Genomic DNA, 56277 nt, shown 5'->3' with positions numbered 1-56277 from the left:
GCAATATCTATCAACTGCCCACGGGTGCGGAACTCGAATACGCGACGGGTCCGTACGGCCAGTACACGTATATGGCCCGCTTCGGCCCCGACGACAAGTTGATTTCCTACGAGCAAGTGCTCGACACGCCCGGCTTTGCCCGCATCAAGGTGGGCGTGTCGACCCAGCAAGACGTGCTGCACACCCTGGGCCGCCCGACGGAAACCTCGTATCTGTCGCTGCCGAAACTGCACGTCTGGTCTTACCGCTACAAGGAATCGGGCGTGTGGGATTCCATGATGCACGTGCACTTCGACCATGACGGCATCGTGCGCATGATGATGAACGGACCCGATCCGGCCAAGGAAGAGCGGCGCTTCTTCTGGTAGTTAGCGCCCCCTCACGGCTGGGGATCGATCCGCTCATCCTTGGCGTGTAATTTGTTCAATGCCGACAAATACGCCTTGGCCGACGCCACGATGATGTCCGGGTCGGCGCCCACGCCGTTGACGATACGCCCGTCGCGCGACAGCCGCATCGTCACTTCGCCCTGCGACTGCGTGCCAGTGCTGATGGCATTGACGGAGAACAAGACCAGCTCCGCGCCGCTGGCGGCCGCGCTTTCGATGGCGTTCACCGTCGCGTCGACGGGGCCGTCGCCCTGCCCTTCGCAGCTGCGCTGCACGCCGCCGACGAGAAATTCCACGCGCGCATGGGGCACGGCGCCCGTCGTCGACTGCTGCGTCAGGGAAATGAAACGGTAGTGCTCACTCTCCTGCGCCTGCTGTTCCTCGCTGACGAGGGCCATGATGTCTTCGTCGAAAATCTCGGATTTCCGGTCCGCCAGCTCCTTGAAGCGCAGGAAAGCCGCGTTGACTTCCCCCTCGGATTCCAGCGCGATACCCAGCTCGTGCAGCCGCTGCTTGAAGGCATTGCGCCCCGACAGTTTTCCCAGCACGATCTTGTTGGCCGTCCAGCCCACGTCTTCGGCGCGCATGATTTCATACGTTTCCCTCGCCTTCAAGATGCCGTCCTGGTGGATGCCGGACGCGTGCGCGAAGGCGTTCGCGCCGACGACGGCCTTGTTCGGCTGCACGGCAAAGCCCGTGATCTGCGACACCATTTTGGACGCGGCCACGATCTGCGTCGTATCGATGCCCACCGTCAGGTTGTAATAGGCGGCGCGCGTGCGCAGCGCCATCACCACCTCTTCCAGCGCCGTGTTGCCGGCCCGCTCGCCGAGGCCATTGACGGTACACTCGATCTGCCGCGCGCCGCCGATCATGACGCCGGCCAGCGAATTGGCCACAGCCAGGCCCAGGTCGTTATGACAATGGACAGACCAGATGGCTTTATCGGAGTTTGGTATGCGTTCGCGCAAGCGCTTGATGGTGGCGCCAAAGATTTCCGGCACGGCATAACCCACGGTATCGGGGAAATTGATGGTGGTGGCGCCCTCGGCGATCACGCCTTCCAGCACGCGGCAGAGAAAATCCTCGTCCGAGCGGCTGCCGTCTTCGGGGCTGAATTCGATATCGTCCGTGAACTGGCGCGCGTAGCGCACGGCGTTTTGCGCCTGCATAAGCACTTGCTCTGGCGTAATGCGCAGCTTGATCTGCATGTGCAGGGGCGAGGTGGCGATAAACGTGTGGATGCGCTTGCGCTCGGCCGGCTGCAGCGCTTCGGCGGCGCGGGCGATGTCGCGGTCGTTGGCGCGCGACAGCGAGCAGATGGTGGACTCGCGCACGGCGCCGGCAATCGCCCGTATCGACTCGAAGTCGCCCTGCGAGGCGGCGGCGAAGCCCGCTTCGATCACGTCGACCTTCAGGCGTTCGAGCTGCTTGGCGATGCGCAGCTTTTCCTCGCGCGTCATGGAAGCGCCCGGCGATTGCTCGCCGTCGCGCAAGGTGGTGTCAAAAATGATGAGTCGGTTGCTGGTGCTCATGGCTGCTCCTGGCTGGCTGAAGACTGGCGACGCTACCGACTCAGCGCATCAATGCTCGGGGTCGGTCTGGATGATGCTGACGGGCTTGCCCTTCGCCATGCGCCAGAAAAACACGGCGTAGCCGGACAGGCCATAGGCGACGAAAATCGGGAACAGCACTTTCGGCGGGTCGATGGAAATGAGCGCGAAGAACAATGCCAGCAGGAATACCACGATGAAGGGCACGGACTTGCGGAAATTCACATCCTTGAAACTGTAGAACGGCACGTTGGTGACCATCGTCAAGCCGGAGAACAGGGCGATCGTCCACGAGACCCAGGCCAGCTGGTTGCCGGCAAATTCCAGGTCGTTCATCAGCAGGATGAAGCCGGCCACCATGGCGGCGGCCGCCGGGCTGGGCAAGCCCTGGAAGAAGCGCTTGTCGACCACGGCGATATTCGTGTTGAAGCGGGCCAGGCGCAAGGCGGCGCCGGCGCAATACACGAAGGCGGCCAGCCAGCCCAGCTTGCCCATGCCGCGCAGCGACCATTCATAGATCACCAGCGCCGGCGCGGCGCCGAACGAGACCATGTCGGACAGGCTGTCGTACTGGGCGCCGAATTCGCTCTGCGTATTCGTCAGGCGCGCGATGCGGCCGTCGAGGCCGTCGAGGATCATGGCGATGAAGATGGCCCAGGCCGCGTGTTCGAATTTCTGGTTCATGGCCATGACGATGGCGTAGAAGCCGCAAAACAGGGCTGCCGTCGTGAAGGCATTCGGCAACAGATAGATGCCGCGGCGGCGCAAGGTTTTCTTGCCAGTACCCTCGGTCACCGGCTGGCGCACGAATTTGCTGAAGCGGGACGCTTTGGATGCTGCGGGAGTGCCGTTCTTGCCTCTACGACGGGGGAAGTTTGCCATGTTGTTCCATATCTTGTGTACTGCGGGGGATTCGGTGCCAGATGGCAGGCGCATTCGTCTTGCGGCATGCGCCTGCCGATGTTGCCATTATAGAGGAGCCACCGCCAAAGAAAAGCGCGGCGGCGTCAAGCCGGCAATATTGACGCCTGCTCAAGCATTATTTGAACTTGATCTTGGCCACCAGGCCCATGTTGAGGGTCGTTTCGCCTGCCTCGAAGCTCGGCTCAGCCACCTGGTTGCCGCCATAGCCCATGGAGTCGGCGCTCATGTTGCGCGCGCCGGCCACGCTGACGCGCTGCGCGTAATTGCCCGAGCCTTCGAAATCGATGGTGTCGATCACGGCGTCATTGACGTTGCGGCCCATGGCGCCGGCGATGGCAGCCACGCGCTCGTTGAGATTCTTGTAGGCGGCGGCGATGCGCTGGTCGTCGAGCTTGCGGATGGTGGCGGGCGCCAGGCCGAAGTTCAGGCGGTTCAGGGTCAGTACGCCTTGCGCCGCGGAAACGGTTTTCGGCAAGGCAGCCAGATTGGTCGTCGTTACCTGCAGATACTGACCCACACGCCAGCCGGTCGGCACTCTAGGCTTGGCCGCGACGCCTGGCGGCAGGGGCGCCGTTTCCGGGTACACGGCATACGTGTAGTAGCCCTGGGTCTTCAGCACGGCTTGCGGATCGGCTTTCTTGACGATGGCCGCGCCCTGGTTCATCTTCTGGTTCACGCGCGAGGCGGCGGCAACCTTGTCCTTGTCCTGCTCTTCGATGGCCAGGGTGACAGTCACCTGGTCGTTCGCATGCACCACTTCGCCATTCGCGGGCACCACCACGAGGGTGCCGGAAGTGGGCAAGGTTTGGGCTTGGGCACCCAGGGCAATGGTAGCGGCGGCGGCAGCCAGCAGCGATTTCATGACGGTCATAATGTTCTCCTGGAAAATAATGGGGCAAAAACAACCATGGGGCCAACAGCCCCATGATTATTAAAACATTTCAATGTGGAATACTTCCACATTGGCGAGCTTACTTGTGCTTACTTGAACTTGACCTTGCCGACGACACGCATGTCGAGCGTCGTTTCGCCCGGCTCGAAGCTCGGTTCTGCAACGGTGCTGTCTTCGGCCATCTTGGCGCTGCGCATCATCATCGGTGCGGCGGCAGCACGGTTTTCGGTGACATAGTTGCCCGAACCTTCGAAGTCCACCGTATCGAGCACGGCGTCGGAAACGTTGCGGCCCATGGCCTTGGCGATGGCGGCCACGCGCTCGTTCAGGTTTTTATACGTGGCGGCGATGCGCTGGTCGTCCAGCAGGCGGATGGTTTCCGGCTTCAGGCCGAAATTCAAGCCATTCAGGGTCAGCACGCCTTGCGCCGCCGACACGGTTTTTGGCAAGGACGCCAGATTGGCCGTCGTCACTTCCAGATACTGGCCGACACGCCAGGCCGTAGGCAAACGCGGCTTGGCCACGGCGCCGGCCGGCAATGGGCGCTCTTCCGGGTACACGGGATAGGTGTAGTAGCCGTACGATTTGAGTGCCGCCGACGGGTCGGCCTGCTTGACGATGGCGATGCCCTTGTTCATCTTCTGGTTGACTCTCGACGCGGCGGCAGCCTTGTCCTTGTCCTGTTCTTCGACGGCCAGGGTAGCGACCACCTGGTCATTGACATGCTTGACTTCGCCAAATGCGGGTACGACCACCAGAGTGCCGTTGGTTGGCAAGGTTTGAGCTTGTGCGCTCAGGGCAACGGTCGCTGCGGCGGCAACAAGGACGGATTTCATCACGGTCATGGGGGTACTCCTAGGTAGTTAATGTGGCTGACAGCCAGCGAAAGGGACGCTTTTGCCGTCCCTTTCGCCTGAGAAACTTGTCAAACTGTGTAGATTCTAACGCCTCATTCATTCCTGTGGCGCAAATTAACAAATCGTCACAAAATGTGCTTGCCAGTCACATCTGCTCACATTTCAACACACTGTCATCATAAATAACAATGTTATTAGTGGCCTACGACTGCGCCACCGCTGCGCCGGCCCGGCTTGAAACTGTGGCGGTGCGCGCGCCAGGCGATGGTCAATGCCACCAGCAGCAAGGCCAGCATGGCCCACGGGAACGATGCCGCGCCATAGCCGTCGAGCAGCAAGCCGCCCGCCAGGCCGCCGCCCGCGATGGCCACGTTCCAGATGGTCGCCACCATCGCTTGCGCCACATCCATGCCGTCGCCGGCCGCGTCCGCCGACGCCGTCTGCAGCAAGGTGCCGGCGCCGCCGAAGGTGATGCCCCAGATGGCCATGCTGACATAGATCACGGCAGGCGAGTCCATCGCCAGGCCCAGCGCCACCATCACGAGGGCCAAGGCGGCGATGCAGCCCAGCACGAGCGGACGCAGCCAGCGGTCGATCAGCTGGCTGACCAGCCAGATGCCGGCCAAGGAACCCACGCCATACACGAGCAACACCAGGTCAACGCGGGGGCGCAAGCCGGACGGCGCCAGGAACGGCGCGATATAGGTATACAGAATGTTATGCGCCAGCATCCAGGCGACGATGACAAACAGAATCGGCCGCACGCCCGGCGTCAGGAACACCTGGCGGATCGACAGGCGCTCGCCATTCTTTTGCCCAGGGTAATCGGGCACAACCAGCAACACCCACGCGACCAGCACCACGGCCAGGCCCGACATGATGCCGAAGATGCTGCGCCAGCCCAGCACGCCGCCCATCAGGGTGCCCAGCGGTACGCCCAGCGACAGGGCCAGCGGCGTGCCGATCATGGCAATGGCCATCGCCCTGCCCTGCTGTTCGACGGACACCATGCGGCGCGCGTAGCCCGCCATCAAGCCCCAGGCCAAGCCTGCGGCCATGCCGGTGACGAAGCGCGAGGCTAGGGCGACCATATAGTTGGGCGACAGGGCTGTCGCCGTATTGAAGATCAAGAAACCGATGATGGCCAGCAGCAAGACATTGCGCCGGCGCCAGCCACTCGTCAGGGCCGTCAGGGGAATCGCCGTCAGGATGGAACCGATGGCGTAGACGGTCACCAGTTGGCCCGTCATGACTTCGGAAATATTGAGGTCACGGGCAATCTGCGGCAGCAAGCCGGCCGGCAAGGTTTCCGACAGGAGGGCGAGAAACGCCGTCATGGCCAGGGCCAGCAAGGCCAGGACGGGAAGCCGTTCGGAAATGGAAGATTCGGCAGTGCCCGGCATGGGTACTGTGGCGGTAATGCGGTCAGTCATAGGGGTCCTTCAGGTTGCGCAAGCGGCTGATCAATTAGCGCCTGGCGTGCTACAAAAGCGGTGATGCGCGTTGCGGTCGGCAGATACCGAAACAGATGCAGTCCACAGGAAACTGCAAAGGAAGGGCGGAATTATATAGGAATATAAAAAGACAGGAGGCGGGCGAAAAACGGGCGGGCAAGAAAAAGCCAGGCCTCCTTGCGGCGGCCCGGCATTGTCCGGCAGGCGATGCGCCCGGCTCAGGCCGGATTGACGACCCGAGGCCCGGCTTGCCGCAGCAAGCAGCCGCCCAGGACCGCAATGCCCAGCAGGACGGCGGCGCCAGTCAGATAGCTGTCAAACATGTCCATGCTTCCCGGCGGCATGAGTTTCATGACATCGTCGCTGCCGAACATGCATGCGGCGCACAGCACCAGGAAGGCGGTAAAGGCCGCGGCGGCCAGCAGCACAATGCCGGTATCGCGCCGCCACTGGGCAAACCCGCTCAAGGCCAGCCCGACCAGCATGGCCACGGCGCCGCAAGCGGCCATGACCGCCAGCATCGTCAGCTTGCCGCTGACTTGCCGCTCGGCCAGGAAGGCAAACAAGGCGATCAGATAGACAAACATGCCGGCAAGCGACTTGAAGGCAACGCTGAAAAATTTACGCATCGTTCGCCGCCAGGCGCGGAGAAAAGTAGGCGTTGGCTTGCGGACGGAACAGGAAGTAGGCAATCACGGCCAGCATCAGCACGCCAGGCACGAGCATGATCTTCACGGGCGACGTGAAGAGGGCCACGACCAGGCCGAACACGCTCCAGCCCAGATACAGCGTCCGCGCCCATTTATGCCCCTGGCGAATGGCAATGCCCGAGATGAATGCAACGGCAAGGCCCAGGTACATGACCCCATACTGCAGCGGCACCGACATGCCGCTCTTGGCCATCAGTTCCTTCGTGATCGGGTTATCCATGTTGATGTAGCTGGAAACGAGCGAGATAAGTGCCGTCACGATTAAAAACCAGCCGATGATATTGACAGAGGTGGGACGATTGCTCACTTTTTGATTCCTATCGGAAATTAATTGAGTGGCAATAATACAGATGAGAAACTCCTGAATATACGCACATACTCACGGCCAGCCCGCCACGGTGCAGCACGTGGCATCAAATGGACGAAAAAAAGCCGGCTTGCGCCGGCTTTTCATGGTGAATCAGCAAAAAATGCTTAGTTCTTCGACTGGTCGACCATCTTGTTCTTGGCGATCCAAGGCATCATGGCGCGCAGTTTCGCGCCCACTTCTTCGATCTGGTGCTCGGACGTCAAACGGCGGCGCGAGATCAGGGTCGGTGCGCCTGCCTTGTTTTCCAGGATGAAGCTCTTCGCGTATTCGCCCGTTTGAATGTCTTTCAGGCATTGACGCATCGCATCCTTGGTGGCCGACGTCACAACCTTAGGACCGGTCACGTATTCGCCGTATTCGGCGTTGTTCGAGATCGAGTAGTTCATGTTGGCGATGCCGCCTTCATAGATCAGGTCGACGATCAGCTTCAGTTCGTGCAAGCACTCGAAGTAGGCCATTTCAGGCGCGTAGCCCGCTTCCGTCAGGGTTTCGAAACCGGCCTTGATCAGTTCCACGGCACCGCCGCACAGCACGGCTTGTTCGCCGAACAGATCCGTTTCGGTTTCTTCACGGAAATTCGTTTCGATGATGCCGGCACGGCCGCCGCCGTTGGCCGAGGCGTACGACAGGGCGATATCGCGGGCGATGCCCGATTTGTCCTGGTACACGGCGATCAGGTGGGGCACGCCGCCGCCCTGGGTGTAGGTGGCGCGCACGGTGTGGCCTGGGGCTTTCGGCGCGACCATGATCACGTCCAGATCGGCGCGTGGCACGACTTGGCCATAATGCACGTTGAAGCCGTGGGCGAAGGCCAGTACGGCGCCTTGCTTGGCAAACGGGGCGATGTTTTCGTTGTAGACCTGGGCGATGTTTTCATCTGGCAGCAAGATCATGATGACGTCGGCCGCTTTCACGGCGTCGTTGACTTCCGCCACTTTCAGGCCAGCTTGCTCGACCTTGGTCCACGAAGCGCCGCCCTTGCGCAGGCCGACGGTGACGTTGACGCCCGAGTCGTTCAGGTTTTGTGCGTGCGCGTGGCCTTGCGAACCGTAGCCGATGATGGCAACGTTTTTGCCTTTGATCAAGGAGAGGTCAGCGTCTTTGTCGTAAAAAACTTTCATGGTATTTCCTATAATTTGATGATGCGTTGTTGTTTTAAATGCGGCCCTTGGGCCGCGTAGTGCTGCTTCTATTTTTATACTTTGAGGATGCGTTCGCCGCGGCCGATGCCGGAACCACCCGTGCGGACGGTTTCCAGGATGGCGGCGCGGTCGATCGAATCGATGAACGCGTCGAGCTTGACCTTGTTGCCGGTCAGTTCGATCGTGTACGTCTTTTCGGTGACATCGATGATGCGGCCACGGAAGATATCGGCGGTGCGCTTCATTTCCTCGCGCTCCTTGCCCACGGCACGAACCTTGATCAGCATCAACTCGCGTTCGATATGCTGGCCTTCGGTCAGGTCCACCACCTTCACCACTTCGATGAGGCGGTTCAAGTGCTTGGTGATCTGCTCGATGATGTCGTCCGAGCCGCTGGTGACGATGGTCATGCGCGACAGGGTCGAGTCTTCCGTCGGCGCCACGGTCAACGTTTCGATGTTGTAACCGCGTGCCGAGAACAGGCCCACCACGCGCGACAGGGCGCCCGCTTCGTTTTCCAGCAAGACAGAAATAATATGGCGCATGATTAGAGGTCCTCCGAGCCGAGCATCATTTCTGACAGGCCTTTGCCGGCTTTCACCATGGGCCACACGTTTTCGGACTGGTCGGTAATGAAGTTCATGAATACCAGCCTGTCTTTCATGCCAAACGCCTCTTTCAGGGCGCCGTCGACGTCGCCCGGTTTTTCAATTTTCATGCCCACGTGGCCGTACGCTTCCGCCAGCTTTTCGAAGTCGGGCAGCGAATCCATGTACGACTCGGAATAGCGCGAACCATAATCGATTTCCTGCCACTGGCGCACCATGCCGAGGAAACGGTTGTTGAGCATGATGATCTTCGGCGTCAAATGATACTGCTTGCACGTCGCCAATTCCTGGATGCACATCTGGATCGAGCCTTCGCCCGTGATGCAGGCAACGGTGGCGTCCGGATTGGCCATCTGCACGCCCATGGCGTATGGCAAGCCGACACCCATGGTGCCCAGGCCGCCGGAATTGATCCAGCGGCGCGGCTTGTCGAAGCCATAATATTGCGCAGCCCACATCTGGTGCTGACCCACATCGGACGTGATGAAGGCGTCGCCCTTGGTGATCTGGAATACCTTTTCCACCACCGCTTGCGGCTTGATGACCAGGTCGGAGGTCGGGTATTTCAGGCATTCGCGGCCACGCCATTCGGCGATCTGCTTCCACCAGTTGCTCAAGGCGTTGACGTTCGGCTTGGCTTCGGCCGCGTCGAGTTGCGCGAGGAACTCGATCAGCACGTCCTTGACGTTGCCGACGATGGGGATATCGACCTTGACGCGCTTGGAAATCGACGATGGATCGATGTCCACATGGATGATCTTGCGCGGATGCGAGGCGAAATGTTTCGGGTTGCCGATCACGCGGTCATCGAAACGGGCGCCGATGGCGATCAGGACGTCGCAGTTCTGCATCGCCATGTTCGCTTCATAGGTGCCGTGCATGCCGGGCATGCCGACATACTGCTCGCTCGAGGCGCGGTAGCCGCCCAGACCCATCAAGGTGTTGGTGCACGGGAAACCCAGGCGGTCGACCAGCTTGTTCAGCTCGGCCGAGGCATTCGCCAGGATCACGCCGCCGCCCGTGTAGATCATCGGCCGTTCGGCTTGCAGCAACAGCTGCACGGCCTTGCGGATCTGGCCCGAGTGGCCCTTGTCGACGGGACGGTAGGAACGCATCTCGACTTCCTTCGGATAGTCGAAATGGCATTTGTGCATGCTGATATCCTTGGGGATATCGACCAGCACGGGTCCCGGACGGCCGGTACGGGCGATGAAGAAGGCTTTCTTGATCGTCGCTGCCAGGTCCTTGACGTCCTTGACGAGGAAGTTGTGCTTGACCACGGGGCGCGTGATGCCGACCGTGTCGCATTCCTGGAACGCATCCTGTCCGATGGCGTGGCTCGGCACCTGGCCGGAGATCACCACCATGGGAATCGAGTCCATGTACGCAGTGGACAAGCCCGTGACGGCATTCGTGACGCCCGGACCGGACGTGACGATGGCGACACCGACTTTGTTCGAGCTGCGCGAATAGGCATCGGCGGCGTGGATCGCGGCCTGCTCGTGGCGTACCAGGATATGCTGGAATTTGTTTTGCTGGAAGATGGCGTCGTAGATGTAGAGTACGGCTCCGCCCGGGTATCCAAAGACGTGCTCGACGCCCTCTTCAGCCAGACAGCGCACGACAATTTCTGCGCCGGTAATGGGTCCTGCTGCTGCTTCGGTATTCATGAAACATTCCTTTCAAGGTCCATTGGAGATTGATCGGATGTTCTTTCCTGACGAAGTTCGCCGTGCGCGACAGTGCTCCTGCTTCCCTTTTCATGCGGTCACGACATTTCTTTGGGCACCCATAGATACCTTACAAAACAACGCTTAACGCAACTCGTTTGGCCGGAGTTTCTGTGGCGCCTGTACGAACCGCTCGCGCTTGTGGCGCGGGTTAGAACAAACTGCCTACAAATGAAAGCGCGTCTTGCCGCGGATGGCCTTGTGTGCCGGTCGCGACCTGACCATAGGGCTTTGGGGTGTTCAAAGCGTCCCATACGTTATCGCGTCGCACCATTATGGTCAAGGAAAATGTCAGCCGAAAGGCCATTTTGCTCGCACGTAGTGCAAAAACCCTGCGGAAACGCACATTTTTTGCTAGCATGCACGGGGTTGCAAAAAGCATACCCGCCCCAATTCGCCCACCGCTCCCGCAGCCGCTAAGATCCCTAATACCGCATGGCAACAGACAAAGAATTATCCGACTTTCTAGAAAATGTCGAGCGGCGCGCCTTCAAGCAGGCCGCCTACGCGGTCCGCAAGGAAGAGTCGGCACTCGACATCGTGCAGGACGCCATGATCAAGCTGGCCGAAAAGTACGGCGACAAGCCGGCCGCCGAACTGCCGATGCTGTTCCAGCGCATCTTGCAGAACACCATACTCGATTATTTCCGCCGAGAAAAAGTTCGCAACACCTGGGTCAGCCTCTTCTCCGGCATGAAGCCCTCGGGCGACGAGCATGAGGATTTTGATATACTTGACACTTATGAATCGGAACAGGGTTCCAGCGCCGCCGAATCGTCGGCCGACCAGGTCGAACGCGCGCAAATCCTTGATTTGATTGATGCAGAGGTACAAAAACTGCCTTCACGTCAACGCGAAGCCTTCCTCATGCGTTATTGGCAGGACATGGATGTGGCTGAAACAGCGGAAGCGATGGGTTGCTCCGAAGGTAGCGTGAAAACACATTGCTCTAGAGCTACCCACACGCTCGCCGAATCGCTGAAAGCCAAGGGAATTAAATTATGAACACCGACGATCTCAATTTCGCTTACAAAGTGCGCCATGCACTGAACGAAAAACTCGACGACCTGCCCACATCGGCCACCGATCGCCTGGCAGCGGCACGCAAGCTGGCCCTGTCGCGCAAGAAGGCGGACGCACCCGCCGCCGTCGCCGTGCGCAAGGACGTCTTCGCCGGCATCGCCAGCAGCCTGTTTGTCGAGCCGCTGTCGTGGCTGGGCCGCATGAGCGTCATCATCCCCCTGCTGCTGCTGGTCGGCGGCCTGGTGGGCATCTATCAGTTTGAGCAGGAACAACATATTGCCGAACTGGCAGAAATCGACGCCGCCGTGCTGTCGGACGAATTGCCGCTCTCGGCCTATATGGACCATGGCTTCAACGCCTACCTGACGAAACGCGAGCAATAAGCATGGCACGTTCGAGCGTACGCAAAGGCTGGCTGGCTGGCGGCATCGGCCTGGGTGCCTGCGCCCTCGCCGGCGCCGCCTGGGTAGGTGCGCAGCAACATGCCGCTCCCGCCGCCCCTCCCGTGGCAGCCGCGCCCGTGGTGGCGCCGGCCCCGACCGTCAAGCCCGGCTCGCCCCGCACGGCCGGTAAGGGCGGCACGCCCAAGGCGGGCGAGAATCCATCGTGGAACAAGCTGTCGCGCGCGCAGCAGGAAGCCCTGCAGCCGCTGGCGGGCGAATGGAACAAGCTGGAACCGCTGCGCAAGCAGAAATGGCTCGATATCGCCAGCCGTTTTGCGTCCATGACGCCGGACGAGCAAACCCGCGTGCATGAACGCATGCGCGAATGGATCAAGCTGACGCCGGCACAGCGCAGCCTCGTGCGCGAAAACTATGCGCGCACGAAGAAAATTGATCCGGGTCAAAAAACCGCGCAATGGGAGCAATACCAGCAATTGCCGGAAGATCAAAAGAAAAAGCTGGCGACGGAGCTCGTGCCGAAAAAACCGCTGGGCAAAGTGCCTGCGATCAATTCGAATACGAGCAAGCCGCCCGTGATCCTGCCACCCGCCATGCCGGCAGCGCCTGCCGCCGCCGCGCCCGTCCTGCCGCCCGCTCCCGCAGCGACGGCAGTGCCAGGCGATCCCGCCGCGGCCCCTGCCACCGTGCCTGTCACGCCACCTGCCACGCCTGCCCCACTGCCAACCAATGCCAAATAGCACAAATAGCACGCCCGCCGCCAGCATCACTTCCCATCCCACGATCAAGCGCCGCCTGATTTCCATGGTGTACGAGTCGCTGCTGGCCCTGGCCGTGCTGTTCCTGCCGTTCCTGCTGTTTGAACTGGCCGTGCAAGGCGCGCATACGCCGTTGACGGAACACATGCGCCAATGCCTGGCCTTCCTCGTCATGGGGGCGTATTTCATCCATCAGTGGAGCCGCGAAGGGCAAACCCTGGCCATGAAGACGTGGCGCCTGAAAGTCGTGCTGCCGGGCCACGCCCATGTGCCGCTGCGCGTGGCCGCGTACCGCTATGTCCTGTCATGGATGTGGCTGCTGCCGGCGCTGCTGGTGTCGTATTTGCTGGACTTGCAGCACTGGACAGCCCTGGGCGCCATCGGTATCGGCATCCTGGCCTGGTCAGGCACGGCCCTGTTCACGGGCAACGGGCAATTCCTGCACGACAAGCTGGCGGGCACGCAAATCGTGCAATTGCCAGCCCCGGCGAAGAAGTCGAAGAAAGTCGCCGCCTGAGTTTTTAAGCGGCTTGACCTGGGTCATTGAAGCACCACGGGGGCTCTGCGATCATGGCATGCCATGAATAATACCGCCCCCCTCCCCCACACACGCTTCGCGCCCTACCGCGAGGAAGTCTGCAGCGAAGACGAAGTCAAGCACCTCGTCCACACCTTTTATGCGGCCGCGCGCGACGACGCCATGCTGGGTCCCATCTTTGCCGCCGAGGTCAAGGATTGGGATGCCCACCTGGCAACATTGGTCGATTTCTGGTCAGGCTTATTGCGCGGCACCATGCGCTACCACGGCAAGCCGCTGGCCCAGCACGCGCAAATGGAGCATCTCACGCCCTGCATGTTCCGCCGCTGGCTGACCCTGTTCTTTGCCACGACCGAGGGCATGGGCAATGCGGCCCTGCAAGAGAAGGCCGATACCATCGCCTTGAATATTGCCGAACGGCTATGGAAAAGCTTTGCGGAAAGCCATTCCATCGTGGCGCCGCAGCTTTAGAAGCGTTCGTAACCCTGCAAGTAGCGCCATTGACCCGCGGGCATGGCGCCCATCGAAATGCGGCCGATGCGCAGCCGTTTCATGGCGACGACGTCCAGTCCCACCATCTTGCACATGTGGGCGATCTGGCCCGGCTGCACGTTTTTCAGGGCAAAGCGCAAACGCGTTTCATTTTGCCAACTGACCTTGATCGGAGGCAAAGGCTTGCCATTGAAGGGCAAGCCGTGATTCAGCAGCGCCAAGCCATTCTCGGCGATGGCGCCCGACACTTCCACGATGAATTCCTGCTCCACCGTTTTCGCTTCATCTACCAGCTTGCGGGCCACGCGGAAATCCTGCGTAAACACCAGCAAGCCGGACGCCATGGTTTCCAGCGGATTGGTGATGGTCAAGCCGATCAGATGACGCTTGAGGAAGCGCGTGACTGAGCTGGGCGCCACATTTTCCGGCGTGAAAATTTCTTCGGGACGCAAACAGCTCAAGGCTGGCTTGCCTTCCGCGCCGACGCCGCCGTTGATCCCGGCCGGCTTGTGCAGCAGGATCGTCACGGGCGGCATTTCTTCCAGGGTCGCGTTCGGCAGCAGCACCACCGTTTGATTGTCGGCCACGCGCGCGCCCGACTCTTCCACCAGCACGCCATCGACCGTGACCCAGCCGCCCTCGATATACAGCTCGGCCTCGCGGCGCGAACAGGGCACGTCTTCAGACAGGCGCTTGGCCAGGCGGACGGTGGGCATTTCGTGTGGTGTGGTCATGGGGAGGCGCAAAAAGCAAGGGAGGAGAAAGCCGGTATTGTAACCGACCCGCCCCTCCCCTCGTGTGCAACAGCGTATGCTTACGCAGTGGCCTTGGCCAGCTCTTCAGCAAAGAAACGGTGGCCCATCTCTTCCAGGCCCAGGGTCTGCAGCACTTCCTGCAGGCGTTCCGTCGGACGCTGGCGCGGCAAGTTCTTGTAACTGGCGATGATCAGTTCATTCTTCATCGAATGTTCCCAGCCCACCAGTTCCGTCACGCTGACCTGGTAGCCGTGCGCTTCCAGCTGCAAACAGCGCAGCACGTTGGTGATCTGGCTGCCGAACTCGCGCGTGTGCAGCGGGTGGCGCCACAATTCCGTCAAGACACTCTTGCCCAGGCTCTTGCCCTTGTTCTTCTTCAATACCGACGCCACTTCCGCCTGGCAACATGGCACCAGCACCATGAATTTCGCCTTTTTCTTCAAGGCAAAGTGGATCGCGTCATCGGTAGCAGTGTTGCAGGCATGCAAGGCCGTGACGATGTCGATCTGCTGCGGCAACAAGTTTGACTCCGTCGATTCGGCCACGGACAGCGGCAAAAACGACATGCCGGGGAACTTGAATTTCTTCGCCAGCTCTTGCGAGCGCTGCACCAGCTCTTCGCGCGTCTCGATGCCGTAGATGTGCGAACCATCGTTGCCATTCTTGAAGAACAGGTCGTACAAAATGAAGCCCAGATACGACTTGCCGGCGCCGTGGTCGACCAGCGACACGCCCGGGTGATCCAGCTGCACTTCGCGCAGCAGCGGTTCGATGAACTGCGTCAGGTGGTACACCTGCTTGAGCTTGCGGCGGCTGTCCTGGTTCATCTTGCCGTCGCGCGTCAGGATGTGCAATTCCTGCAGCAAGGCGACCGACTGGCCATCCTTGATCTCGGGCATGTTGCTGGCGGCCGTGATGACGTCTTTCGGCACAGCGGCTGCGGTGGCGGCGGCTGCCGCGCCCTTAGCGCGCTTCATCGATCCACGCCATCTGTATCGCTTCGAGCACTTTTTCGCCGCCGCGCGTGTGGTCATCGTCGAAGCCGTCCAGTTCCACCACCCAGTTATGCAGGTCGGTGAAACGCACGGTCAGGGGATCGATGTCCGGATGCGCGTCGAACAAGGCTTCGGCGATTGCGGTGATGTCGGACCATTTCATGTTAGTGACTGCCTTCGCTGACCTGGTTGATCGTGTATTTCGGGATTTCGACGACGAGGTCGGCCTCGGCCACGATGGACTGGCACGACAGGCGCGACACGGCTTCCAGGCCCCAGGCCTTGTCCAGCATGTCTTCTTCCAGTTCCGTCGCTTCGTTCAGGGAGTCGATGCCTTCGCGGACCAGCACGTGGCAAGTGGTACAGGCGCACGATTTTTCGCAGGCGTGCTCGATGTCGATGTCGTTTTCCAGCAGGATGTCGCAGATGGACTTGCCGGCAGGGGCTTCGATGACGGCGCCGTCCGGGCAAAGCTTGGCGTGCGGCAGGATAACGATTTGTGGCATGGTTTCTTCTTTCAGTCTGTCATTCGGAGCGCGGCCGCAGTTTCGGCGGCGCGCTGTTCAATTAGTCTTGTACGACCTGATCCAGCGATTTGCCGGTGAGAGCGGTGCGCACGCTGCGGTCCATGCGGCGCGAGGCGAAATCCTCGGTGCCGTCGGCCAACGCTTCAATCGCCAGCTTCAAGGCCTGGTGGTCGATGGCGCCGCTTTGCGATTGCGCAATGGCGTCGCGCACCCGCTGCATCAAGCCGTCGACGATGACGCGCTCGGCATCGTCGAGCAAGCCGCCGTCTTCATCGAGCGCCGACTGCGTGGCCAGCAGGATGCGTTCCGCTTCCACCTGCTCTTCGCGCAGCGCGCGCGCCACCATGTCGACGTCGGCCGACGTGTACGAATCCTGCAGCATGCGCGCGATGTCGTCGTCGCCCAGGCCATACGCCGGCTTGACGCTGATCGACGCTTCCACGCCCGAGCGCAGCTCGCGCGCCGAGACGGACAGCAAGCCGTCCGCATCGACTTGATACGTGATGCGGATGCGCGCGGCGCCCGCTACCATCGGCGGAATGCCGCGCAGCTCGAAGCGCGCCAGCGAACGGCAGTCGCTGACCAGTTCGCGCTCGCCCTGCAGCACGTGCACGGCCAGCGCCGTCTGGCCATCTTTAAACGTCGTGAATTCCTGCGCGCGCGCGCACGGGATCGTCGAATTGCGCGGGATGATCTTTTCCACCAGGCCGCCCATGGTCTCGATGCCCAAGGAGAGCGGGATCACGTCCAGCAGCAGCCAGTCGTCGCCGGCGGCGCGGTTGCCAGCCAGCAAGTTCGCCTGGATGGCGGCGCCCAGCGCCACCACTTTGTCCGGGTCGATATTCGCGTGCGGCGTCGTGTGGAAGAATTCGCTCACGGCGCGCTGCACGTGCGGCATGCGCGTGGCGCCGCCCACCATCACCACGCCGTCGACGTCGTCCGCATCCACGTTCGCGTCGCGCAGGGCTTTCTTGATGGCGTTCATGGTCTTGGCCACCAGGTGCTGCGTCATGGCGGCAAAGTCCGCTGCCGTGATGCGCAGGTGGATCTCTTCGCCCGAATTCAGGGCCGCATCGATCATCGTTTCCGACTTGGTCGACAGCGTTTCCTTGATCTCGCGCGCTTTCACCATCAGGATGGCCGTGTCTTCGTCCGACAGGGGTGCCAGCTTGGCGTGCTCGCTGATCCAGCAGAACAGGCGGCGGTCGAAATCGTCGCCGCCCAGGGCCGAGTCGCCGCCCGTGGACAGCACTTCGAAGACGCCCTTGCTCAACTTCAGGATCGAGATGTCGAAGGTACCGCCGCCGAGGTCATACACGGCGTACACGCCTTCGGAGGCGTTGTCGAGGCCGTAGGCGATGGCGGCGGCCGTCGGCTCGCTCAGCAGGCGCAAGACATTGATGCCGGCCAATTGTGCCGCATCTTTCGTGGCCTGGCGCTGGGCATCGTCGAAATACGCTGGTACAGTAATCACGGCGCCCACCAGGTCGTCGCCCAGCGAATCTTCCGCGCGCTGGCGCAGGGTGGCGAGGATTTGCGCCGACACTTCGACGGGGCTTTTCACGCCGGCCACGGTTTTCAGCTGCACCATGCCAGGCGTATCCTGGAAGTCGTAGGGCAGGTTTTCCGCGTAGGCGATGTCAGCCAGGCCGCGGCCCATGAAGCGCTTGACGGAAACGATGGTGTTCTTCGGGTCGGTGGTCTGCGCGGCCAGGGCCTTGTAGCCGATGTTGGCGTGGCCATTCGGCAGGTAGCGCACGACGGACGGCAGCAGCGAGTGCCCTTCTTCGTCGTTGAGCACCTCGGGAATGCTGTTGCGGACGGTGGCGACCAGGGAATTGGTGGTGCCCAGATCGATGCCGACGGCCAGACGGTGCTGGTGCGGCGCGGTCGACATGCCTGGTTCGGAAATTTGCAGAAGTGCCATTGTATTCGTGCCTCGATTAATTTTTTGCGTGATGCAGTTGATGCCTGTCGCGCATTATAAGACGCGCGCCGGACTGGCGCTTGGCACGCCGGTCAAGCGATTGGCCAGTCAGGCTTCCATGGCCTCATATGCAAAACGCACTTCCTCGCCGAATTTGTCGAGGAACATCAGGGCGCGCACGCTTTGCGCGGCATTCACATAGTCGGCGGCGTCCAGCTGGGCCGCCACCTGGGCCAGCAAGGCCTTGCGTTCGCCGCGCAGCTGGCGGTCCAGGGCGTCGAGCGCGTCGGCATCCTTGCCGGCACGGGCATCGCCCAGCTCTTCGCGCCATTCCATCTGCTGCATCAGGAAGCTGACAGGCATGGCCGTGTTCGACTCCGTCTGCAAGTCGACGCCATTGAGTTCGCACAGGTATTGCGCGCGTTTTTGCGGGCTTTTCAGGGTTTGGTAGGCTTCATTGGCGCGCGTAGCCCATTGCATCGCCACGCGCTTTTCAGCGCTGCTGGCATTGATGAAGCGGTCAGGGTGGACCTTGCCCTGCACGTCGCGGTAGGCCGCGTCGAGCGCGCTCATGTCGAGCGAGAACTGCGCCGGCAACTGGAATAATTCGAAGTGATTTTGCATAATGGTCGGTGGTCGCTGTACCGCAATCGATGGGTACAGCGCACCGACCGGGGTCTTGCCAGCTGTTTAAATCCTGAAGGACTCGCCGCAGCCGCAGGCGTCTTTTTCGTTCGGATTGTGGAACTTGAAGCCTTCGTTCAAGCCTTCGCGCGCGAAATCGAGTTCCGTGCCGTCGATGTAAGGCAGGCTTTTCGGGTCAACGAAGACTTTCACGCCGTGCGACTCAAAAACGCTGTCTTCGGCCGCCACTTCATCGACATATTCGAGCTTGTAAGCCAGGCCCGAGCAGCCCGTGGTGCGCACGCCAAAGCGCAGGCCCATGCCCTTGCCGCGCCGTTCGATATAACGGTTGATGTGTTTCGCCGCTTTTTCGGTCAGTGTGATCATGTATTTCTCCGTAACTGCCCCGGCCTTGCGGCCGGGGCGGGCTACCAACGTTTAAGCTGCTGCCGGGTGACGGGTCTGGTAATCCAGAACAGCTGCCTTGATGGCGTCTTCCGCCAGGATCGAGCAGTGGATCTTCACTGGCGGCAGGGCCAGTTCTTCGGCGATCTGCGTGTTCTTGATGGCCAGTGCCTGGTCCAGGGTCTTGCCCTTGACCCATTCGGTCACCAGCGAGCTCGACGCGATGGCCGAACCGCAGCCGTAGGTCTTGAATTTCGCATCTTCGATCAGGCCGTCGGCGCCAACCTTGATCTGCAGTTTCATCACGTCGCCGCAGGCAGGCGCGCCTACCATGCCGGTGCCGATGGTTTCATCACCCTTGTCGAAAGCGCCCACGTTGCGCGGGTTTTCGTAGTGATCGAGTACTTTGTCCGAGTAAGCCATTTTGATGCTCCTTAAATATTCTTGCCGGCCCCGTAGTGGAGGCCCGGGTATTGGTTAGTGGGCGGCCCATTGAATCGAATTGATGTCGATTCCGTCCTTGAACATGTCCCACAGCGGCGACAGGTCGCGCAGCTTGTGTACTTTCGATTTCAGCAGGTTCACGGCGAAGTCGATGTCTTCCTCGGTCGAGAAGCGGCCGATGGTGAAACGGATCGAGCTGTGCGCCAGTTCGTCGCTGCGGCCCAGGGCGCGCAACACGTACGATGGTTCCAGGCTGGCCGAGGTGCAGGCCGAACCGGACGACACGGCGATATCCTTGATCGCCATGATCAGCGACTCGCCTTCGACGTAGTTGAAGCTGACGTTCAGGTTATGCGGCACGCGGTGCTCCATGTCGCCGTTGATGTAGACTTCTTCGATCTCTTGCAGGCCCTTGGCCAGGCGGTCGCGCAAGGCCTTGATACGGCCGATTTCGCTGTCCATTTCTTCCTTGGCGATGCGGAACGCTTCGCCCATGCCGACGATCTGGTGCGTCGGCAGAGTGCCCGAGCGCAGGCCGCGCTCATGGCCGCCACCGTGCATCTGCGCTTCCAGGCGCACACGCGGCTTGCGGCACACGTACAGGGCGCCCACGCCTTTCGGGCCGTAGGTTTTATGTGCCGTGAAGGTCATCAGGTCGACCTTGGTTTTTTGCAGGTCGATGACGACCTTGCCCGTCGCTTGCGCAGCGTCGCAATGGAAGATGATGCCTTTCGAGCGGCAGAACACGCCGATTTCGTCGATCGGCTGGATCACGCCGATTTCGTTGTTCACCAGCATGACCGACACGAGGATGGTGTCCGGGCGCACGGCCGCGGCCAGCTGCTCGACGGTGATCAGGCCGTTGTCCTGCGGTTCCAGGTAGGTCGCTTCAAAGCCGATGCGTTCCAGTTCACGCACCGTGTCGAGCACCGATTTGTGCTCGGTCTTGACGGTGATGATGTGCTTGCCCTTGGTCTTGTAGAACTGTGCCGCGCCCTTGATGGCCAGGTTGTTGCTTTCCGTCGCGCCGGAGGTCCAGATGATTTCGCGCGGATCGGCGTTCACCAGGGCCGCCACGTGGCCGCGTGCCTCTTCCACGGCTTTTTCCGCCGTCCAGCCATACATGTGGCTGCGCGATGCCGGATTGCCGAACTGCTCGCGCAGGTACGGAATCATCTTGTCGGCGACGCGTGGATCGATCGGCGTCGTGGCCGAGTAATCCATGTAGATCGGGAAATGCGGTGCGGTTTCAAAGTGCACTTGGCCTACGTTTTTTTCTGGGGCGTTCATCAATAACTCCTGCAATCAGCAACTGGTATTTTTGTCATTATCAACCGAGGGCGGCGTGGTTACGGTGCATCACCATCACGCTTTGCTCGGCAATCTTTTGTCTCTGCTGGTCGACCAGGTCCTGCAAGGACACAGAATCCAGATAATCGACCATTTTTTCGTTGAGTGTGGACCACAATTCATGCGTCATGCAGCGCGCACCCGTGGCCGCGTCGGCGCCGTGGCAATGCTCCTTGCCGCCGCACTGCGTGGCGTCCAGCGGTTCGTCGACGGCGATGATGATGTCGGCCACCGTCACTTTGTCCGCACGGCGCGCCAGGCTGTAGCCGCCGCCGGGACCGCGGATCGACTCGACGATCTCATGCCGGCGCAGCTTGCCGAACAGCTGTTCCAGGTAGGACAGGGAAATCGACTGGCGCTGGCTGATGCCGGACAAGGTGACCGGTCCCTTGCCCTGGCGCAGGGCAAGATCGATCATCGCTGTCACGGCAAAACGGCCTTTTGTAGTCAGACGCATACATCCTCTGGTCAACTGGTTTAAAATATTGCGGTTTTTCAACTCCTCAAACCCCGAGTAGTTGAATGATTTAGTCAAGTATAACAAATTCGGCGGGGTTTGTCAGAGCGCCCCTCGATGACCACAGGGCTGGAAGGGGCATGGCCGGCCGCGCCAGGCGCGGCGGCATCAGGAAAACAACAGTCGGGAAATCGCAGGGCGTTCTCAGCCCCGTAAAGCAGTCCGCACTTTCATCAGTTCAAATCCCAGCAAGTTCAAGCCGTCCCAGGTGGCGGGGTCCAGGATGCGCGGATTGTCCGACGCCAGGCCCACGCCCCAGATGCGGTCGACGGGACTGGCTTCGACGATGACGCGCTCGCCCGTGCCCAGAAGAAACTTGCGCAGCGCGGCCTTTTGCGAAAACTTGGCAAAGTTGCCATCGAAGACGATGCCGGCGCGGGCCGCTTCCCATACTTTGGCGTCAAAATTCGCCACTTCGCGCCCCAGCTTCTTCACTTCCGACGGCCGCCCGGCCGCCACGATGCGCGCCTGCACGGCAGTGTCGCCAAACAGGGCCGCCTTTTGCGCCATCATGTAGTGCTCGGCCGTCGCATACGTCACGCCAGCCAGGCTGAACGGTGACGGAAACCACTGGCTGAAGCAGCTTTTGTCGGGCACCTGCGGCTGCGCCGGCGTGTGCCCCCAGAAATACAGATAGTCGGGCACGCCGCCCGCCGCGATCCACGCCTTCAATTCTTCCACGTTACTGATTTGCATATTCCCCGCACTTCCGCCAGACAGGCGATGATTCAAGCTCAAGCACGCAATAGTTGCATCGGGCCAAACAAGGCCTGCATGTCACGATTGCCGATAAAGGACAGATTATACGGATGTTCCGCCGTCACCTGCGGCAACGATGCCGCCACCGGCAGGCGTTTGATGAGCTCGGCGATCTTGCCCCACAGCACCAGTTGCGGCGTGGCCGCCCCGCCCTGCTGCGCCAGCGCTTCCAGCACCACCTGCAGGAAGGGCAGCCAGCCGCGCGCATCCTGCACGGGCGGCACGTGGGCACGGAACACCAGCGCCGCGTTGAGCAGCAGGAAGCCCTGCTCCGTCATCTTGCGCTGCAAGTCGGGCAGGGTCTGGATCACGCCGCTGCCCGGCAGCTGCGCGGCGGCGGCCACGGGCGCCATGGCCACGCCGGACGTGTCGCCGCCCTGCAACTGGCCATCGGCCACCAGCAGCATCTTCATGAAGTTGCGCAGCGAGGTGGCGCGGTTGACGGGCTTCGACAGGCCCGTGGCCGACCACAGACTACCGACGGTGCCGTCCATGAAGCACACCCCCGTGGCGCTGTCGGCGCGCGGATACGGCCCCTCGCCCACCAGCACGTAGCGCACCTGCGCCAGCGGCAGGGCAAAGGCGGCGAACAGCCGGCCCTGCGTGGGCAGGTAATCGTCGGCGGCCAGCGCCGGCAGGTAGGCGGGATCGGCCGCCATCACGGCGTGCAAGCCGCGCAGCAGGATGGGACGCCAGGAATCATGCGCCAGGGACAGGGCATCGATGATGCTGGCAGGAACGGTTGTTGCAGTCATGGCGCGTAAAGTATTTGGGCAAACGCAAATTGTAGCGCACCGGCAAGCTGGCATTACCCACCAAAAATCAAGCACGCATAAAAAAGCCCCGCCTGTTGCCAGACGGGGCCTCCTGCGTTGCAGCTTAGAAAATCTATTCGGCGTCAGGCTGCTGCGACGGATGGGCGGCAGCAAACGCGGGCAAGCCGGCGCAATGGGCATGGATGCGCGCCACGCGCGGATATGGCGCCAGGTCGATGGCGAAGCGCTGCGCATTGAATACCTGCGGCACCAGGCAGCAATCGGCCATCGTCGGGCTGTCGCCATGACAGAACAGGCCCGTGCCGGCAGGGTCGCCCTGCGCCAGCAGCGCCTCCACGGCCGCCAGGCCCTCGGCCATCCAGTGGCGGTACCACTCCTGCTTGGCCTCGTCCGACAGCCCCAGAGTGTTTTTCAGGTATTTCAACACGCGCAGATTTGTCAGCGGATGGGCGTCGCAGGCGATCGCCAGCGCCAGCGCGCGCACCCTGGCGCGGCCCAGCGCATCGGCCGGCAGCAGCGGCACGGCCGGCCGCGTCTCGTCGAGATATTCAAGCATCGCCAGCGACTGCGTGAGGATGGCGCCGTCGTCGTCGAGCGCCGGCACCAGGGCCGACGGGTTGACGGCGCGGTAGGCGGGTAGCAGCTGCTGTCCGCCATCCTGCAGCAGATGCACGGGGATGCTGTCGTAGGCGATGCCTTTGAGATTCAAGGCAATGCGTACGCGGTAGGCGGCCGAACTGCGAAAGTAGGTGTACAGCTTCATCGGGCGCCTCCCCTCAGGCGCGGCCGGCGTACACGGCCACGGTCTGCTCGATGCTGCCGAAGATGCTGGCGCCCGCCGCGTCGCGCATCTCGATGCGCACCGTGTCGCCGAACTTCAGATACGCCGTTTTTGGCGCGCCGTGTTCGATGGTTTCATACATGCGCACTTCGGCCAGGCAGCAGTAGCCGACGCCGCCGTTCTCGATGCTCGAGCCAAACAGGTTGCCCTGCTTGTTCGACACGGTGCCGGAACCGATGATGCTGCCGGCGCCCAGTTCGCGCGTCTTGGCCGCATGCGCGACCAGCTGGGCAAAGTCGAAGGTCATGTCTTCACCCGCATTCGGCTTGCCGAACGGTTTGTCGTTCAGGTCCACCAGCAGCGGCAAATGCAGCTTGCTGCCAACCCAGTCGGCACCCAGTTCATCGGGCGTGACGGCGACGGGGGAAAATGCGCTGGCCGCCTTCGACTGGAAGAAACCGAAACCCTTGGCCAGCTCGCCCGGAATCAGGTTGCGCAAGGAGACATCGTTGACCAGCATGACCAGGCGGATCGCTTTCGCCGCATCGTCCACGCCGACGCCCATGGCCACGTCGCCCGTGACGACGGCCACTTCCGCTTCCAGGTCGATGCCCCACTCTTCGGACAAGGCAAAGATCGGATCGCGCGGGCCAATAAAGCTGTCCGAGCCGCCCTGGTACATCAGCGGGTCCGTGTAGAACGAGGCCGGCACTTCCGCGTTGCGCGCCTTGCGCACCAGTTCCACGTGGTTGATGTAGGCGGAACCGTCGGCCCACTGGTAGGCGCGCGGCAGCGGCGAGTGGCACAGCGCGGCATCAAACGGCTGCGCGTCCGGCGCCTGGCCCGCGTTCAGGTCGGCGTAGGCCTGTTCCAGTTTCGGCGCGACGGCGTCCCAGTTGTCGAGCGCGGCCTGCAAGGTGGGCGCGATGGCGGCCACGCGCTGATACTGGCGCAGGTCGCGGCTGACGAGGATCAGGGCGCCGTCGCGGCTGCCGTTTTTCAGGGTTGCGAGTTTCATGGTGTTCCTTGTTCGGTGTATTTGTCAGAGAGTGGCGGTCTAATGCGTTCAGGCGTCGGCCGGCGCGTGCATCCAGGCGGCGTGCTTGGGCGCGCGGCGCGTTTGCGACCATTCTTCCAGCATTTCCCATTTGACGGCGTCCAGTTTGGCCATCATGTCGGGCGTGCCCACGTTGGCCGCCAGCTCCAGGCGGTGGCCGTTCGGATCAAAGAAGTAGATCGACTGGAAGATGGCGTGGTTGACGGGACCCAGCACCTCGATGCCGCCGGCCACCAGGCGTTCCTTGGCGGCCAGCAGTTCTTCCATGCTGCCCACTTCCAGCGCCAGATGCTGCACCCAGGCCGGGGTATTGCGGTCGCGGTCCATCGGCGGCTGCGTCGGCAGTTCAAAAAAGGCCAGCACATTGCCCTGGCCCGCATCGAGGAAGACGTGCATGTACGGGTCCGGCGCCTTGGTCGACGGCACCAGGTCTTCGGCGATGGCGAGGACGAAATTCATGTTCAAATGCTTGACGTACCACTCGACGGTTTTCTTCGCGTCGATGCAGCGGTAGGCGACGTGGTGGATTTGCTTGATCTTCATGTGCTTGTCTCCAATGGATGGCGCCGTGGGCGCGTTGGCTGGCCTGTTTTTCAGCTTTTCACCATTAGAATCGAGTTCCAGCTATCATACAAACAATTTTTAACCATTGATTTATCGGATTATCTTATGAGTCCCAGCCTGCGGCAAATGCGCGCCTTCGTGGCGCTGGCCAAGACCGGCAGTTTTACCCTGGCCGCCGAATACCTGCACGTGACGCAGTCCGCCTTGAGCGGCTTGATCAAGGAACTGGAAAGCGTGCTGGGCGTGCGCGTGGTCGAGCGCAGCACGCGCAAGACGCAGTTGTCGGAAATAGGCCGCGAGCTGTATCCGCTGTTTGAAAAGATGATCGAGGACCTCGACGGCGCCATGGCCGGCATCGCCCAGCGCAAGGCCCTGAAAACGGGGATGGTGCGCATCGCTGCGCCGCAGATGATGGCGTGCACCCTGCTGCCGGAAGTGATCGCCGCCTACCGCCAGGCGCACCCGGACGTGCAGCTGCGCCTCGTCGACTGCCCCGTGGAGAATGTGTCGGCGCGTGTCTTCAGCGGCGAAGTCGATTTCGGCATCGGCCCCGAGCGCGACCCCACGGCGGAAATCGCCGCGCAAGTGCTGTTTGAAATGCCCTTCGTGCTGGTCTTCCCCGAACAGCACCCGCTGCAGCAAAAGGAAAGGGTCACCTGGGCCGACGTGGGCGACTATCCGTTCATTTCGCTGCAGGGCCAGTTCACGGAACGCCTGCTGCGCGACATGCACGGCGCGTTTCGCGAGCTGTCGCTCAATCCGTACAACGAAGTGACCTTCATGACGACGGCGCTGGCCATGGTCAGCGCCAACCTGGGCATCACGGTCTGCCTGCCGTACGCGGAACCGATGGTCAAACTATATCAATTGCAGATGCGCGCCCTGCACGAGCCGGAACTGACGCGGCGCTTTTTCGTCTACACGAAGACGGGGCGGTCGCTGTCGCCGGCAGCCGAAAGCTTCATGGCCTTCCTGTTCCGCTTTGTCGAGACGCACGAGTGGAACGTGGGAGCGGGCGGCCCGGCTGGCGCCGCTTTATAATCGGGCATCGCCCTTTCACCGCTCGCACCATGACCCAGCCTCACCAGAACGATCTGTCCGCCATCGACGCCGCCACCATCGCCATCAACCAGCGCATGAACAAATTCGACGGCCATGCACAGGTCTGGCTGTTCGGCTATGGCTCGCTGATCTACAAGGCCGATTTCCCCTACATCGAGCGCCGCCCGGCCAGCATCGCCGGCTGGACGCGGCGCTTCTGGCAAGGCTCGCACGACCACCGGGGCACGCCGATGGCGCCGGGCCGCGTCGCCACCATCGTGCCGCAAGCGGGCGCCGTGTGCGACGGCATGGCTTACCTGATCACGCCCGAAGTCTTCGCCCACCTCGACCACCGCGAAAAGAACGGCTACCTGCGCCTGGCCACCGACATCACCTTCGACGATGGCAGCAAGGTCGAAGGCCTGGTGTACATCGCCAACGAGGAAAACGCCGCCTTCCTCGGCGCCGCCCCGGAACTGGACATCGCGCGCCAGATCGCCCGCTCTGCCGGCCCCAGCGGCCCGAACAGCGAATACCTGCTGCACCTGGCCAGCGCCCTGCGCGAGCTGGGCAAGAGCGACCCGCACGTCTTTGCCATCGAGCAACATCTGGCGCAATTGAAGGATGCGCCGCCAGCAACGCAGTGAGTGACGGCAGGTAACCAGCTAGCATGATGCAAGCGATGAATATATTTTCATTGTGACAATTGGCGACTATCGCCGTTTTATTAACGGCCATAATCGGAACGCGCGATTCCTTTATGCATGAGTGGAGCAACGGTACGCGTCGGCAGGCAGCGGGGCAGAACAAAAAATACGGCCCTGCATGATCGGAGCGAAATCACCGGAGCGAGACGACCATGTCCGAAAGGTCTATGCTGCAACAGCATGGGAGGCAGCCGCATTGCATGCTTCCCGGAGCAGGCGCTATTGCCCCTGTGCATGTCCCCGTCCACTGCGGCAGCGCCGGGGGCGGGCTGAACATCATTGGCAGCTCTCCAATATTCCAACGCCTGCTGCGCATGGTCGAAGCCGTGGCGCCGACCCGCTGCACGGTGCTCATCAGTGGCCCAACCGGTTCCGGCAAGGAAATCATCGCCCAGCTCGTGCACCGGCACAGCGGCGATCCCGCTGCGCCCTTTGTCGATCTCAACTGCGGCGCACTGCCGGAACACCTGATCGACGCGGAACTCTTCGGCCATACCAAGGGCGCATTTACGGGAGCGCTCAACAGCCGCACCGGGTTCTTCGCCCAAGCGGGACAAGGCACGCTGTTTCTCGATGAAATAGGCGAATTGCCGCTAGGTGTACAGAGCAAGCTGCTGCGCGTACTCGAAGCACGCTGTTTCAGGCCACTGGGCGGTGGTGATATCCAGCCGTTCAACGGCCGTATCGTGGCCGCCACCCATTGCGACCTGGCCGCGATGGTGCAAGCGGGCCGTTTCCGCGAAGACCTGTATTACCGGCTGGCGGTATTGAAACTCGACGTGCCGGGCCTGGACCAGCGCCGCGGCGACGTCGCCGCCCTCGCCACCCACTTTGCCAGCCTGCAGAAGCGGCCCATCCGCTTTACCGCCACCGCCATGGAACGCCTGGGCCGGCATGCCTGGCCCGGCCATATCCGCGAACTGCGCAACCTGGTTGAACGGCTGTCGATACTGGCCGAATCGGCGCTGATCGATGCCCACAGCCTGGAAGCCTTCCTGTCGGCGGGCATGCCGGAAGACGCGGATCACACGCTGCTGGCGGAAGCCCTCATGCGGCTGGAAGGCGACGACAAGCTGGAGGCCGCGGAACAATTGCTGATCGACTATGCGATGCGCCTTGCCGATGGCAACAAGACGATCGCGGCGCGCCACCTGGGCATCAACCGCAAGGTCATCGAACGCCGCGTGCATGGCGACGAGGAGCGCAGCAATTTTGCCCGCGTCTGCCTGCTGGAGGGACGTGCACTGATCGAGGCGGCCCGTTTCAAGGAAGCCATTGAAGTATTGCGTCGCGGCCTCACCTTGCTGGCCGCCGACGCCCACCCCTGCACCGCGCGCCGCCTGAGCTGCGACCTGCACCGCTGGCTCGCCATTTCGCACCGCGGCATCAGCGGCTGGCAAAGCGCCGAAGCGCTCGCCTGCTACCAGCAGGCATTGCAGGAAGCGGCGGCGCTGGGCGACGAGGTGGAAATCACCGCCCTGCGCTTCGGCATCTGGAGCTCGCAACTGATGGCGCTGGACCTGGTGGCGGCGCGGGCTACGGCGCAAGACATGCTGCAGCGGGCGCAAGCCATAGGTGACACGGACTTGCTGTCGCAGGCCCACCTGGCCCTGGCCAACACGCTGTTCTGGCTCGGCGATTACCGCGAAACGCTGGCCTGCCTGGAGCGCGGACACTTGCTATGCGGCGCGGCATCGGCCGACACCGGGGGACAGGGCCTGGACATCGCCGCGCTGTCGACCACTTTCGAAGGCCTGTCCTGCTTCCAGAGCGGCGCCTTCCGGCGCGCGCGCCAGGTGATGGACCACCTGGCATTGCGCGGCGGCGCCGACAACCCGCATCCCTTCCATCGCGCCATCGCACTGCAGGGCGCCGCGTGGCTCGCCTGCATGTTCGAGGACTGGAGCCGGCTGGCAAACCTGGCGGCAGACCTGCAAACCGTCGCCAGCGAATATGGCTATCAATTCTACCTGGGGGTGGGCCAGATATTCCATGCCTGCGCATTGGCGTCGGGCAACATCCATGCACAGACCGAACAGCGCATCGCCGATGGCTACCAGCAATACATGCTGTGCGAAGGCGGCATGCTCTTCCATTCATTCCAGGCCTGGAAACGGGGCGAACTGCTGCTGTCGGCAGGCCAGCCATCGCAAGCCCGGCAACTGCTGCACGGCGCCATCGAACTGGCGCTGGAACATGGCGAACGGGCCTATCTGGTCGAACTGCTCGACATGCATGCGCAGACGTGGATCGCTGTGGGTGACCTGGACAACGCGGAACGCGAACTGGGCAGTGCACTGTCGACCGCCAAGGCGCTGGGCGCGACGGCCGGCAGCCTGCTGGTGGCAACCCGCCTGGCGCAACTGCTGCAGCAGCGCGGGCGCCGGCCCGAAGCACTCGAACACCTCACGCGCGCCTTGCGCGGCGTGGAACGTGACACGGCTTTCCCCCGGTTTGCCCAGGCGCTGCAGTTGCAGACCACCCTGGCGCAAACCATTTCCATGCCATGCCAACCTGAGGACCCGCAACATGAGCTATGTGCTGAACCACGATGACCTTGAATCGCTACTGCTGGGAGCTTGCTTCTTCGGCAGCGGTGGCGGCGGCACGCTCACTTCCGCGCGCAGCCTGCTGGCCCAATTCCACGCCGGCGATTACTATCCGGACGCCCAAGTGCGCGTGGTCAGCGTCGACGAAGCCACCGATGGCGAGACGGTCATGGTGGCTTACCTGGGTTCGCCCGTGGCGATCAATGGCGCCCAACTTCCGCAAGGTCCCGTCGATGCCGTGATCGCCGTCAGGGAGCACCTGGCGCTGGAAAACCGCACCCTGGCCTACCTGGCGCCGCCCGAGAGCGGGGCGCTGGGGTTTCTCGTCGCCTGCCTGGTCGCCGCCCATCTGGGGCTGGCGGTGATCGACGCCGATGGCGCCGGCCGCGCCGTTCCCTCGCTGCCGCAGCTGACGTATGCGGCTGAGCAGATCAATCCGTGCCCGGCCTTCCTCGTCAGCCAGTCGGGACTGCGCGTGGAACTTGACGTCCAGCCGAGCCAGGGCGTGAACGGCGCCCACGCCCACCAGCAGGACGTGGCAACGATCATCGACCAGATGATGCGCCCCATCGTCTCGCAGGCCGATTTCAAGCAGTTCGGCGGGCTGGCCATGTGGATCATGGCGCCGGCGGAACTGGCCCGGGCGCTGCCCGTGCGCGGCACCCTGGGACGCGCCCTGCGCCTGGGCCGCGAACTGCAGACAGGCCGCTTGCGCAGCGCGGACGAACTGGTCGACTATCTTGCGCGACAATGCGACATGCGCGCCTGGCCATTGTTTCCTCAGGGCACATTCGTCGCCGCCGAAGTCGACTCGCGCAATGGCTTCGACCTGGGCAAGATCACCATCCGCGCGGGTGAACGGCTATGCACGGTCCTGTACCAGAACGAATCGCTGCTGGCCTGGGATAGCAGCCGCAGCACGCCCCTCTGCATGGCGCCCGACACCATCAGTTACTTTGTCGAGGGCGATGGCCAGGCCGTGTATTCGAATGGCGACTTGCTGCTGCCTGACGGCACGCTCAACCCGGCCCTCCTGCAGCGCAAGGTGACGCTGCTGGGCCTGCAAGCCCACCCGGCATTGCGGGAACGGGGCGGCCTGATACTCGACAGCTTCATGCAACTGCTCAACACCATCGGCTACCTGGGACCCTATATGCCGCTGGCGGGCAACACCGGCGCAGCGGCAGGGAGCGCCGCATGAAGCCGCTGCGCATCTGTATCGTGGCGCCGGTGGCCACGTCCATCTACAATCAGCGCCTGCTGGACGCCATCGAGCCCGTGATGCCGCCCGATGTCGAAGTGTCCGTACGCAATATTTCGAGCGGGCACGACTGCATCGAATACCGCGTCGACTGGCTGCAAAACGGTTATCCGGTGGTGCAGCTGGCCAGAGAAATCGAAGGCGAAGGCTATGACGGCATCTGGCTCAGCGACTTCGACATGTGCGGCGTGGAGGCCGCGCGCGAAGTGATCGACATTCCCATCCTCGGCGGCTTCCCGCCCGCCGCCTTTACGGCGCTGGCCCTCAGCCAGCGCCTGTCGATCATGACGATACTGCCCAGCACGCTCGCCATGCAGCGGGGCCACATGCAGGCTTACGGCTTACAGGACAGCTTCGCCTCGATCCGTTCCATCGACTGTCCCGTCGCCGATCTCGGCAAGCTGGACACGGTGGTCGAAAAAACCTTCCAGGCCGCCATGCTGGCGATACAGGAAGACGGCGCCCAGTCCATCCTGCTCGGCTGCACAGGATTTGTCGGCGTCGCCGCGCGCGTCAGCGCGCTGCTGGAGGACGCGCTGCAGACCTATGTGCCGGTCATCGATCCGAACCAGGCAGGCTTCAGCTTCCTGGTGTCCCTCGTGCGCATGCGCCTGCGTCCCAGCCGCGCCTGCTACAGCAAGGATAGCTGAACCGCCGCACGCGCCCGCGTCACGCCATGCCGTGTCCCGGGCGCCCCCTCCCCGTCCTTGCCGCCTGCCGTTTTCGTCCATCACGCTCAAAAAGAGTGGACGATATCAGTCATCATTGTTGCGTCACGACAATGCAAATCAGCGCCATCCCTTGAAAATCAAGCACTTGGCCTTCTGGCACAGCCCTTGCTAAAGATCATGCTATCGGCGCTAGAGCAACAGGCGCCGCAGCAGGCGGGCGGAGCACCTCAAGCGGTGAGCCGCACGCCCTCCAGGACCCAGCAAGGAGCGCCGCGTGCCGACGACCATGGAAGTATCCACCACCCACGACAGCCTGGCCAATCATGGCTTGCTGCCCGGCCTGGCTGCCTTGCAAGATGGCAACACCGGCTGTGCCGACATCTGCATCGCCGTGCTCGACGGTCCCGTCGATACCAGCCATCCCTGCTTTGCCGGCGCCAGGCTGCAACTGCTCGACACGCTCGCCACGGGTGCCAGCGGCAGCGGCCGGGCATCGCAACATGGCACCCATGTCGCCAGCATCATCTTTGGCCAGCCCGGCAGCCCCGTCACGGGCCTGGCCCCCCATTGTCGGGGCTTGATCCTACCCATCTTTGCCGACCGCGCCGACGGCGCACTGACACAATGCACGCAGCTCGACCTGGCCCGCGCCATCACCCAGGCCGTCGAGCACGGCGCGCACATCATCAATGTCAGCGGCGGTGAACTGTCCGACAGCGGCAGCGCCGATGGCCTGTTGCAAAAAGCCATACAGCTGTGCCATGAACGCAACGTCCTGCTGATCGCGGCGGCGGGCAATGACGGCTGCGATTGCCTGCATATTCCCGCCTCCATCGAGTACACCCTGGTGGTCGGCGCCCTGGACCGGCAAGGCGCGCCCATGCCCAACAGCAACTGGGGCGAAGCCTATCGCGCGCGCGGCATCATGGCGCCCGGCACCGACATCCTCGGCGCAGCTCCCGCAGGGCGCGTGCGGCTCAGCAGCGGCACCAGCTTTGCCACCCCGATCGTCTCGGCCATCGCAGCCTTGCTGCTATGCCGGCAACACCAACATGGGGATCGTCCTGACCCTCGTGGAGTTTGCAGCGCATTGCTGCAGAGCGCAACGCGTTGCAACACCAATGGCGAGCTGGACTGTCGCCGCCTCCTGACTGGGACATTGAATGTGCCGGACGCCACTCAACTATTATTAAAAGGGAAAATTGAAATGTCAGACGATACTGTGATTGAAGCGAGCCCAGCCAATGCCGACACTTCCGCGCAGGCGCATCCGCTCAGCATTCCCATGCTGGAAACCCCCTCCCCGGCCAACTTCGCGGGCCCTTCCGGCGCGACGCGACAAGGCATCAGCGCTTCCGGCATCGATGCCTCCGATTGCGGCTGCGGCGGCGGCAGCGCCAAGGGCCCGACCCTGGTGTATGCGCTGGGCAACCTGGGCATTGACTTCGGCAGTGAAGCGCGCCGCGATTCCTTCGTCCAGGCCATGCCACCAGGCAGGGACAATCCTGGCGATCCGCAGCAATTGATCGAATTCCTGCGCGCAAAGCCATATTTCCGCCAATCGCTGACCTGGACCGTCAACCTGGACGCCACGCCGATTTATGCGATCGTTCCCGTCGGCCCATATGCCGACCTGACCTATGAACTGCTGTTCGAGGCCTATGTCGGCACCATCGATGGCCTGGTCGTCATGAATTCGTTTCCCGGCGTAATCTCGGGCGCCGCCAGGCTGATGTCCGGCCAGGTCGTTCCCGTGATCCAGCCGGCCATCCGGGGCATGTTCAGCTGGAATGTGCCGCAGCTGATCGACAGCCTGATGGCGGTGCAGGACAGCCTGGAAATCAACAGCAGCAACACGGGCGCGCGCCTGGAAAACTTCCTGAACCGCATCTATTACGACTTCCGCAACCTGGGCGTCACGGGCATGGACCGCGCGCTCAACTTCTCGGCCACGAATGCCATGCAAGCGGCGGAAATGCTGGCCAAGACCACCGGCATGCAGCTCGATACCATCGTCGTGCAACAGAGCCCTGTCTGCCGCCCGGGCTCAGAATGCTACGACATCATCATGACCTTCTTCAACCCGGAAAACCTGCAGGTAGCCAACACGGTCGCCCGCTTCGCAGTCGACGTCAGCGACGTGATACCGGTCAGCGTCGGCGCAGTGCGCTACTGGTCGCAACGCTAACGTCAACAGCATTTGAATTGTCGGGGCACGTGGGCGCAGCGATGCGTGCACGCGCCTCAGCATACGGTCGTTGGCGGGAAACGATCAGCACCGTACTTCGGTACGCACACCCATTGCCGTTGCCCGCGGCGGCGCCACCACAAGGAGTTTCGAAATGAACAATCTGCCATTGCAAGCCAAAGCCGTACAACGCAGCCCCAGCATCTCCGCCATCAGCCAGGGCGTCGCTCCTTCCGGCATTACCTGCACCCTGTGCAAAGCGGCTTGCGGCGCCTTGAGCGGCACCGCACAGCAACTCTGCCTGATGGCTTGCAACGCCACCGTTTGCTGATCAAGCCAGCAAGATCGAGCCATCCCGGCTAAACCCGGCATGCCTGCGGGCGATGAGTTTCTCGTCGCCCGTTCAGCCAGCCAGCATCACCCACGATTGAGGAAGGACAGCGATGCGACTCCCACTACAAAGCCCGCCTGTTTCGCGCAGCGCGCGTGGCCCTATCAACGTACAAGCCAACGTACAAGCCAGCGGCCCGCATACCAGCGGCATGCAGCCGTCCGCTTGCGGACCGACCAACACGGGCCAAGGCCAGTGCTTCGATACACACGGGCCGATAGGCGGACCGACAGCCCATAATTGCAGCGCCTGCTGCGCCCGGCGCGGCGCGATTCATTGGCAAGGCGTGAATGGCACCTTTGCCATCTGCCACTGAGCACCGATTCCGCTCGCCAGATTCCCGCCTCCTGGCCTCTGCCGGAAGCGGGAACTGCATTGACCGCAGTCCGGTCACGCCATGCGCTAGAACAAATCCAGCTGACCCGCATTTCCCCCTTTTGCCTTGTTTCCCAGCGGCGGCACCACCAGCGGCCGGCGGAACTGCGTGCAATCGAGCTGCTTGAAGCGACCGCCCTTGCCGTGCAGCCCCAGCCGGTGCACGGCTTTTTCAAAGCGCTGGCGGATAAGGTCGGCCCACACGCCTTCGCCCCGCATGCGCGCACCGAACGCGCTGTCGTAATCCTTGCCGCCACGCATTTCACGTACCCGGTTCATCACGCGCTGGGCCCGTTCCGGGAAGTGCGCGTCCAGCCATTGCTGGAACAAGGGGCTCACTTCCCACGGCAGGCGCAGCACCACGTAATGGGCGTGGATGGCGCCCGCGTCGCGCACCGCTTCGAGCAGCTGTTCGATTTCCGGCTCTGTCACGAACGGGATGATGGGCGCAATGCTCACGCCTACGGGAATGCCCGCCTCCGTCAGGGTGCGGATGGTGCGCAGGCGCCGCGCAGGGGCGGCCGCGCGCGGTTCCAGAGTGCGCGCGATGGCCGGGTCGAGCGTGGTGACAGTCACGGCCACGGCTGCCAGGCGCTTGGCCGCCATGGGCGCCAGAATGTCGATATCGCGCTCGATCAACGACGATTTCGTGATCAGCGCCACGGGATGGTCGCACTCGTGCAGCACTTCCAGCACGCGCCGCGTCAGCTGCCGTTCGCGTTCGCACGGCTGATACGCATCGGTATTGACGCCCAGGGCGATCGGTTCGGGCACATACGAGGGCCTGGCCAGCTCGCGCCGCAACAGTTCGGGAGCATTCACCTTGGCGTAGATGCGGCTTTCGAAGTCCAGGCCCGGCGACAGGCCCAGATAGCTGTGCGTGGGGCGGGCAAAGCAATAAATGCAGCCATGTTCGCAGCCGCGATATGGGTTCAACGAGACGTTGAACGGCAAATCGGGCGAAGCGTTGCGCGTGAGAATGGTGCGTGCCTGCTCGTCGCTGACCTGCGTCTTCCAGGCCGGCGCCGGCGCCGGCGCCTCACCATCTGCCGCATCCAGGCCGCCCACGCTCCAGCCATCATCGAAACCGGCGCGCGCGTGCACTTCGTAGCGCCCCTGCAGGTTCGAGACGGCACCGCGCCCCTTGTGCGCTTTCAGCGATTGCGGCGGCAACATGGCTTGCCCGGCGAAGCTGTCATCGTGCTCTGGAATGATTGCTTTCATGAACGGCCCCATCAACTGTATATACGTACAGTATACTATGCCGCTGTGCGGCCAATATCAAGGGCTGCCATGGTGCTATTTCAAGCTTTTTCCCCCTGCGGCATGACATAACTCAACTGCTGCGCGACAAAACCGTCAAATGCCGTGATCAGGGGAACGAAGCGGACCTCGTCCTGCTCCAACTGCATCAAGGCATAGCACGTCGCTTCCAGGGTCGATAACTGGTCTGGCGCGTGCGCCTTGCGGATCAGGTAATGGGAAGCGGGCGTATCGCGCAGGGGCAGGCGCGGCAACTGTTGCAACAGGGGATTCAGGTACAGCATCTTGCGGCTCTTGCGCCAGGTGGCGTCCAGCACCACCAGCCGCAATAAGGTGGGATCGAGCAAGATGGCGGGGTCGAGCGCTGGCGGCGGCGCGATGCCCAGCGAACGGTCGCCGGGCGTATCCGGGTATAGCAGCACGTTGTGCTTGCCGGCCAGCAGTCCGGCGAGCGTATCGGGGGCAAACTGCTCGCCCGTCAGCATGCGGCTGTTAGGCAAGCTCAGGTGCAGCAAGCGGGCGCTGCCCTTGGCATTGTGGACTTCCAGCGGATGCTGCAGGATCAGCACGTCCACCGCCTGGACAACGGGGGCGATCCAGCGGCAGATGCAGCTGCTTGCTGCGCGCAGGCAGGCGGGGCAGCGCGCCCGTTTGGCCAGTTCAGCCAGGGAGGACGAGGCGGTGGCAGGGCTGGCGATAGCGCTAGAGATAGGGCTGAAAATCGGGCTGGAGGTACGGCGGGTGGTCATGGCGGAGCGCGTTCGCGGCTGTCTTCAAGCCGCGATTGTAGCGCCCGCGCCATGCCGAGGGGAATCTGCGCTTAAAATTCTTCCCATTCGTCAGCGCCGGATGCCACGGGCGCCTTCGGCGCGCGCGGGCGCATCGCTTCCACTGGAGCCGCCTTGTCCGACGTGGAAGCGGTCACGGCCGATGCCGGCGCCTGTCGCTTGGCGGGCCGTATCGCAGGTCGCGCGGCAGCTTGCATGGCAACTCGCGTGGCAGCTTTGATTGGCGCAGACGCCGTCATGGACGGGCCAGCACTGGCGGCAACATATTGCTGCGTCGCATCGAGCTTGAACACGCCCACGACCTCGGCCAGTCTGGCGGCCTGTTCCTGCATGGATTCGGCCGCCGCGGCCGCTTCTTCCACCAAGGCCGCGTTTTGCTGCGTCACCTGGTCCATCTGGCCGATGGCCTGGTTGACTTGTTCGATGCCGGCGCGCTGTTCATCGCTGGCGTCCGTGATCTGGTTCATGATCTGCGTCACATGGCTGATGCTTTGCACGATTTCATCCATGGTGCGGCCAGCCTTGTCCACCAGTTGCGAACCGGCCTCGACCTTTTGCACGGAATCGTCGATCAAGCCCTTGATTTCCTTGGCCGCCGCGCTGGAACGCTGCGCCAGGTTGCGCACCTCGGAAGCCACGACGGCAAAACCACGGCCCTGTTCACCGGCCCTGGCCGCTTCCACGGCCGCGTTCAGGGCCAGGATATTCGTCTGGAAGGCGATGGCGTCGATGACGCTGATGATGTCGACAATCTTGCGCGAGGAATCGTTGATCGAACCCATGGTGCTGACCACTTCCGACACCACCACGCCACCCTTGCTGGCGATCTGCGAAGCGTCGATGGCCAGTTGATTCGCGCTGCGCGCATTGTCGGCATTGAGTTTCACGGTGGAGGTCAGCTCTTCCATGGACGACGCCGTCTCTTCCAGCGAACTGGCCTGCTCTTCCGTGCGTGACGACAAGTCCAGGTTGCCGGCGGCGATTTCGCTCGACGCCGTGCTGATCGATTCGGTGCCGGCGCGCACCTGGCCCACGATGCTGACCAGTTTATCGTTCATGTTTTTCAGCGCATGCATCAATTGCCCCGTCTCATCGCGGCTTTCCACCACGATATGGCTGGTCAGGTCGCCAGCGGAAACGGCTTCCGCCACCTCGACGGCGCGCGTGATGGGACGCGTGATCGAGCGCGTGATCCAGTATGCGCAGGCGATGCCCAGCAAGATGGCCACCACGCCCAGCGAGATCAGCAGCAAACGGCCGTTTTCGTAGCGCGAACGGATTTGCGCGGCCGTTTCATCGAGCAATTTGGCTTCCAGCAATTCCAGCTTCTTCAGCGACGCCAGGTAGATATCGCGCTTGACGGCCATGTCGCCTTCATACAGGCGCTTGCCCAGTTCCAGGTCGCCCGCATTCTTGGCCTTGAACACATTCTTGCGCACTTCCGTGTACGCCTTGCGCGTGCTCAATACTTCCTGGTAGAGCGCCTGCTCGTCCGCGCTCAGCTCGCTCTTGCCGATATCGTTCTGGATTTCCGTGGCGCGTGCCGACGAGACCGCCATTTCCTTTTCGAACTGCTTCTGGTGTTCGGGATCGCTGACTTTCCAGGCGGCGGCCGTGCGCGCCGCATTGACCTCGATGACCTTGGTCCACTCGGCGATCAGGCGCTCATTGCGCACCTTGACGTTGACGAGCGCATCGGTTTCCTTGCTGGCGCTTTGCATCTGCACGATGCCCACCACGGTCAGGCTGGTCAACAGGAACAGGACGGCGGCAAAACCGCCACCGAGACGTACGCCGATCTTGAGGTTTTTCATTACGTGATTCCTATCTGAAGAAAACGATGCACAGACGCCACGAAACCGAGCTACTGCTACGTACCAATATAGCAGGCATCTGCCGTGCGGCAATCACGAGCGGTGGCGCAACGGTAAGGTCGCCACCGGAATGGCAGCGCGCCGCAGCGCACTACTTTGGAGCAGATTGTGAGTGAATCAGAGTGGTATTGCAAGAAATAACATGCAGAAAAGCAACACTCAGAAGATGGTATGCCGCCACGAACGGGCGGCAGGCAAGCAAGGTCAGTTTTGCTTTACATAGATCAATTTTGATGTATCGAAACCCAGGCCAGCGGCTTTTCCGATCAGGCGCTGCTGCAAGGCCGGGTCCATGGTTGGCGTGCGCGACAACAGCCAGAAGTAGGACTTGTCGGGGCCGCTGATCATGGAATAGCTGTAATCTTGCTGGTCCAAATCAAAAACAATGTAGGAACCATAGAAGGGGCCGAAAAACGACACTTTCAGGTAGCCCACGTCTTTCTTGTCGACGAAATACGCCTTGCCTTCCGCATCCTTCCAGACCGCGTCCGCATCCTTGTAGCCGCGATTGAGCACTTTCAGGCCGCCATCCTGGCGCAAGCTGTAATCGGCCGTCACCTGGCTCAGGCCCCGCTCGAAGGAATGGTCGAGGCGCGCGATCTCATACCACTTGCCCAGATAGCGGCTCGTGTCGAAGTTACTAACAGGCACAATATTCTCGGGGCGGCCCACGCAGCCGGCCAGCACGAGCACACACAGGAACAGCAGTTTTTTCATGGTCTTCTCCATCGGGTGAATCAAGGTGGCAACGTCAGGGCAGCAGCGCACGGTCGATGATGCGGCGGATCGCGCCACTATGTTGCATGCGCACGATGGCGGCATTGAATTGTTCGATAAAATCATCGCGATAAGGGTAGGTGGCGGGCCGGCGCGCCGTAAAACCCAGGTGGCCCTGCTGGCTGGCCAGCTGCGCCGTTTCCTGTATCGCCTGCATCGGCGTGCCCGGCGGCCCTTCGCGCCGGATACGCTGCAATTCCCACTGCGCAGACAGGCGGTCGCTGACATAGCAATCGATGCGACCGCGCATCAGCTTGAGCAGATTCGTGCGCGTGCCCTTGGCCGTATCGAACACGATGCTGGCCGCTTGCAGGGCTGCCGTCTGCTTCGCATCACCGAGCAAAAACCCCGCATTCACGCCGATGTGCAGGCCGCCGTAATCGGCGGGCCACTGCCGCAGCGTGCGCTTGGCCAGCACCTCCCGGTTGCACAGCACCACCAGCTGCTCCATCAGCAGCGGCACGGAATAGCGCACATACGGCCGCTCGCTGCGCCACGAATACGGCGGATACAGGGCAAACGCCTCGCCTGTCTGCAGCATCAGCACGCCCCGTTTCCAGGGCACGGGACGCAGCTGCACCGCATACTGCGGCATCGATTGCGCCGCTTCGCGCACGATCTCCGTGTAGATGCCTTTCAGCTGGCCGTTTTCAACGTAGGAGTACGGCGGATAATCATCGTCCCCATAAATCACCAGCGGCGTTACCCCCTCGGCCTGCGCGCTGGCAGCAATGAACAGGCATAGCGCGGCAGGCAGGATGGGCATTCTGGACATGCCCGAAGAGTAGCATGGAAGGGGCAAACGCCATCATCCGCTTGCGCTGTTCGTGCCCAGCATTTCGTCGAGCTGCGCCAGCGTACTGGAGTCCTTCACGACGGCGCGCAACCACAGGTGCAGCGGCAGCTCGCCCCAGCTGGCGGCCTTGTCGGCCAGGTAAGCGACGGGGCTGTGCGGCTCCGTGCGGCGGAAGAAATCGGCCACCTGGCGCAGCTGGGCCAGCGCCTGCTGGCGCTGCACAATGGCGCCCCCGCTGCCACCGGCACCCTGGCCAGCGGCGGCCGGCGCGCCGGCAAAGTCGGCGCCAGGCGACAGCGGCGCGATGAAGTGAATGACGTTTTCCAGCGCTTCGCGCGCGGCGCGAAAACTCGGACCATCGGCGCCGAAACGCGCATCGACGCTGCGCTCGAACGCCAGCATCGACTGCATGCAGTACTGCGCATCAGCCAGCAAGGCGTCGGAAAAGGTGCGCGTATTCCTTTGCCGCGCCGCCTCCATCTGCGCCAGGGTCGTCCCTTCTTCGTGACGCGCATCGCCCCAGCCCTGATCCGCTGCGCCCTGCGCCAGGCTGGCGGCCGCGCGCTGGCGCGCCGCCTCGAAATCCTGCAGCGAGTACAAGCCGTCGGCGCCTTCGGTCAGCGGGATCTCGCGCAGCAGCTGGGGCGTGCGTGACAGCAGCCAGAAGACATTGCCGATGCGCTGTTCCTGGTCTCCCTCTTCCGCCGGCGGGTACAGGCCATCCCAGTAACGTTCGCACAGACCGGCCAGCAGCGCATAGCCATCGCCCAGGCCACGGAAGTGGCGCGTCTTTGCGTGCGCTTCGGCCAGCCACACTGCCACGCGCAAATCCTTGCTGCGCGCTGCGATCAGCTGTTCGCAGCGCGTCGCCACGAAGGGCCAGTCGGCTTCCTTCAGCGCCGTCACCCACTCGCCCTGGTCCAGGCTCGGGTCGTCGTGCTGGCGCGCGCGCGCGATGGCGTCGAGCTCCTGGCTGAAGGTGATATCTTCGCCGCATGGACTGACGGCGCTGACGGGGTGCAGCAATTGCTCCAGATTGAACATGGCGCTCTCCGGAAGGTGGATTATCGGATCGTGTACTTGAACTGCCCCTGCTTATTCGCGCTGACGCGTATCGATGCCACCGGCTCGCCTGCGGCCATGCGCGCCAGCACCGCTTCGGCGATCGCCGGCAGCAGGCTGCCGTTGAGGATATGGTCGACATTGCGCGCGCCCGAATCGACCTCGGTGCAGCGCGCCAGCACGGCGTCGACCAGGCCCGCGTCATGGCTGAACTGCGCCTGGTGGTTGCGCGCGATGCGTGTACCTATCCGCGCCAGCTTCAGCGCGATGATGTCGGCCAGCACCGCGTCGTTCAACGGATAGAAAGGCAGCACCTTCAGGCGCCCCAGCAGGGCCGGTTTGAAGTGCGCCACCAATTGCGGGCGCACCAGTTCTTCCAGCGCGGCCGGCGTGGGCAAGTCTTGCGCCGCCCGGTTCAGGCAGGCGGCCATCATCGCGCCGGACCCCAGGTTCGAGGTGCCGATGATGATGGTGTTGCGAAAATCGACTTCGCGCCCTTCGGCATCATCGAGCACGCCCTTGTCGAAGACCTGGAAGAACAGTTCCAGCACGTCGGGGTGGGCTTTTTCCGCTTCATCGAGCAACACCACGCTGTAGGGCTGGCGCCGCACGGCTTCCGTCAGCACGCCGCCTTCGCCATAGCCGACATAGCCGGGCGGCGAGCCTTTCAGACCGGCCACGCTGTGCGCCTCCTGATACTCGCTCATGTTGATGGTAATGAGCTTGCGCTCGCCGCCATACAGCAGGTCGGCCAGCGCCAGCGCCGTTTCCGTCTTGCCCGTGCCGGACGGCCCCGTGAACAAAAACACGGCTTGCGGCTTGTTCGGGTCGTCCAGGCTGGCGCGCGCCGTGCGCACGCGCTGCGCCACCGCCTCGATGACGTGCTCCTGTCCCAGCACCCGTTCGCGCAGCGCCCCATCGAGGGTCAGCACGGTGCGGATTTCATCCTTGAGCATTTTCCCCAGCGGGATGCCGGTCCAGCCGGCGACGATGCCGGCCACCACCTGCGCATCGACTTCCAGCGGCGACAGCGGCGCTTCTCCCTGCAGGGCCGCCAGTTCTTCCTTCAGCGCCAGCAGGCGCGCCGCGCCGATCTCGCCCGGCCGCTCACCGCGCAGCTGCACGCGCAAGTCGCCGATCTGCGCCACCAGCGCCTTTTCACGCTCCCAGCGCTGCGCCAGCGCCGCGACCATCGCCTGCCCGTCATCATGCTCGCGCCGCAGCTGCGCCAGGCGCGCGGCGCCGGCTTTGTCGGGCACTTCGCCATCGGCCGCCTCGCGGGCCAGGGCGGCGATCTCCGCGCCGACGCGTTCCTGGCGCCGGTGCGCGTTTTCCAGCTGCGCCGGCGTGGCGCGCTGGCCCAGCGCCACCTTGGCGCAGGCCGTATCGAGCACGCTGATGGCCTTGTCGGGCAGCTGGCGCCCGCTGATGTAGCGGTGCGACAGGCGCACGGCATCGACGATGGCGGCATCGCGCACGCGGATGCCGAAATGGCGCTCCATCAGCGGCGCCATGGCGCGCAGCATGGCGCAGGCGATATCTTCATTCGGCTCTTCCACCTTCACCACCTGGAAGCGCCGCGCCAGCGCCGCATCCTTTTCAACATACTTTTTGTACTCGCTCCAGGTAGTGGCGGCGATGGTGCGCAGGGCGCCGCGCGCCAGCGCCGGTTTCAGCAGGTTGGCCGCATCGTTCTGCCCCGCCTGGCCGCCGGCGCCGATCATCGTGTGCGCCTCGTCGATGAATAGGATGATCGGGTGCGGGCTTTTCGTCACCTCGTCGATGACGTTTTTCAGCCGGCTTTCAAATTCCCCCTTCACGCTGGCGCCGGCTTGCAGCAAGCCCATGTCGAGCGCGTGGATGTGCGCGCCCTGCAGCACCTCGGGCACATCGCCGGCGGCGATGCGCAAGGCCAGGCCTTCCACCACGGCCGTCTTACCCACGCCCGCCTCGCCCGTAAGAATCGGATTGTTCTGCCGCCGGCGCAGCAGGATGTCGACGGCCTGGCGTATCTCCGCCTCGCGGCCGATCACGGGATCGAGCTTGCCGTCGCGCGCCAGCTGCGTCAGGTCGGTGGTGAACTGGTCCAGCGCCGGGGTTTTGCTGGCCAGGCTAGCCACAGGATCGTCGGACGTGTCGGCAAGCTGCGGCACTGCCGCGCTTTCCTCTGCGGAACCGGCCGTCAGCTTGTCCGGATGGTGCTTTAATTGCTCCACGCTGAAGCGGGCGAACAGCTTCGAGCCGCGGTATGCGAGCTGCGACAGTTCCGGCTCCGTCAGCAGCGCCAATAGCAGATGGCGGCTGCGGATGGGCCCTGGCTGCGCCGTGTCCAGCGAAGCGATCAGCCAGGCATGTTCGAACAGCAGCGGCAAATGGGGCGAGAAGACGGGCGTGCGCGCGCTGCCCGTGCGGAAGCCGCCGATCTCGCGGCGCAGGTCCGCCTCCAGCGCCGTCAGGCTGATTTCACTGCGCTTCGCGATGGTGACGAAATCGCTGCGCTCCTGCTCCAGCAGCGCAAGGAACAGGTGTTCGATATCGACTTCATACTGGCCCAGCCCCACGCAGATGGCGGCGGCGCGGGTGGCGGCCGTGCGCGCCGTGTCATTCAGTTTGGCGATCAGGGTTTTCAGGTTATTGCTCATAAGGCGGCTCCCTTGCGGTTGATCGAATAGCGCAGCGACGACGGCTGCAGCACGGCGTCGAAATTGACCGTCTCCCCGCCGGATCTCACGGCCAGGGTGCCGCTGATGACAAAACCCACGCGGTTGATGGCGCCCGCTTCGCGCTCCAGGCGGGCGCGCACATTGCGCAATCGCGGTTCGTGGCGTTCGATGGCCGCCTTCAGCGCGGCGCAGATGCGGGTGCGGTCTTCGCTGCTGGACAAACACATGCCGGCGAAATCGATCAGGCCATAGTTGACGATGGAGGCCGCGCATTCCGGATAGGCGTCGAGCGCGCCAGGCGGCAGCGCCACGCGCGTGTTGAGCAGCTCTTCCAGGTCGCGCGCCACCGCATCCTTCAATTGTTCCAGCGACAGGCGCACCGCCACGCCGCCCGCCGCACCGCCGTCGCCCATCAGGCGGTCGAACAGGCCAGGTACATAACTGTCCATGCGCTCTCCTGAAAAGTCGGCGCGGCGCGCGCAGGAGGATGTCCGCCGCGCGCCGCGCAAGGATGGATCAAGCCACGCGGTTCGCGGCCAGGTCCCAGCCGCCCGAAGTATTGCCGCCGGCGCCGCCCGTCACTTTTTGCTGCGTGTATTTCCACTTCACTTTCGAGAACTTGAAGCCGACGTGTTCACCGAGGATGTCGCCCTCTTCCACATTCGGCGTGACGGCGCCGATCAGCACATTTTCGATTTCGATTTCAAAGTACTTGACGCGCTCGCCCTGGCCGTCGGCACGCATGAATTCGAAGCGCGCCTTGGGGATGGTCTTGCCGGCCGAGCAGGTCTGCAGCAGCACCGGCGAGGCCAGGTCGGCCAGCTTGGAGATGACGATGTCCTTGTGCTCGCAGCGTTCGGCCGTGTGGCCGCCGCCCGTCGAAGCGGTGGCGGACTTCGGCTGCTCGACGCTCCAGCTGACCGATTTGCACTCGATCCAGTCCTTGTGCTTGTCATCGGTGGACTCGCCCTTGATGCCGTCTATCTGCAGATATACATCGATTGCCATGGTGTGCTCCTGTGGTTGAAAGATGGGTGGATCAGGAATTGGTCGACTTCGGCAACTCCGCGACCAGTCGGAGCGAAACGGATAATTCATCGAGCTGGAAGTGCGGCCGCAGGAACGACACGGCACGGTACACGCCGGGCCGGCCCGGCACTTCATGCACCTGCACGGACGCCTCGCGCAGCGGGAACTGCGCCTTCTGTTCCTGGCTGGCGTTATCGTCGAGCAGCACGTACTGCATCAGCCAGCGGTTCAGAAAATCTTCCACGTTGGAGGCAGCGGCAAAGCTGCCGATCTTGTCGCGCATCATGGCCTTCATGTAATGGGCGATGCGCGAAACGGCAAAGATGTACTGCAGCTGCGACGACAGCAGCGCGTTCGCGTTGGCCGCGTCGCTGTTGTACTTGCGGCTTTTCTGCGCCGATTGCGCACCGAAAAACGCCGCATACGCCGTGTTCTTGCAGTGCACCAGCGAGATGAAGCCCAGATCCGACAATTCCTTTTCGCGGCGGTCGGTGATCGCCACTTCGGCCGGGCATTTCAGGGCCACGTCGCCCTCGTCCGTCTTGAAAGTGTGGGTCGGCAGGTCGTCCACCAGGCCGCCGCCTTCCACGCCGCGGATGGCGGCGCACCAGCCGTAGTCGGCAAAGGCGCTTGTCAGCTTGCAGCCGAACGCATACGCGGCGTTACACCACAGGTATTTGTGATGGTCGCTGCCGTCGACTTCCTCGACGAAGTTAAAACCTTCGACCGTGGTGCCGTCAACGGGATTAAAGGGCAACCGGCCCAGGAAACGCGGCAAGGTCAGGCCGACGTAGCGCGCGTCTTCCGATTCGCGGAAGGCTTTCCATTTCGCGTACTCGATGGTGTCGAACACCTTGGCCAGGTCGCGCGGCTTGCCCAGGTCGCCGTAGCTTTCCAGGCCAAACAGTTCCGGCGCGGCCGAAGCGATGAAGGGCGCATGCGCGGCGGCGGCGATGTGCGACATCTGCTCGATGAAATACATGTCTTCCGGCTGGCGCGAGATGGCGAAGTCGCCCAGCAGCGCGGCGAACGGCGCGCCGCCGAAGGTGCCGAATTCCTCTTCATACACCTTCTTGAACATGCTGCTCTGGTCGAACTCCAGCGCGGCCTGGAAATCCTTCACCAGTTCGCGCTTGGTGGCGTTGAACATGCGGATCTGCAGGCGCGTGCCCGTATCGGAGCTGCCGACCAGGTAGCGCAGGCCCGTCCAGCTTTGTTCGATCTGCTGGAATGGCGCCGCGTGCATGATTTCGCTGAGCTGGGCCGAGATCAGGCGGTCGATTTCCGCCACCCGCGCGTCCAAGGTCGCCGACAGGCTGCTGGACATCAGCACCGTGCCGTCAAGCACCTGCGCCACCAGTTCCGAGATCAGATCGCGTGCGCGCGCATGTTCGGCGCCGGACTTGGCGACGCGGCTCTGCTCGACGATCTGATCGAGCAAGTCGATGGCGGCCGGCGCGTCGGGCGTGGATACCGCAAGGGCTTCTGGGGCTTCTGCCTGGGCGCTCATCTTAATCCTCCTGCGCTGGGAACTGCGGTTTCAGGGTGGCCAGGCTGTCCGTGTTGTTCAGCACTTCCGTCAGCAAGTCTTCCAGCTTGTCGTTGCCGGCCAGCTTGTTGCGCAGGTCGGCCAGCTTGGTGCGCGCCTCGAGCAGCTTGCGCAAGGGATCGACCTGGCGCACCACCGATTCCGGGCGGAAGTCGTCCATCGAGCGAAAGTGCAGGTCGACGGCGAACGTGCCGCCCGCCTCGCTGAGGCGGTTCGGCACGGCGAAACGGGCCACCGGCTCCACGCCGGCCAGCACTTCGTCGAAGTTGTCGCGGTCGATGGCGACGAACTTGCGATCCTTCAGGCGCTTTTTTTCGCTGTCCGGATTGCCGCCGAAGTCGCCCAGCACGCCGACCACGAAAGGCAGCTCCTTGTTTTCAATCGCGTCGCCAATCTCGACGTCGTAGGTCATTTGCACGCGCGGCGCGCGTATCTTTTGCAGGCGTTTTTGCACGCTGTCGGACTTGGGCATGGCGCTTCCTTTGCAAGGGGATGGTGGGAATGCTCGCTTATTTCAGGCCACTGAACGGGTCGGCCGTGCCGCCTGGCGCTGCCGCGCCCTTCGCCGCCGGTGTGCCGGAACCGGCGGCGCGCTTGCCGGCCGCCGGCGGGCGCCTGGCCGGCGGCACCAGCACGTCTTCGCCGATGCTCGCGCGCAGCAGCTTGGCCAGGTCCTGCGCTTCCGAACGCAACGAGCCATTCAGATTGTTTTGCCGCGACAGGTCGGCCAGCGCCTTGCCGGACAAACGCAAGCCGCTGACGGCGACGATGCTGTTGGCGACCTTGTCGTCCGGATCGCGTTCCAGCGCTTCGAGCGCATGGCCGATGGCGTCGCCGTACTGGCCGCGGTCGAACTTCATCTGCGCCAGTTGCAGCCACGGCGCCTTGTCGGCCGGGTAGCTGCTGCCGCCGCCCTTGAGCAGGGTCATGGCGCGCTCGTACTGGCCGGCGCGCGCGGCCGCATCGGCGTCGTTCATCACTTGCGCCAGGGTCGGCGCGGCAGGTTTTTTAGGTGCCGGCTGGTCCGGCGTGGCGCAGGCGACCAACAGCAAGGCGCTGGCGAGGCAGGCAATACGGGGCAATATGGTGGCTGGCTTCATCGGGGCATTCCTTCACGTGGAGGACGCTACCGCTGGGAAAGATGGGCGGCGCCTTGGTGGAGGCCATTATTGATCGCCAATTTTTTTGCCAGATTGAGATTAATCAGCAAAGAAGAAGTTCCACATCAGAGCCGCGTACAGCGACATGAAACCTGATCTGGCGCAGTAATTACCTTGATCGCTGTCCGATTTTGCGCCAGCGCAAGCAGGCCGCCCATGCATGCGCTTAAATGACTGCAACACTTTTATTTCCACCCTTCACCTTGCAAAGATCCGCCATGCCAATTGACGCCCCGCTCCGCCGCCTGGCCCGCTCCGTTGCGCTACTGCTGCTGGTGTTGCCGCAGACATTGCTGCTGGCCGGCTGTGCAGGCGGCGCCATCGGCACCCTCGCCAACGCGGCGCTGCAGATGGCCGGCGTGGCCAAGCCGCCGCCGGAACTGCCCGACGCGCAAAAGCCGCCGCGCAACGTCAGCATCCGCCTGCATGCGGCGCAGCGCCTCAACACGGATGCGGACGGCCGGCCGCTGGCGCTGGTGGCGCGCATCTACAAGCTGCGCCAGAGCGCCGCCTTCGAGCAGGCGCCCTACGACAGCTTCCTCGATACGCAGCGCGAAAAGGTCGCGCTGGGCGCCGACCTGATGGAAGTGAAGGAAGTGCTGCTGGTGCCGGGCCAGCGCTACGAGGTCCAGGAGAAAGTCAGCAAGGAAGCATATTTCATCGGCGTCGTGGCCCTGTTCCGCGCTCCGGCGGCGCAGCGCTGGCGCGCCACCTTTGCCGCCGCCGACGCGGAGCGCGGCGGCATCACGGTCGGCCTGCACGCCTGCGCGCTGAGCGTCAGCGGCATGGCCGCGCTGTCGGCCCCGCGCTGCCATTAGCACACACAAACACGCCACACATTCAAGGAGAAACGAGATGGGCATGGCAGCGAAAGTCTTGTGGGGAGAGGGGCTGTTCCTGCGGCCGCAGCATTTCCAGCGCCAGGATCAATATCACGAAGCGCGCCTGCATCACACGGCCAGCGCGCTGCATCCCTACCTGTGGGGCGTGGCGCACATGGAATGGGACCTGGCGGCGCTGAAGACGGGCAGCTTGCGCCTGCACGCCCTGTCGGCGATCTTCCGCGACGGCGAAGTGTTCGAGGCGCTGGGCGACGGCGCCCCGGGCAGCGATACCCTGCCCCCGCCGGTGGACCTGGAAGCGCTGCCGCCGGCGGTGCAGGAAGTGACGTATTACGCGGCGCTGCCCATCCTCAACCGCGAAGGCATGAATTACACGGTGCAGGCGTCAACGGCAGGCACGCCGGCGGCCACGCGCTTTGCGCACGCCATGCGCGCCACGCCCGACCTGTTCACGGAGTCCGCCGTGGCCGACGTGGCTTACCTGAAGAAGACCGTGCGCCTGATTCCCGACAGCGAGGCGCGCGGCTCCTACGACTGCCTGCCCCTGATCGCCCTGCGGCGCACGGTGTCGGGCGGCTTCGAGCCCGTGCCCTCGTTCATGGCGCCCAGCCTGGCGATCGCCGGCGCGCCGCGCCTGCAGGGCGTGCTGGAACACCTGCTCGACGCGCTGCAGGCAAAGGTGAGCGCGCTGCACGGCCACCACCGCGAGCCAAGCCGCAACGTGATCGAGTTCCGCTCAGGCGACGTGTCGTCTTTCTGGCTGCTGCACACGGTCAGCACGGCCGCCGCTGCGCTGATGCACTATGTGCGCCATCCGGCCCTGCATCCGGAGCGCCTGTACGAGGCGCTGCTGGGCCTGGCGGGCGGCCTGCTCAGCTACTCCAAGCATTACACCCTGGCCAGCCTGCCCGCCTACGACCACGCGCAGCCGGGCGCCTGCTTCGACGCCATCGACGCCATCATCCGCGAACTGCTCGACACCGTCATCTCGTCGAAGTATTTTTCCATCGCCCTGCTCGAGGACAAGCCGTCGTACTACCTTGGCAAGCTCAATTCGGGCAAGATCGACCAGCACACCACCCTGTACCTGGCCATTCGCGCCGCCATGCCCGCCATCGAACTGGTGGAGGTGGTGCCGCTGCGCGTGAAAGTGGGCGCGCCCGACGACGTGGAAAAATGCGTGCTCACGGCCATGCCCGGCCTGAAGCTGTCGCATGCGCCGCAAGTGCCCGCCGCCATTCCCGTGCGCCCCGATACCTATTATTTTGCGATTGAAAACCGCGGCGTGCTGTATGAACAGATGCTCAAGGCGCAGTCGATTTCCGTCTACGTGCCGGCCGGCATACGCGACCTGCAGCTGGAACTGATCGCGGTGACGGCATGAGCCAGCTCATCGAACGGCGCGCGGCGCCATCCCTGCTGGGACAACGCGGTTCCGCTCCTACAGGCAGCGGCCGGCATGCCGGCAGCGCCCTGCTGGACCTGATGCACGAAGGCTTCTACATGCTGTTCATGCTGAAGCACGGTTCGGCGCCCGGCGACGAGCAAAGCTTCATGGACCGCATCACGGCCTTCCTCGACGACTTCGAGCGCGAAGCGAAAAAGATCCGCGCCGACGGCGACGATATCGAGGCGGCCAAATATGCGTTCTGCGCGGCCGTCGATGAAATCATCCTGGCCTCGCCCTTCGCCCTGCGCAAGCAGTGGGAGCGGCGCCCGCTGCAGCTGCTGATCTTTGGCGACCAGCTGGCCGGTGAACACTTTTTCGACCGCCTCGACGCCTTGCGCGGCAAGGGCGCCATGCGCGTGCAAGCGCTGCAGGTCTTCCACATGTGTCTATTACTGGGATTTCAGGGCAAGTATGCGATCGACGGCGGCGAAAAACTCAGCTACCTGACGGCGCGCCTGGGTGACGAAATCGCCCACATCAAGGGCAAGAGCCGCGGCTTCGCGCCGCGCGCGGAACGCCCCGACCAGGTGGTCAACAAACGCGGCAGCGACGTGCCGCTGTGGGCGCTGTCGAGCTTTTTCGCCCTGCTGGCCATCTGCGCTTACCTGGGCCTGAAAACGCATCTGACGCGCGGCACGCAAACGACCCTGGCCGCGTATGCGGACCTGGTCAAGCTGGCGCCACGGCCAGCACACCTGACCATCACCTTGCCCTGAACACCTCACAAAGCCTACTGCGCGTCGGTTTTGTGAGGTGTCAACCCAATCTACTGCGCAATCCTGAACTCGATGCGCCGGTTTCTCGCCCGGCCATCGGCCGTGGCGTTGCTGGCCACGGGGCGGTCCGGCCCCTGCCCCGACACCAGCACGGTATCGGCCACGACGCCCTTGCTGGCCAGGTAGGCGCGCACGGCTTCGGCGCGCGCCTGGCTCAGGGCCACATTGCTGGCGCGCAGGCCCGTGTCGTCCGTGTGGCCGATCACCTCCACCTTGCGGCCCCGCAGCCTGAGCATGGCGGCCGCCATCTCGTCGAGAATGGCCAGGCCGGCGGGCGTGATGGTGGCCTTGCCGCTGTCGAATTCGATGATGCGTTTATCCAGCGCCGCATCGAGCAAGCCCTGCTCGGCCTCGGCCGCCTTGACCCGCAAGCCATTATTGACGACATACGTGGGATTGAGGCTGGTGGCGATGTCGCTGGCGATCTGCTGGCGCTGCGCCTCGTTCGCCACTTCGCCGCGCACGCTGACGTTGTTGCCGTCGATGCTGATCTGTCCTCGTGAAATGAGCTTCAGGTTCGGCGCGATCAGCTTGTGCACGTAGCCGTTCCAGTTGGCCGGCACGGCCACGTTGCCGATGGCGATCTGGTCGACCACGCGCTCGGCGCCATACAATTCGCGCAGACGGGCCAGCACGGCCGCCTTGCCCGCCTCGTCGGCCAGGGTACCCGTGACGAGGATCTGCCCCGGCATCGGCGTCTGGGGCGCTTGCGCCTGGGCGTGGCAGGGAATGGCCGCAGGAAGCAGCAGCGGCAGCAGGAAAATGACGGGGAATTTCATCGCAATCCTTCAGGCAAAGGTGTCGGCAAACATGGCGCAGGCCGAGCGCAACGACAGCTGCTCTTGCTGCAGGCAGGCGGACAACTGGCGCAGCGCCGCCTCGTGTCCCAGCTGCTCCTCGACCCAGTCCAGCTGGTCGAACACGATCAGCCGTTCGCAGCCGGCCTGCGGATCGATCAGCGCGCGCAAGCCATGCGGGTCGGCGCCGCAAAACCCGATCACCAGCACGGGCGCCTCGTCGAGGTGGGAAAAGAACAGCGCCAGTTCGAAATCGGCCTGGCGCAGGAAAGGCGCAATCAGATGCAGCCAGAAGCTGGCCACCAGATCGCGCAGCTGCGCGTCCTGCGGCAGCGGCAGCACCAGGCTTTTTTCCAGGCGCGGCAAGCCGCTCTGGCGCACGGGCTGCAGCAGCAAGCCCAGGCCCAGCAGCAATTCGCGCACCGTCACGGGGAAGGCGGGTGACGCCAGCATCGCCTGCAAACCATGCACGGTCTGCGCCTGTAAAAAGGCGGCCAGCCGCGCCGCGTGATCCGGTGCGGCCGGTTCGATGTCGACCACGTTGCCGGCCAGCGCCAGCAGGGCCGGCCCCGGTTCGGCGCTGGCCACGATGCCGTGCGACAGCTGCTCCACGCGCTGCCACAGTGGCGCCAGCGCCAGCGGGCTGCAGGCGACAAAGGCTTCGGCGTCGTCGACTTCCAGCGCGCCCATGGCCATGAAGGGAAAGCGCCGCAGCGACTGGTCGTTGCTCGCTTCCAGGCGCCCGGCGATGGCGCGCCGGCTGCGCGTGCCGACAAAGGCAAAGCGCAGCGGCGGCAAGGCGTCGTAATTGAGCTTCCAGCGCGGTTCCACCGTCAGTGCCGTCATCACCTGCGCCAGCCAGTCGTCGAGCAGCTGCACCAGCGCGTGATTATCGCAAGCCTTGATGAAATCGCCGCGCGCGGGGATCTTGCCAAAGTAACCGAGGCGCACCTGCTGTTGCGCGCGCATCATGGCGCCACCCCGTTCGCCGCAACTGCAGCGACGACTGGCACAGGCCCGCCCGGCATGCCGACGATGGTCTCGGGCAGCTGCATGCCGCGAAAGCCCTGCTCCTGCAGCGCCGTGGCGGATCCCGCGCCCGAGGTTTCGGCGCTACTGGTGATTTTCAGGTCGACCGCCACGGCCACCTCGCCGCGCGCCCAGCGCAGTTCGAACACGCCGCCCTCCTTGCGCTTCTTGGCCGCCGCGTCGATCATGCGCTTCAAGCCGAATTGCCCAGGCTCGTTGAACAGTTCCACCGTGCGCCCGTCGAAGGTGACGGCCGTGATGCGCGCGCCCTGGGCGCCCGCCGCGCCCTGCGGCCCTGGATGCACCATGTTCGTCCACTGCGCCGGCGTATTGCGGTAGCGCAGTTGCTGGCCGTCGATCTCCACCGTGTATTCCAGCGTGCCGGGCGCGGGCGACGGCTGGATCTGGAAGACGGTTTGCGCCGCCGTCGAGGTGGCCGCCACACCGCCCGCGCCCAGCGGCGCGATCCAGCCGGGAAAGCGCGCCACCACCTGCGGCGACAGGCTGATGCCCATGTCGGCCCAGGTGCGCGGCGCCAGCACGTCGCCGCGCCGCACTACCAATGGTCCCATCGACGTCGTGACGAATTTCGCCACCAGTCCTTCCGGGCCGAAGAACTGGCCGATTTCCAGGTTGCTCGCCTCGATGCGCGCCGTGGGCGCGAACGGATATTTGTTGGCCAGCGATTTCTGGAACGGTTCATACACTTGCGCCGCCCAGGTCTTGTTGATATCGAGTTCGGCCGGCGCGACGATGACGGCAAAGGTCTGCATCAGCGGGCGCACGAGGATGGGACGAATCGCCTGCTTTTGCGCGTCGCTCATCCCCGTGAGCACCTGCTCGTCGACCAATTTCAGCGCGTCGGCCAGCTCGGAACCGCTGCCCTCCAGGGTCTGCTGCATGAACTGGCGCGCGCCAGGCCCCGCGTCGCCCTGGTTCTTCAGCTGGTTCAGGCGGCTGCGCAGTTTCGACAGCGCTTCCAGGTAGGCGCGCATCAGCGAGGCATTGTTGTCCCGGGCCGACACCAGCTTGCCCACGCCGGCAAATTCGCGCCCCACGGGCCCCATGGGCTTGTCCAGGCGGGCCGGGTCGATCTGCGCATTGAGACCGGGATTGGCCGTCAGTTGCGACGGCGCGCGGCGCAGCACGGTTTCCTTGAACCAGGCGACGATGCCCCGTTCCGCCTTGCGCAATTGCGCGTTCTGCAAGGCCGGGTTGTCCCACGAGGTTTCCGCGTAAATGGTCGTCAGCAGCTTGGCGATCGGCGACGACTGCGGGTCGCCCAGGCGGTTCATCGCCTGCACGGCGCCGTCAAAACCTTTCAGGTCCGCGACGGCCACGCCCTGCACGAATTTTTGCCACTCGCGCGCGTAGTCGGCCTTGTACATGGCCACCAGGTTTTTCTCGATCTGCTCCGGACTACCTTCCAGGGTCAGGTCGTCGGTGGAAGCGCTTTTCAGCACCCAGTCGGCGCTTTGCAGTTCGCGGTTGGCGGCCTCGCGAAAGGCGCCCTCGACGAACTTTTCCCAGGCCTGGCGCGTAAAGGCGCCGGAGACAGCGTAACTGCCCGCCAGCAAGGCCTGATCCTGCTCGCCGACGATGCGCGCCACCGTCATGCCGGGAAAACGCGTCGAGGCGCGCGCCTTGACGTCGGCATACACGCGCTCGCGCGCCGGCATGCCGCGCACCACGCGGCGCAGGTTTTCGCGTGCTTGGTCGACCAGCGCCAGCTTCTGTTCGATGCGCGGCCAGGACGGGTCGCCGATCTGCGCCAGGTAAAACGTCAGCAGCCGCTCGGCACTGCGTATCATCTGCTCGCGCGGCATGGCGCCCCGGTTGCCCTCCAGCCAGGCGCGCCAGAAACGCGTCAGCTGGTCGTTCAGGTGGCTGCTTTCCGCATGCGATTTGTCGGCCAGCATCAGATAGGTTTTCAGCGCGTTGTAGGCGTCTTCCACATTCGTCGCGCTGGCCGCCTGGTACTGGACATTGCGTGGCGCAGAGGATGCGGCGGCCGGCGTCTGCGGCGTGCGCGCCGCGGGCTGCAACTGGTCGGCGCTGGCGTTCATTTCAAACAGCAGGGCTTCCAGCGCACCCGCCACGGGGGTCAGCATGACCTGGCGCGCGCCGGCAAAATACTCCTCGCGCAGCTTGCGTTCAAGCAGTTCGCCCTGGTACAGGCCCAGGCGCAGGGACCACGGCCGTTGCGTGCGGTACGCTTCCAGCTGCTCGATGCGGTCCTGCAATATTTCAAGCGCTTCCAGGCGCGACTGCAAGTCCAGGCGCCGCTCCTGCAGCTTCACCACTTTAGTTAAATCGGCCTCGACGTTGGCCACCAGTTGCCGGTTGCCCAGGTAGGACCAGCTCCAGCCGCCCAGGCAAGCGCCCAGCGACACGGTGGCGGCAAAGAACACGGCATATTTGAAGCGCAGCCTGGCGCGGTTGGCATAGTTGGCCACCAGGTGCTTGTCGGCAAAAATGACCTTGCGGAACAACTCCAGCAGGAAATAGCCGTGCTGGCGCACACCCGATGACGCGGCGGCCGGGGCCGGTGCGAAGGCCAGGTCGAAGCGGCGCGCCACCTGCTGCGAGGAGGCACTGACGGGCTCGCCCTCCTGCAGCGCGCTGGTGAAGTAAAAGCCGCGGAACACGGGCTGGAACTGGAACGGGTTTTCCTCGAACAGGGTGGCGATGAAGGCGCGCAGGGCCGGCTTGATGGCGGCAAATTCCAGCGGAAAAGTAAATACACCGGGCGCCATCGTCTTGCGTTGCCGGTGCGCCATATTGGCCAGGCTCAGCTCTGTCAAGCCGTCGTGCAATTCATCGAAACTCTGGTTGAAAAACGCCAGCAAGTCGGCCGTCGGCAGCTTGCGCTGGTAGGGCATGGTGGCGCCCCAGACGCGCTCGCGCTCGCTGCGCTCGGCATCCGCGAAAAACTCCGTGAAGCCGGCGATCAGATCCGCCTTGGTGAACACGATGTACAGCGGCGCGAACACTTCCAGGCGTTCGATGACATCTTGCACGCGCTTGCGCAGGCTGCGCGCCAGTTGCATGCCAACATCAGGGTCGCCGTTCAATTCGGCGATGCTGACGGCGATGAGGATGCCGTTGACGGGCGCCTTGCGCCGGTATTTTTTCAGCAGGTCGAGAAAGCCGAACCATTCGCCGCGGTGCTCGTCGACAACGGAGTAGCGTCCCGCCGTATCGAGCACGATGCCGTCCGTGGTGAAAAACCAGTCGCAGTTGCGCGTGCCGCCCACGCCTTGCACGATCTTGCCGTCGGCGAAGGGGAATTGCAGGCCCGAATGCAGGATGGCGCTGCTCTTGCCGGCGGCCGGATTGCCGATGATCATATACCACGGCAATTCGTACAGGGCGGCGGCGCCCGACTTGAGGCCCAGCTTGGATGTCTTGATGGTCTCGATGGCAGCCAGCATGCCCGTGCGCACGGCGCCGAGTTCACCCGGCTGCGGACTGCTGGCCGTGGACGCCGAGGCCGCTTGCGCGGCGGCAATCTCGGCCTCGTTGAGGATGGCCTGGCCCAGCGCCTGCGCATCGCGCCGCGCGCGGCGCCGGCGCCACAGCCACAGGCCCAGCCAGGTAAGAAATGCCAGCAGCAGCAAGGCCAGCGCCCAGATCAGCGCCACTTCCAGCACCTCGGCACCCAGGTACAGGAACACGGCCAGCGCCACGAAGCCGAGTATGGTCAGATGGCGGCTGTCGATGAGGAAATGCCAGAGTCGTCGCAGCATGATGAGCCCAGGGTAAGGTCGCAAAGCAGGAGGAGCGCCGCCGCGCAGTAAGGCGGAGTCGGCCCATGCTGACAGCAATGCGGCGCGCCTTTGTTGACATATGACAAGTACCAGGCGCCAGCGCGCGGCAGTTGCCGGTGTGCCCTTGACGCTGCGCAAGCAAGTTTG

The 56277-nt window shown here is 63.3% G+C and carries 56 protein-coding genes (1 of these 56 running past the window's edge); 16 read left to right on the top strand and 40 right to left on the bottom strand.

The genetic code is table 11. From position 1 onward, the window contains the following. Positions 1–368, top strand: partial view of an outer membrane protein assembly factor BamE domain-containing protein gene (bamE, locus tag CSQ93_RS12185; protein ID WP_099378285.1) — the 3' portion only. Its footprint begins 130 nt before the window's first position; 368 of the gene's 498 nt are visible here — the last part of the coding sequence; its start codon lies beyond the left edge, outside the window; its stop codon occupies positions 366–368. Positions 369–379: 11 nt separating this feature from the next. Here the strand turns inward: bamE and CSQ93_RS12180 are convergent, their stop codons facing one another. The 10 genes from CSQ93_RS12180 to CSQ93_RS12135 all read right to left on the bottom strand — a co-directional run bounded on the left by CSQ93_RS12180 (position 380) and on the right by CSQ93_RS12135 (position 10569). Continuing rightward, the gene (locus tag CSQ93_RS12180; RefSeq protein WP_099378284.1) at positions 380–1924 is read right to left on the bottom strand and encodes a 2-isopropylmalate synthase; all 1545 of its coding nucleotides are present in this window, start codon (positions 1922–1924) and stop codon (positions 380–382) included. A gap of 48 nt (positions 1925–1972) precedes the next feature. After that, positions 1973–2824: a CDP-diacylglycerol--serine O-phosphatidyltransferase gene (pssA, locus tag CSQ93_RS12175; protein ID WP_099378283.1), complete on the bottom strand. Its 852-nt coding sequence runs from the start codon at positions 2822–2824 to the stop codon at positions 1973–1975. Positions 2825–2981: 157 nt separating this feature from the next. Next, positions 2982–3737 (bottom strand): SIMPL domain-containing protein, encoded by a 756-nt coding sequence (locus CSQ93_RS12170; protein WP_099378282.1) that lies wholly within the window; start codon positions 3735–3737, stop codon positions 2982–2984. A 110-nt stretch (positions 3738–3847) separates the two neighbouring features. Then, positions 3848–4603 carry an SIMPL domain-containing protein gene (locus tag CSQ93_RS12165; RefSeq protein WP_099378281.1) on the bottom strand — a complete coding sequence of 252 codons (756 nt, stop codon included), beginning with the start codon at positions 4601–4603 and terminating at the stop codon, positions 3848–3850. Between the two features lie 206 nt (positions 4604–4809). Continuing rightward, positions 4810–6048 carry an MFS transporter gene (locus CSQ93_RS12160; protein WP_099378280.1) on the bottom strand — a complete coding sequence of 413 codons (1239 nt, stop codon included), beginning with the start codon at positions 6046–6048 and terminating at the stop codon, positions 4810–4812. Between the two features lie 239 nt (positions 6049–6287). After that, a complete protein-coding gene (locus CSQ93_RS12155) occupies positions 6288–6698 on the bottom strand; it encodes a hypothetical protein (RefSeq protein WP_099378279.1) in 411 nt (136 codons plus the stop codon). Next, positions 6691–7038 carry a hypothetical protein gene (locus CSQ93_RS12150; protein ID WP_233516155.1) on the bottom strand — a complete coding sequence of 116 codons (348 nt, stop codon included), beginning with the start codon at positions 7036–7038 and terminating at the stop codon, positions 6691–6693. The genes CSQ93_RS12155 and CSQ93_RS12150 overlap by 8 nt, the downstream gene beginning before the upstream one ends. A 215-nt stretch (positions 7039–7253) precedes the next feature. Beyond that, positions 7254–8270, bottom strand: coding sequence for a ketol-acid reductoisomerase (gene ilvC / locus CSQ93_RS12145; protein WP_034750044.1), 1017 nt, complete (start codon positions 8268–8270; stop codon positions 7254–7256). A 74-nt stretch (positions 8271–8344) separates the two neighbouring features. Then, positions 8345–8836, bottom strand: a complete 492-nt coding sequence (gene ilvN / locus CSQ93_RS12140; RefSeq protein ID WP_010399754.1) for an acetolactate synthase small subunit — start codon at positions 8834–8836, stop codon at positions 8345–8347. A 2-nt stretch (positions 8837–8838) separates the two neighbouring features. After that, a complete protein-coding gene (locus tag CSQ93_RS12135) occupies positions 8839–10569 on the bottom strand; it encodes an acetolactate synthase 3 catalytic subunit (RefSeq protein WP_099378277.1) in 1731 nt (576 codons plus the stop codon). A 495-nt stretch (positions 10570–11064) separates the two neighbouring features. Here CSQ93_RS12135 and CSQ93_RS12130 point away from each other — a divergent pair, with 495 nt between their 5' ends. From CSQ93_RS12130 to CSQ93_RS12110, 5 genes are all read left to right on the top strand, one after another. Continuing rightward, positions 11065–11634 carry an RNA polymerase sigma factor gene (locus CSQ93_RS12130; RefSeq protein ID WP_034779551.1) on the top strand — a complete coding sequence of 190 codons (570 nt, stop codon included), beginning with the start codon at positions 11065–11067 and terminating at the stop codon, positions 11632–11634. Then, on the top strand, positions 11631–12035 hold the full coding sequence (locus tag CSQ93_RS12125) for a DUF3619 family protein (RefSeq protein ID WP_099378276.1): 405 nt from the start codon (positions 11631–11633) through the stop codon (positions 12033–12035). The genes CSQ93_RS12130 and CSQ93_RS12125 overlap by 4 nt, the downstream gene beginning before the upstream one ends. 2 nt (positions 12036–12037) lie before the next feature. Beyond that, positions 12038–12793, top strand: a complete 756-nt coding sequence (locus CSQ93_RS12120; RefSeq protein WP_099378275.1) for a DUF3106 domain-containing protein — start codon at positions 12038–12040, stop codon at positions 12791–12793. Next, positions 12783–13328: an RDD family protein gene (locus CSQ93_RS12115; RefSeq protein ID WP_099378274.1), complete on the top strand. Its 546-nt coding sequence runs from the start codon at positions 12783–12785 to the stop codon at positions 13326–13328. Before CSQ93_RS12120 ends, CSQ93_RS12115 begins: the two co-directional genes overlap by 11 nt. Positions 13329–13391: 63 nt before the next feature. Further along, positions 13392–13820: a group III truncated hemoglobin gene (locus CSQ93_RS12110; RefSeq protein WP_099378273.1), complete on the top strand. Its 429-nt coding sequence runs from the start codon at positions 13392–13394 to the stop codon at positions 13818–13820. Here the strand turns inward: CSQ93_RS12110 and CSQ93_RS12105 are convergent. From CSQ93_RS12105 to CSQ93_RS12035, 15 genes are all read right to left on the bottom strand, one after another. Beyond that, a complete protein-coding gene (locus CSQ93_RS12105) occupies positions 13817–14575 on the bottom strand; it encodes an rRNA pseudouridine synthase (protein ID WP_099378272.1) in 759 nt (252 codons plus the stop codon). The genes CSQ93_RS12110 and CSQ93_RS12105 overlap by 4 nt on opposite strands. A gap of 80 nt (positions 14576–14655) precedes the next feature. Continuing rightward, positions 14656–15573, bottom strand: a complete 918-nt coding sequence (locus CSQ93_RS12100) for a class I SAM-dependent methyltransferase (protein WP_099378271.1) — start codon at positions 15571–15573, stop codon at positions 14656–14658. After that, a complete protein-coding gene (gene iscX, locus CSQ93_RS12095; RefSeq protein ID WP_099378270.1) occupies positions 15560–15754 on the bottom strand; it encodes a Fe-S cluster assembly protein IscX in 195 nt (64 codons plus the stop codon). The genes CSQ93_RS12100 and iscX overlap by 14 nt, the downstream gene beginning before the upstream one ends. Position 15755: 1 nt before the next feature. Beyond that, on the bottom strand, positions 15756–16097 hold the full coding sequence (fdx, locus tag CSQ93_RS12090; RefSeq protein ID WP_099378269.1) for an ISC system 2Fe-2S type ferredoxin: 342 nt from the start codon (positions 16095–16097) through the stop codon (positions 15756–15758). A 61-nt stretch (positions 16098–16158) separates the two neighbouring features. After that, positions 16159–18045, bottom strand: a complete 1887-nt coding sequence (hscA, locus tag CSQ93_RS12085) for a Fe-S protein assembly chaperone HscA (RefSeq protein ID WP_099378268.1) — start codon at positions 18043–18045, stop codon at positions 16159–16161. A 108-nt stretch (positions 18046–18153) separates the two neighbouring features. Beyond that, positions 18154–18669 (bottom strand): Fe-S protein assembly co-chaperone HscB, encoded by a 516-nt coding sequence (hscB, locus tag CSQ93_RS12080; RefSeq protein WP_099378267.1) that lies wholly within the window; start codon positions 18667–18669, stop codon positions 18154–18156. A 66-nt stretch (positions 18670–18735) separates the two neighbouring features. Further along, positions 18736–19056, bottom strand: a complete 321-nt coding sequence (iscA, locus tag CSQ93_RS12075; protein WP_010399774.1) for an iron-sulfur cluster assembly protein IscA — start codon at positions 19054–19056, stop codon at positions 18736–18738. Between the two features lie 51 nt (positions 19057–19107). Then, on the bottom strand, positions 19108–19497 hold the full coding sequence (iscU, locus tag CSQ93_RS12070; RefSeq protein ID WP_034779562.1) for a Fe-S cluster assembly scaffold IscU: 390 nt from the start codon (positions 19495–19497) through the stop codon (positions 19108–19110). A 54-nt stretch (positions 19498–19551) separates the two neighbouring features. Beyond that, positions 19552–20808: an IscS subfamily cysteine desulfurase gene (locus CSQ93_RS12065; RefSeq protein WP_099378266.1), complete on the bottom strand. Its 1257-nt coding sequence runs from the start codon at positions 20806–20808 to the stop codon at positions 19552–19554. A 40-nt stretch (positions 20809–20848) separates the two neighbouring features. After that, positions 20849–21325: a Fe-S cluster assembly transcriptional regulator IscR gene (gene iscR / locus CSQ93_RS12060; RefSeq protein WP_034779566.1), complete on the bottom strand. Its 477-nt coding sequence runs from the start codon at positions 21323–21325 to the stop codon at positions 20849–20851. 204 nt (positions 21326–21529) lie between these two features. Then, the gene (locus tag CSQ93_RS12055) at positions 21530–22081 is read right to left on the bottom strand and encodes an NADAR family protein (protein WP_099378265.1); all 552 of its coding nucleotides are present in this window, start codon (positions 22079–22081) and stop codon (positions 21530–21532) included. Positions 22082–22119: 38 nt separating this feature from the next. Continuing rightward, entirely contained in the window at positions 22120–22899 is a 780-nt protein-coding gene (locus CSQ93_RS12050) for a uracil-DNA glycosylase (protein WP_099378264.1), read from the bottom strand. A 133-nt stretch (positions 22900–23032) separates the two neighbouring features. Then, the gene (maiA, locus tag CSQ93_RS12045; RefSeq protein ID WP_034750094.1) at positions 23033–23683 is read right to left on the bottom strand and encodes a maleylacetoacetate isomerase; all 651 of its coding nucleotides are present in this window, start codon (positions 23681–23683) and stop codon (positions 23033–23035) included. Positions 23684–23696: 13 nt separating this feature from the next. Next, on the bottom strand, positions 23697–24719 hold the full coding sequence (locus CSQ93_RS12040; RefSeq protein WP_099378263.1) for a fumarylacetoacetate hydrolase family protein: 1023 nt from the start codon (positions 24717–24719) through the stop codon (positions 23697–23699). Between the two features lie 48 nt (positions 24720–24767). After that, positions 24768–25301: a VOC family protein gene (locus tag CSQ93_RS12035; RefSeq protein ID WP_099378262.1), complete on the bottom strand. Its 534-nt coding sequence runs from the start codon at positions 25299–25301 to the stop codon at positions 24768–24770. 126 nt (positions 25302–25427) lie between these two features. On the opposite strand from CSQ93_RS12035, the gene CSQ93_RS12030 reads away from it, so the two are divergent. The 7 genes from CSQ93_RS12030 to CSQ93_RS28825 all read left to right on the top strand — a co-directional run bounded on the left by CSQ93_RS12030 (position 25428) and on the right by CSQ93_RS28825 (position 34070). Next, positions 25428–26363, top strand: a complete 936-nt coding sequence (locus CSQ93_RS12030) for a LysR family transcriptional regulator (protein WP_099378261.1) — start codon at positions 25428–25430, stop codon at positions 26361–26363. Positions 26364–26425: 62 nt separating this feature from the next. Then, entirely contained in the window at positions 26426–27010 is a 585-nt protein-coding gene (locus CSQ93_RS12025; protein ID WP_099378419.1) for a gamma-glutamylcyclotransferase, read from the top strand. Between the two features lie 290 nt (positions 27011–27300). Then, positions 27301–29625 (top strand): sigma 54-interacting transcriptional regulator, encoded by a 2325-nt coding sequence (locus CSQ93_RS12020; protein ID WP_158301209.1) that lies wholly within the window; start codon positions 27301–27303, stop codon positions 29623–29625. Beyond that, complete coding sequence (locus CSQ93_RS12015) at positions 29600–30820, top strand: DUF917 domain-containing protein (RefSeq protein ID WP_099378259.1); 1221 nt, start codon at positions 29600–29602, stop codon at positions 30818–30820. Before CSQ93_RS12020 ends, CSQ93_RS12015 begins: the two co-directional genes overlap by 26 nt. Next, complete coding sequence (locus tag CSQ93_RS12010) at positions 30817–31530, top strand: aspartate/glutamate racemase family protein (protein ID WP_099378258.1); 714 nt, start codon at positions 30817–30819, stop codon at positions 31528–31530. Before CSQ93_RS12015 ends, CSQ93_RS12010 begins: the two co-directional genes overlap by 4 nt. 295 nt (positions 31531–31825) lie before the next feature. Continuing rightward, positions 31826–33739 carry a S8 family serine peptidase gene (locus CSQ93_RS12005; protein ID WP_199534378.1) on the top strand — a complete coding sequence of 638 codons (1914 nt, stop codon included), beginning with the start codon at positions 31826–31828 and terminating at the stop codon, positions 33737–33739. A 154-nt stretch (positions 33740–33893) separates the two neighbouring features. Then, on the top strand, positions 33894–34070 hold the full coding sequence (locus tag CSQ93_RS28825; RefSeq protein ID WP_158301208.1) for a hypothetical protein: 177 nt from the start codon (positions 33894–33896) through the stop codon (positions 34068–34070). Between the two features lie 462 nt (positions 34071–34532). Here CSQ93_RS28825 and CSQ93_RS12000 read toward each other — a convergent pair whose 3' ends face one another. The 12 genes from CSQ93_RS12000 to CSQ93_RS11945 form a co-directional block, all read right to left on the bottom strand. Further along, on the bottom strand, positions 34533–35681 hold the full coding sequence (locus CSQ93_RS12000) for a PA0069 family radical SAM protein (protein ID WP_099378418.1): 1149 nt from the start codon (positions 35679–35681) through the stop codon (positions 34533–34535). A 128-nt stretch (positions 35682–35809) separates the two neighbouring features. Further along, positions 35810–36517, bottom strand: a complete 708-nt coding sequence (locus CSQ93_RS11995; protein ID WP_099378256.1) for a tRNA-uridine aminocarboxypropyltransferase — start codon at positions 36515–36517, stop codon at positions 35810–35812. Between the two features lie 71 nt (positions 36518–36588). Further along, positions 36589–38370 (bottom strand): methyl-accepting chemotaxis protein, encoded by a 1782-nt coding sequence (locus CSQ93_RS11990; RefSeq protein ID WP_099378255.1) that lies wholly within the window; start codon positions 38368–38370, stop codon positions 36589–36591. A gap of 264 nt (positions 38371–38634) precedes the next feature. After that, positions 38635–39147 (bottom strand): lipocalin family protein, encoded by a 513-nt coding sequence (locus tag CSQ93_RS11985; protein ID WP_099378417.1) that lies wholly within the window; start codon positions 39145–39147, stop codon positions 38635–38637. 34 nt (positions 39148–39181) lie between these two features. Next, positions 39182–39973: a substrate-binding periplasmic protein gene (locus CSQ93_RS11980; RefSeq protein ID WP_233516154.1), complete on the bottom strand. Its 792-nt coding sequence runs from the start codon at positions 39971–39973 to the stop codon at positions 39182–39184. 42 nt (positions 39974–40015) lie between these two features. Beyond that, positions 40016–41047 carry a type VI secretion system protein TssA gene (tssA, locus tag CSQ93_RS11975; protein ID WP_099378253.1) on the bottom strand — a complete coding sequence of 344 codons (1032 nt, stop codon included), beginning with the start codon at positions 41045–41047 and terminating at the stop codon, positions 40016–40018. A 20-nt stretch (positions 41048–41067) separates the two neighbouring features. After that, positions 41068–43707 (bottom strand): type VI secretion system ATPase TssH, encoded by a 2640-nt coding sequence (gene tssH, locus CSQ93_RS11970; protein WP_099378252.1) that lies wholly within the window; start codon positions 43705–43707, stop codon positions 41068–41070. Further along, positions 43704–44177 (bottom strand): type VI secretion system baseplate subunit TssE, encoded by a 474-nt coding sequence (gene tssE / locus CSQ93_RS11965; protein ID WP_099378251.1) that lies wholly within the window; start codon positions 44175–44177, stop codon positions 43704–43706. Before tssE ends, tssH begins: the two co-directional genes overlap by 4 nt. Before the next feature lie 67 nt (positions 44178–44244). Further along, positions 44245–44736, bottom strand: a complete 492-nt coding sequence (locus tag CSQ93_RS11960) for an Hcp family type VI secretion system effector (protein WP_034750126.1) — start codon at positions 44734–44736, stop codon at positions 44245–44247. Positions 44737–44767: 31 nt separating this feature from the next. After that, complete coding sequence (gene tssC / locus CSQ93_RS11955; protein ID WP_099378250.1) at positions 44768–46267, bottom strand: type VI secretion system contractile sheath large subunit; 1500 nt, start codon at positions 46265–46267, stop codon at positions 44768–44770. 1 nt (position 46268) lies between these two features. Further along, positions 46269–46778 carry a type VI secretion system contractile sheath small subunit gene (gene tssB, locus CSQ93_RS11950; protein WP_035820626.1) on the bottom strand — a complete coding sequence of 170 codons (510 nt, stop codon included), beginning with the start codon at positions 46776–46778 and terminating at the stop codon, positions 46269–46271. A gap of 37 nt (positions 46779–46815) precedes the next feature. Next, the gene (locus CSQ93_RS11945; RefSeq protein WP_099378249.1) at positions 46816–47406 is read right to left on the bottom strand and encodes a tetratricopeptide repeat protein; all 591 of its coding nucleotides are present in this window, start codon (positions 47404–47406) and stop codon (positions 46816–46818) included. A 278-nt stretch (positions 47407–47684) separates the two neighbouring features. Between CSQ93_RS11945 and tssJ the strand changes: the two genes are divergently transcribed. The 3 genes from tssJ to icmH are packed head-to-tail and all read left to right on the top strand — an operon-like array spanning position 47685 to position 50474. After that, complete coding sequence (tssJ, locus tag CSQ93_RS11940; RefSeq protein WP_099378248.1) at positions 47685–48284, top strand: type VI secretion system lipoprotein TssJ; 600 nt, start codon at positions 47685–47687, stop codon at positions 48282–48284. Positions 48285–48321: 37 nt separating this feature from the next. Next, positions 48322–49692 carry a type VI secretion system baseplate subunit TssK gene (gene tssK / locus CSQ93_RS11935; RefSeq protein ID WP_099378247.1) on the top strand — a complete coding sequence of 457 codons (1371 nt, stop codon included), beginning with the start codon at positions 48322–48324 and terminating at the stop codon, positions 49690–49692. After that, entirely contained in the window at positions 49689–50474 is a 786-nt protein-coding gene (icmH, locus tag CSQ93_RS11930) for a type IVB secretion system protein IcmH/DotU (RefSeq protein WP_099378246.1), read from the top strand. The genes tssK and icmH overlap by 4 nt, the downstream gene beginning before the upstream one ends. 50 nt (positions 50475–50524) lie before the next feature. Here icmH and CSQ93_RS11925 read toward each other — a convergent pair whose 3' ends face one another. The 3 genes from CSQ93_RS11925 to tssM are packed head-to-tail and all read right to left on the bottom strand — an operon-like array spanning position 50525 to position 56109. Beyond that, positions 50525–51313: an OmpA family protein gene (locus tag CSQ93_RS11925; protein ID WP_099378245.1), complete on the bottom strand. Its 789-nt coding sequence runs from the start codon at positions 51311–51313 to the stop codon at positions 50525–50527. 9 nt (positions 51314–51322) lie between these two features. Continuing rightward, positions 51323–52303, bottom strand: a complete 981-nt coding sequence (gene tagF / locus CSQ93_RS11920) for a type VI secretion system-associated protein TagF (protein ID WP_099378244.1) — start codon at positions 52301–52303, stop codon at positions 51323–51325. After that, the gene (gene tssM / locus CSQ93_RS11915) at positions 52300–56109 is read right to left on the bottom strand and encodes a type VI secretion system membrane subunit TssM (RefSeq protein WP_099378243.1); all 3810 of its coding nucleotides are present in this window, start codon (positions 56107–56109) and stop codon (positions 52300–52302) included. The genes tagF and tssM overlap by 4 nt, the downstream gene beginning before the upstream one ends. Positions 56110–56277: the final 168 nt, after the last annotated feature.

Source organism: Janthinobacterium sp. BJB426, from assembly GCF_002735705.1.
Classification (GTDB): domain Bacteria; phylum Pseudomonadota; class Gammaproteobacteria; order Burkholderiales; family Burkholderiaceae_D; genus Janthinobacterium.
This window is presented reverse-complemented; position numbering and strand designations above follow the sequence as displayed.

Excerpts from the sequence above, each read along its gene's own strand:
- tssM (WP_099378243.1), bottom strand. The coding sequence starts at position 56,109 with ATGCTGCGACGACTCTGGCATTTCCTCATCGACAGCCGCCATCTGACC.
- CSQ93_RS12015 (WP_099378259.1), top strand. The coding sequence starts at position 29,600 with ATGAGCTATGTGCTGAACCACGATGACCTTGAATCGCTACTGCTGGGA.
- iscR (WP_034779566.1), bottom strand. The coding sequence starts at position 21,325 with ATGCGTCTGACTACAAAAGGCCGTTTTGCCGTGACAGCGATGATCGAT.
- CSQ93_RS12065 (WP_099378266.1), bottom strand. The coding sequence starts at position 20,808 with ATGAACGCCCCAGAAAAAAACGTAGGCCAAGTGCACTTTGAAACCGCA.
- hscB (WP_099378267.1), bottom strand. The coding sequence starts at position 18,669 with ATGCAAAATCACTTCGAATTATTCCAGTTGCCGGCGCAGTTCTCGCTC.
- CSQ93_RS12160 (WP_099378280.1), bottom strand. The coding sequence starts at position 6,048 with ATGACTGACCGCATTACCGCCACAGTACCCATGCCGGGCACTGCCGAA.
- CSQ93_RS12165 (WP_099378281.1), bottom strand. The coding sequence starts at position 4,603 with ATGACCGTGATGAAATCCGTCCTTGTTGCCGCCGCAGCGACCGTTGCC.
- CSQ93_RS12000 (WP_099378418.1), bottom strand. The coding sequence starts at position 35,681 with ATGTTGCCGCCGCAATCGCTGAAAGCGCACAAGGGGCGCGGTGCCGTC.
- CSQ93_RS12055 (WP_099378265.1), bottom strand. The coding sequence starts at position 22,081 with ATGCAAATCAGTAACGTGGAAGAATTGAAGGCGTGGATCGCGGCGGGC.
- CSQ93_RS12105 (WP_099378272.1), bottom strand. The coding sequence starts at position 14,575 with ATGACCACACCACACGAAATGCCCACCGTCCGCCTGGCCAAGCGCCTG.
- CSQ93_RS12130 (WP_034779551.1), top strand. The coding sequence starts at position 11,065 with ATGGCAACAGACAAAGAATTATCCGACTTTCTAGAAAATGTCGAGCGG.
- CSQ93_RS12180 (WP_099378284.1), bottom strand. The coding sequence starts at position 1,924 with ATGAGCACCAGCAACCGACTCATCATTTTTGACACCACCTTGCGCGAC.
- tagF (WP_099378244.1), bottom strand. The coding sequence starts at position 52,303 with ATGATGCGCGCGCAACAGCAGGTGCGCCTCGGTTACTTTGGCAAGATC.
- CSQ93_RS12125 (WP_099378276.1), top strand. The coding sequence starts at position 11,631 with ATGAACACCGACGATCTCAATTTCGCTTACAAAGTGCGCCATGCACTG.
- ilvC (WP_034750044.1), bottom strand. The coding sequence starts at position 8,270 with ATGAAAGTTTTTTACGACAAAGACGCTGACCTCTCCTTGATCAAAGGC.
- CSQ93_RS12120 (WP_099378275.1), top strand. The coding sequence starts at position 12,038 with ATGGCACGTTCGAGCGTACGCAAAGGCTGGCTGGCTGGCGGCATCGGC.
- CSQ93_RS11990 (WP_099378255.1), bottom strand. The coding sequence starts at position 38,370 with ATGAAAAACCTCAAGATCGGCGTACGTCTCGGTGGCGGTTTTGCCGCC.
- tssE (WP_099378251.1), bottom strand. The coding sequence starts at position 44,177 with ATGGACAGTTATGTACCTGGCCTGTTCGACCGCCTGATGGGCGACGGC.
- CSQ93_RS12035 (WP_099378262.1), bottom strand. The coding sequence starts at position 25,301 with ATGAAGATCAAGCAAATCCACCACGTCGCCTACCGCTGCATCGACGCG.
- tssJ (WP_099378248.1), top strand. The coding sequence starts at position 47,685 with ATGCCAATTGACGCCCCGCTCCGCCGCCTGGCCCGCTCCGTTGCGCTA.
- CSQ93_RS11980 (WP_233516154.1), bottom strand. The coding sequence starts at position 39,973 with ATGCCCATCCTGCCTGCCGCGCTATGCCTGTTCATTGCTGCCAGCGCG.
- maiA (WP_034750094.1), bottom strand. The coding sequence starts at position 23,683 with ATGAAGCTGTACACCTACTTTCGCAGTTCGGCCGCCTACCGCGTACGC.
- pssA (WP_099378283.1), bottom strand. The coding sequence starts at position 2,824 with ATGGCAAACTTCCCCCGTCGTAGAGGCAAGAACGGCACTCCCGCAGCA.
- CSQ93_RS12155 (WP_099378279.1), bottom strand. The coding sequence starts at position 6,698 with ATGCGTAAATTTTTCAGCGTTGCCTTCAAGTCGCTTGCCGGCATGTTT.
- CSQ93_RS12010 (WP_099378258.1), top strand. The coding sequence starts at position 30,817 with ATGAAGCCGCTGCGCATCTGTATCGTGGCGCCGGTGGCCACGTCCATC.
- fdx (WP_099378269.1), bottom strand. The coding sequence starts at position 16,097 with ATGCCACAAATCGTTATCCTGCCGCACGCCAAGCTTTGCCCGGACGGC.
- CSQ93_RS12050 (WP_099378264.1), bottom strand. The coding sequence starts at position 22,899 with ATGACTGCAACAACCGTTCCTGCCAGCATCATCGATGCCCTGTCCCTG.
- iscA (WP_010399774.1), bottom strand. The coding sequence starts at position 19,056 with ATGATCACACTGACCGAAAAAGCGGCGAAACACATCAACCGTTATATC.
- CSQ93_RS12170 (WP_099378282.1), bottom strand. The coding sequence starts at position 3,737 with ATGACCGTCATGAAATCGCTGCTGGCTGCCGCCGCCGCTACCATTGCC.
- CSQ93_RS28825 (WP_158301208.1), top strand. The coding sequence starts at position 33,894 with ATGAACAATCTGCCATTGCAAGCCAAAGCCGTACAACGCAGCCCCAGC.
- CSQ93_RS11985 (WP_099378417.1), bottom strand. The coding sequence starts at position 39,147 with ATGAAAAAACTGCTGTTCCTGTGTGTGCTCGTGCTGGCCGGCTGCGTG.
- CSQ93_RS11925 (WP_099378245.1), bottom strand. The coding sequence starts at position 51,313 with ATGAAATTCCCCGTCATTTTCCTGCTGCCGCTGCTGCTTCCTGCGGCC.
- hscA (WP_099378268.1), bottom strand. The coding sequence starts at position 18,045 with ATGGCACTTCTGCAAATTTCCGAACCAGGCATGTCGACCGCGCCGCAC.
- tssA (WP_099378253.1), bottom strand. The coding sequence starts at position 41,047 with ATGTTCAATCTGGAGCAATTGCTGCACCCCGTCAGCGCCGTCAGTCCA.
- tssK (WP_099378247.1), top strand. The coding sequence starts at position 48,322 with ATGGGCATGGCAGCGAAAGTCTTGTGGGGAGAGGGGCTGTTCCTGCGG.
- iscU (WP_034779562.1), bottom strand. The coding sequence starts at position 19,497 with ATGGCTTACTCGGACAAAGTACTCGATCACTACGAAAACCCGCGCAAC.
- CSQ93_RS12135 (WP_099378277.1), bottom strand. The coding sequence starts at position 10,569 with ATGAATACCGAAGCAGCAGCAGGACCCATTACCGGCGCAGAAATTGTC.
- iscX (WP_099378270.1), bottom strand. The coding sequence starts at position 15,754 with ATGAAATGGTCCGACATCACCGCAATCGCCGAAGCCTTGTTCGACGCG.
- CSQ93_RS12030 (WP_099378261.1), top strand. The coding sequence starts at position 25,428 with ATGAGTCCCAGCCTGCGGCAAATGCGCGCCTTCGTGGCGCTGGCCAAG.
- CSQ93_RS12115 (WP_099378274.1), top strand. The coding sequence starts at position 12,783 with ATGCCAAATAGCACAAATAGCACGCCCGCCGCCAGCATCACTTCCCAT.
- tssB (WP_035820626.1), bottom strand. The coding sequence starts at position 46,778 with ATGCCCAAGTCCGACAGCGTGCAAAAACGCCTGCAAAAGATACGCGCG.
- tssH (WP_099378252.1), bottom strand. The coding sequence starts at position 43,707 with ATGAGCAATAACCTGAAAACCCTGATCGCCAAACTGAATGACACGGCG.
- CSQ93_RS11960 (WP_034750126.1), bottom strand. The coding sequence starts at position 44,736 with ATGGCAATCGATGTATATCTGCAGATAGACGGCATCAAGGGCGAGTCC.
- icmH (WP_099378246.1), top strand. The coding sequence starts at position 49,689 with ATGAGCCAGCTCATCGAACGGCGCGCGGCGCCATCCCTGCTGGGACAA.
- CSQ93_RS12040 (WP_099378263.1), bottom strand. The coding sequence starts at position 24,719 with ATGAAACTCGCAACCCTGAAAAACGGCAGCCGCGACGGCGCCCTGATC.
- ilvN (WP_010399754.1), bottom strand. The coding sequence starts at position 8,836 with ATGCGCCATATTATTTCTGTCTTGCTGGAAAACGAAGCGGGCGCCCTG.
- CSQ93_RS12100 (WP_099378271.1), bottom strand. The coding sequence starts at position 15,573 with ATGAAGCGCGCTAAGGGCGCGGCAGCCGCCGCCACCGCAGCCGCTGTG.
- CSQ93_RS12110 (WP_099378273.1), top strand. The coding sequence starts at position 13,392 with ATGAATAATACCGCCCCCCTCCCCCACACACGCTTCGCGCCCTACCGC.
- CSQ93_RS11995 (WP_099378256.1), bottom strand. The coding sequence starts at position 36,517 with ATGACCACCCGCCGTACCTCCAGCCCGATTTTCAGCCCTATCTCTAGC.
- tssC (WP_099378250.1), bottom strand. The coding sequence starts at position 46,267 with ATGAGCGCCCAGGCAGAAGCCCCAGAAGCCCTTGCGGTATCCACGCCC.
- CSQ93_RS11945 (WP_099378249.1), bottom strand. The coding sequence starts at position 47,406 with ATGAAGCCAGCCACCATATTGCCCCGTATTGCCTGCCTCGCCAGCGCC.